Annotated in this window: 53 protein-coding genes and 2 pseudogenes (1 of these 55 cut by a window edge); 17 read left to right on the top strand and 38 right to left on the bottom strand. The window is 69.3% G+C overall.

The genetic code is table 11. The annotated features are described in order from the left end of the window. The 4 genes from H7I87_RS19515 to H7I87_RS19500 all read right to left on the bottom strand — a co-directional run. Positions 1–22, bottom strand: the 5' portion of a protein-coding gene (locus H7I87_RS19515) for a PAS domain-containing sensor histidine kinase (protein WP_011724834.1). Its footprint begins 1,391 nt before the window's first position; only the first 22 of its 1,413 coding nucleotides appear in the window; the start codon lies at positions 20–22; its stop codon lies beyond the left edge, outside the window. Between the two features lie 155 nt (positions 23–177). Then, positions 178–1,062 carry a universal stress protein gene (locus H7I87_RS19510; protein WP_011724833.1) on the bottom strand — a complete coding sequence of 295 codons (885 nt, stop codon included), beginning with the start codon at positions 1,060–1,062 and terminating at the stop codon, positions 178–180. Between the two features lie 158 nt (positions 1,063–1,220). Next, a complete protein-coding gene (locus H7I87_RS19505; RefSeq protein WP_011724832.1) occupies positions 1,221–2,102 on the bottom strand; it encodes a universal stress protein in 882 nt (293 codons plus the stop codon). Positions 2,103–2,168: 66 nt separating this feature from the next. After that, entirely contained in the window at positions 2,169–3,170 is a 1,002-nt protein-coding gene (locus H7I87_RS19500; RefSeq protein WP_011724831.1) for an Acg family FMN-binding oxidoreductase, read from the bottom strand. Positions 3,171–3,451: 281 nt separating this feature from the next. Here H7I87_RS19500 and H7I87_RS19495 point away from each other — a divergent pair, with 281 nt between their 5' ends. After that, positions 3,452–3,880: a hypothetical protein gene (locus H7I87_RS19495; protein ID WP_011724830.1), complete on the top strand. Its 429-nt coding sequence runs from the start codon at positions 3,452–3,454 to the stop codon at positions 3,878–3,880. 178 nt (positions 3,881–4,058) lie between these two features. Here H7I87_RS19495 and H7I87_RS19490 read toward each other — a convergent pair whose 3' ends face one another. The 4 genes from H7I87_RS19490 to H7I87_RS19475 all read right to left on the bottom strand — a co-directional run bounded on the left by H7I87_RS19490 (position 4,059) and on the right by H7I87_RS19475 (position 7,783). Beyond that, positions 4,059–4,436: a SpoIIAA family protein gene (locus H7I87_RS19490; protein ID WP_011724829.1), complete on the bottom strand. Its 378-nt coding sequence runs from the start codon at positions 4,434–4,436 to the stop codon at positions 4,059–4,061. Between the two features lie 86 nt (positions 4,437–4,522). Continuing rightward, complete coding sequence (locus H7I87_RS19485; RefSeq protein ID WP_011724828.1) at positions 4,523–5,521, bottom strand: Acg family FMN-binding oxidoreductase; 999 nt, start codon at positions 5,519–5,521, stop codon at positions 4,523–4,525. 151 nt (positions 5,522–5,672) lie between these two features. Then, positions 5,673–6,539, bottom strand: coding sequence for a hypothetical protein (locus H7I87_RS19480; protein ID WP_011724827.1), 867 nt, complete (start codon positions 6,537–6,539; stop codon positions 5,673–5,675). Next, the gene (locus tag H7I87_RS19475) at positions 6,536–7,783 is read right to left on the bottom strand and encodes an acyl-CoA dehydrogenase family protein (protein WP_011724826.1); all 1,248 of its coding nucleotides are present in this window, start codon (positions 7,781–7,783) and stop codon (positions 6,536–6,538) included. The genes H7I87_RS19480 and H7I87_RS19475 overlap by 4 nt, the downstream gene beginning before the upstream one ends. Positions 7,784–7,942: 159 nt before the next feature. On the opposite strand from H7I87_RS19475, the gene H7I87_RS19470 reads away from it, so the two are divergent. The 3 genes from H7I87_RS19470 to H7I87_RS19460 all read left to right on the top strand — a co-directional run bounded on the left by H7I87_RS19470 (position 7,943) and on the right by H7I87_RS19460 (position 10,438). Continuing rightward, positions 7,943–8,749 carry an acyl-CoA thioesterase gene (locus H7I87_RS19470; RefSeq protein WP_011724825.1) on the top strand — a complete coding sequence of 269 codons (807 nt, stop codon included), beginning with the start codon at positions 7,943–7,945 and terminating at the stop codon, positions 8,747–8,749. A 62-nt stretch (positions 8,750–8,811) separates the two neighbouring features. Next, positions 8,812–9,330, top strand: coding sequence for a nuclear transport factor 2 family protein (locus H7I87_RS19465; RefSeq protein WP_011724824.1), 519 nt, complete (start codon positions 8,812–8,814; stop codon positions 9,328–9,330). 7 nt (positions 9,331–9,337) lie between these two features. Next, the gene (locus H7I87_RS19460) at positions 9,338–10,438 is read left to right on the top strand and encodes an NAD-dependent epimerase/dehydratase family protein (protein WP_003876723.1); all 1,101 of its coding nucleotides are present in this window, start codon (positions 9,338–9,340) and stop codon (positions 10,436–10,438) included. A 9-nt stretch (positions 10,439–10,447) separates the two neighbouring features. Here H7I87_RS19460 and H7I87_RS19455 read toward each other — a convergent pair whose 3' ends face one another. After that, positions 10,448–11,419, bottom strand: a complete 972-nt coding sequence (locus H7I87_RS19455) for an aldo/keto reductase (protein ID WP_011724823.1) — start codon at positions 11,417–11,419, stop codon at positions 10,448–10,450. 86 nt (positions 11,420–11,505) lie between these two features. On the opposite strand from H7I87_RS19455, the gene H7I87_RS19450 reads away from it, so the two are divergent. Then, entirely contained in the window at positions 11,506–12,816 is a 1,311-nt protein-coding gene (locus H7I87_RS19450; RefSeq protein WP_019732500.1) for an acyltransferase family protein, read from the top strand. A 34-nt stretch (positions 12,817–12,850) separates the two neighbouring features. On the opposite strand, the gene H7I87_RS19445 is transcribed toward H7I87_RS19450, so the two are convergent. From H7I87_RS19445 to H7I87_RS19400, 10 genes are all read right to left on the bottom strand, one after another. Beyond that, positions 12,851–13,735 (bottom strand): universal stress protein, encoded by an 885-nt coding sequence (locus H7I87_RS19445; RefSeq protein ID WP_009976752.1) that lies wholly within the window; start codon positions 13,733–13,735, stop codon positions 12,851–12,853. A gap of 67 nt (positions 13,736–13,802) precedes the next feature. Beyond that, on the bottom strand, positions 13,803–14,747 hold the full coding sequence (locus H7I87_RS19440; protein WP_009976750.1) for a formate/nitrite transporter family protein: 945 nt from the start codon (positions 14,745–14,747) through the stop codon (positions 13,803–13,805). Then, positions 14,744–15,013 (bottom strand): hypothetical protein, encoded by a 270-nt coding sequence (locus tag H7I87_RS19435; protein ID WP_003876728.1) that lies wholly within the window; start codon positions 15,011–15,013, stop codon positions 14,744–14,746. The genes H7I87_RS19440 and H7I87_RS19435 overlap by 4 nt, the downstream gene beginning before the upstream one ends. Beyond that, positions 15,010–15,639, bottom strand: a complete 630-nt coding sequence (locus H7I87_RS19430) for an RNA polymerase sigma factor (RefSeq protein ID WP_011724819.1) — start codon at positions 15,637–15,639, stop codon at positions 15,010–15,012. The genes H7I87_RS19435 and H7I87_RS19430 overlap by 4 nt, the downstream gene beginning before the upstream one ends. Before the next feature lie 10 nt (positions 15,640–15,649). Continuing rightward, positions 15,650–16,717, bottom strand: a complete 1,068-nt coding sequence (locus H7I87_RS19425) for an acyl-CoA dehydrogenase family protein (RefSeq protein ID WP_009976747.1) — start codon at positions 16,715–16,717, stop codon at positions 15,650–15,652. Between the two features lie 60 nt (positions 16,718–16,777). Further along, positions 16,778–17,302: an OsmC family protein gene (locus H7I87_RS19420; RefSeq protein WP_009976745.1), complete on the bottom strand. Its 525-nt coding sequence runs from the start codon at positions 17,300–17,302 to the stop codon at positions 16,778–16,780. 163 nt (positions 17,303–17,465) lie between these two features. Next, positions 17,466–18,782: an iron uptake transporter deferrochelatase/peroxidase subunit gene (gene efeB, locus H7I87_RS19415; RefSeq protein ID WP_011724818.1), complete on the bottom strand. Its 1,317-nt coding sequence runs from the start codon at positions 18,780–18,782 to the stop codon at positions 17,466–17,468. Positions 18,783–18,784: 2 nt separating this feature from the next. Next, positions 18,785–19,960: an iron uptake system protein EfeO gene (gene efeO / locus H7I87_RS19410; protein ID WP_011724817.1), complete on the bottom strand. Its 1,176-nt coding sequence runs from the start codon at positions 19,958–19,960 to the stop codon at positions 18,785–18,787. Positions 19,961–19,997: 37 nt separating this feature from the next. Next, positions 19,998–21,608: an iron uptake transporter permease EfeU gene (gene efeU, locus H7I87_RS19405; protein WP_009976741.1), complete on the bottom strand. Its 1,611-nt coding sequence runs from the start codon at positions 21,606–21,608 to the stop codon at positions 19,998–20,000. Positions 21,609–21,689: 81 nt separating this feature from the next. Further along, the gene (locus H7I87_RS19400; RefSeq protein ID WP_009976739.1) at positions 21,690–22,523 is read right to left on the bottom strand and encodes a DUF3097 family protein; all 834 of its coding nucleotides are present in this window, start codon (positions 22,521–22,523) and stop codon (positions 21,690–21,692) included. 233 nt (positions 22,524–22,756) lie between these two features. Here H7I87_RS19400 and H7I87_RS19395 point away from each other — a divergent pair, with 233 nt between their 5' ends. Continuing rightward, on the top strand, positions 22,757–23,044 hold the full coding sequence (locus tag H7I87_RS19395) for a DUF3349 domain-containing protein (protein ID WP_009976737.1): 288 nt from the start codon (positions 22,757–22,759) through the stop codon (positions 23,042–23,044). Positions 23,045–23,069: 25 nt separating this feature from the next. Here the strand turns inward: H7I87_RS19395 and H7I87_RS19390 are convergent, their stop codons facing one another. The 6 genes and pseudogenes from H7I87_RS19390 to H7I87_RS19365 all read right to left on the bottom strand — a co-directional run bounded on the left by H7I87_RS19390 (position 23,070) and on the right by H7I87_RS19365 (position 29,216). Continuing rightward, positions 23,070–24,038, bottom strand: a complete 969-nt coding sequence (locus tag H7I87_RS19390; protein WP_003876738.1) for a patatin-like phospholipase family protein — start codon at positions 24,036–24,038, stop codon at positions 23,070–23,072. Continuing rightward, a complete protein-coding gene (locus H7I87_RS19385) occupies positions 24,032–25,117 on the bottom strand; it encodes an ABC transporter ATP-binding protein (protein ID WP_029248479.1) in 1,086 nt (361 codons plus the stop codon). Before H7I87_RS19385 ends, H7I87_RS19390 begins: the two co-directional genes overlap by 7 nt. A gap of 2 nt (positions 25,118–25,119) precedes the next feature. Then, entirely contained in the window at positions 25,120–25,962 is an 843-nt protein-coding gene (locus H7I87_RS19380) for a carbohydrate ABC transporter permease (RefSeq protein WP_003876741.1), read from the bottom strand. Next, positions 25,949–26,853 (bottom strand): annotated as a pseudogene (locus H7I87_RS19375) (carbohydrate ABC transporter permease); the annotation flags it as partial. The pseudogene H7I87_RS19375 and the gene H7I87_RS19380, both read right to left, overlap by 14 nt. Positions 26,854–26,889: 36 nt before the next feature. Beyond that, positions 26,890–28,218, bottom strand: coding sequence for an ABC transporter substrate-binding protein (locus H7I87_RS19370; RefSeq protein WP_011724815.1), 1,329 nt, complete (start codon positions 28,216–28,218; stop codon positions 26,890–26,892). Between the two features lie 65 nt (positions 28,219–28,283). Then, positions 28,284–29,216, bottom strand: a complete 933-nt coding sequence (locus tag H7I87_RS19365) for a sigma-70 family RNA polymerase sigma factor (protein ID WP_011724814.1) — start codon at positions 29,214–29,216, stop codon at positions 28,284–28,286. Between the two features lie 168 nt (positions 29,217–29,384). On the opposite strand from H7I87_RS19365, the gene H7I87_RS19360 reads away from it, so the two are divergent. Next, entirely contained in the window at positions 29,385–29,735 is a 351-nt protein-coding gene (locus tag H7I87_RS19360; protein WP_011724813.1) for a DoxX family protein, read from the top strand. A gap of 13 nt (positions 29,736–29,748) precedes the next feature. On the opposite strand, the gene H7I87_RS19355 is transcribed toward H7I87_RS19360, so the two are convergent. Next, positions 29,749–30,549: a nuclear transport factor 2 family protein gene (locus H7I87_RS19355; RefSeq protein WP_011724812.1), complete on the bottom strand. Its 801-nt coding sequence runs from the start codon at positions 30,547–30,549 to the stop codon at positions 29,749–29,751. Continuing rightward, a complete protein-coding gene (pncA, locus tag H7I87_RS19350; protein WP_011724811.1) occupies positions 30,549–31,109 on the bottom strand; it encodes a pyrazinamidase PncA in 561 nt (186 codons plus the stop codon). The genes H7I87_RS19355 and pncA overlap by 1 nt, the downstream gene beginning before the upstream one ends. A 110-nt stretch (positions 31,110–31,219) precedes the next feature. Here pncA and H7I87_RS19345 point away from each other — a divergent pair, with 110 nt between their 5' ends. Beyond that, a complete protein-coding gene (locus H7I87_RS19345) occupies positions 31,220–32,287 on the top strand; it encodes a DoxX family protein (protein ID WP_003876748.1) in 1,068 nt (355 codons plus the stop codon). A gap of 4 nt (positions 32,288–32,291) precedes the next feature. Here H7I87_RS19345 and H7I87_RS19340 read toward each other — a convergent pair whose 3' ends face one another. From H7I87_RS19340 to H7I87_RS19320, 5 genes are all read right to left on the bottom strand, one after another. Further along, entirely contained in the window at positions 32,292–32,870 is a 579-nt protein-coding gene (locus H7I87_RS19340) for an ATPase (protein WP_003876749.1), read from the bottom strand. Between the two features lie 30 nt (positions 32,871–32,900). Continuing rightward, positions 32,901–33,290 (bottom strand): TA system antitoxin ParD family protein, encoded by a 390-nt coding sequence (locus H7I87_RS19335; protein ID WP_009976725.1) that lies wholly within the window; start codon positions 33,288–33,290, stop codon positions 32,901–32,903. A gap of 80 nt (positions 33,291–33,370) precedes the next feature. Continuing rightward, positions 33,371–33,865: a gluconokinase gene (locus H7I87_RS19330; protein ID WP_010949355.1), complete on the bottom strand. Its 495-nt coding sequence runs from the start codon at positions 33,863–33,865 to the stop codon at positions 33,371–33,373. Next, a complete protein-coding gene (locus H7I87_RS19325; RefSeq protein ID WP_011724809.1) occupies positions 33,862–35,859 on the bottom strand; it encodes a DUF7064 domain-containing protein in 1,998 nt (665 codons plus the stop codon). The genes H7I87_RS19330 and H7I87_RS19325 overlap by 4 nt, the downstream gene beginning before the upstream one ends. Positions 35,860–35,877: 18 nt before the next feature. Continuing rightward, positions 35,878–37,395, bottom strand: coding sequence for a carboxylesterase/lipase family protein (locus H7I87_RS19320; protein WP_033726897.1), 1,518 nt, complete (start codon positions 37,393–37,395; stop codon positions 35,878–35,880). A gap of 78 nt (positions 37,396–37,473) precedes the next feature. On the opposite strand from H7I87_RS19320, the gene H7I87_RS19315 reads away from it, so the two are divergent. Next, positions 37,474–38,154, top strand: coding sequence for a hypothetical protein (locus tag H7I87_RS19315; RefSeq protein WP_023861532.1), 681 nt, complete (start codon positions 37,474–37,476; stop codon positions 38,152–38,154). 97 nt (positions 38,155–38,251) lie between these two features. On the opposite strand, the gene H7I87_RS19310 is transcribed toward H7I87_RS19315, so the two are convergent. Further along, complete coding sequence (locus H7I87_RS19310; RefSeq protein WP_019732016.1) at positions 38,252–39,475, bottom strand: cytochrome P450; 1,224 nt, start codon at positions 39,473–39,475, stop codon at positions 38,252–38,254. Positions 39,476–39,568: 93 nt separating this feature from the next. Between H7I87_RS19310 and H7I87_RS19305 the strand changes: the two genes are divergently transcribed. Then, complete coding sequence (locus H7I87_RS19305; protein ID WP_009976717.1) at positions 39,569–40,198, top strand: TetR/AcrR family transcriptional regulator; 630 nt, start codon at positions 39,569–39,571, stop codon at positions 40,196–40,198. A 7-nt stretch (positions 40,199–40,205) separates the two neighbouring features. Here H7I87_RS19305 and H7I87_RS19300 read toward each other — a convergent pair whose 3' ends face one another. The 3 genes from H7I87_RS19300 to H7I87_RS19290 form a co-directional block, all read right to left on the bottom strand. Beyond that, positions 40,206–40,814, bottom strand: coding sequence for a hypothetical protein (locus tag H7I87_RS19300; RefSeq protein ID WP_011724806.1), 609 nt, complete (start codon positions 40,812–40,814; stop codon positions 40,206–40,208). Positions 40,815–40,922: 108 nt separating this feature from the next. Further along, a complete protein-coding gene (locus tag H7I87_RS19295) occupies positions 40,923–42,005 on the bottom strand; it encodes an NAD(P)H-dependent amine dehydrogenase family protein (protein WP_011724805.1) in 1,083 nt (360 codons plus the stop codon). A 24-nt stretch (positions 42,006–42,029) separates the two neighbouring features. Next, positions 42,030–42,818: an SDR family NAD(P)-dependent oxidoreductase gene (locus H7I87_RS19290; protein ID WP_011724804.1), complete on the bottom strand. Its 789-nt coding sequence runs from the start codon at positions 42,816–42,818 to the stop codon at positions 42,030–42,032. Positions 42,819–43,030: 212 nt separating this feature from the next. On the opposite strand from H7I87_RS19290, the gene H7I87_RS19285 reads away from it, so the two are divergent. From H7I87_RS19285 to H7I87_RS19255, 7 genes are all read left to right on the top strand, one after another. Beyond that, positions 43,031–43,630: a TetR family transcriptional regulator gene (locus tag H7I87_RS19285; RefSeq protein WP_003876760.1), complete on the top strand. Its 600-nt coding sequence runs from the start codon at positions 43,031–43,033 to the stop codon at positions 43,628–43,630. A gap of 176 nt (positions 43,631–43,806) precedes the next feature. Next, complete coding sequence (locus H7I87_RS19280) at positions 43,807–44,514, top strand: hypothetical protein (protein WP_009976710.1); 708 nt, start codon at positions 43,807–43,809, stop codon at positions 44,512–44,514. Positions 44,515–44,665: 151 nt separating this feature from the next. Further along, positions 44,666–46,204: a nitric oxide reductase activation protein NorD gene (locus tag H7I87_RS19275; RefSeq protein WP_011724802.1), complete on the top strand. Its 1,539-nt coding sequence runs from the start codon at positions 44,666–44,668 to the stop codon at positions 46,202–46,204. 22 nt (positions 46,205–46,226) lie between these two features. Next, positions 46,227–47,021, top strand: a complete 795-nt coding sequence (locus H7I87_RS19270) for a CbbQ/NirQ/NorQ/GpvN family protein (RefSeq protein ID WP_011724801.1) — start codon at positions 46,227–46,229, stop codon at positions 47,019–47,021. Between the two features lie 17 nt (positions 47,022–47,038). Beyond that, a complete protein-coding gene (locus tag H7I87_RS19265; protein ID WP_011724800.1) occupies positions 47,039–47,167 on the top strand; it encodes a hypothetical protein in 129 nt (42 codons plus the stop codon). Next, the gene (locus H7I87_RS19260) at positions 47,164–47,862 is read left to right on the top strand and encodes a hypothetical protein (protein ID WP_023861531.1); all 699 of its coding nucleotides are present in this window, start codon (positions 47,164–47,166) and stop codon (positions 47,860–47,862) included. The genes H7I87_RS19265 and H7I87_RS19260 overlap by 4 nt, the downstream gene beginning before the upstream one ends. 12 nt (positions 47,863–47,874) lie before the next feature. Continuing rightward, on the top strand, positions 47,875–48,309 hold the full coding sequence (locus tag H7I87_RS19255) for a hypothetical protein (RefSeq protein ID WP_009976697.1): 435 nt from the start codon (positions 47,875–47,877) through the stop codon (positions 48,307–48,309). Between the two features lie 19 nt (positions 48,310–48,328). Here H7I87_RS19255 and H7I87_RS19250 read toward each other — a convergent pair whose 3' ends face one another. Together H7I87_RS19250 and H7I87_RS19245 are read right to left on the bottom strand one after the other, a co-directional pair. Continuing rightward, positions 48,329–50,935, bottom strand: a complete 2,607-nt coding sequence (locus H7I87_RS19250; protein WP_011724798.1) for a sugar epimerase family protein — start codon at positions 50,933–50,935, stop codon at positions 48,329–48,331. Positions 50,936–50,942: 7 nt separating this feature from the next. Then, a pseudogene (locus H7I87_RS19245) lies at positions 50,943–56,665 on the bottom strand (type I polyketide synthase); the annotation flags it as partial.

Here is a 56,665-nt window from a genome sequence, read left to right as displayed (position 1 = left end):
GGTCGGCGCCGGGCGATGTCATCAGGCGCGGCCCTCTCTGATTGCCTCCGACGGCACAGATACTACCGCCCGGACGGCTACCCGAGCCGCGGCTGCGAGCGCCGGCGCAGCTCGCCGGGTGCCGTCGGTGGATCACGCTGTCGGGCAGGCGTATTCACACCGCGCGGGCGTGACGCTTTACGACGGCCGGGCCACGATCACCGGCATGCGCACCGAGTGGACGACGGCATTGCTGACCGAGCCCAGCAGGGTGCCGGCCAGGCCGCCGCGGCCGTGACTGCCCACGACGGTCAGCTGCGCGGATTCGGATTGTTCGATCAACTGGCGAGCCGGCCTGTCACAGACCACCATTCGGTGCACCGTGACATCGGGATAGCGTTCTTGCCAACCGGCCAGCCGTTCGGCCAGACTCCGCTCTGCTTGCGACCTGACCGCCGGCCAGTCCATGCCGGGCAGCCCGAAAACTTGCGTGTCACTCCACGCATGAACCGCGTTGAGGTCCACACCGCGCCGTAACGCTTCGTCGAAGGCGATCGCCGTGGCGAGTTCGGATGCCGGCGAGCCGTCGATCCCGACCAGCACCGGCGCCCGCTGCGGGTAGGGCATCATCGGATCCTCGTCGTGGATGACGGCGACCGGGCAGCGGGCGCGTCGCACCAGGCCGGAACTGACCGAACCGAGCAACAGCCGGCCGATCGCTCCGCGCCCGGTGGAGCCGACCACGACCAGTTCCGCCTCCTCCGACAACTGGGCCAGCGTGGGCGCCGGCGGTGCGTGCCACAGTTCGGTGGTGATCGCGAGATTCCGGCCGTTGCGGGTGGCGTCTTCGGCGATCTTGACCGCCTCCTGCAGGACCCGGCGACCGTCGTCCTCCTGCCACGCCACGGCTTCGGCCGCCATAGGCACCTGGGGCCACACCGTGGCGGCGTTGACCATGTGGACCAGCGTCAGCGGCACATTGCGCATCGCCGCGTCGCGCGCGGCCCAGCAGACAGCGAAATTCGACGCCGGCGATCCGTCGACTCCGACCAGGACGCCACAGCGCTTGCTGGATGCGGCCATTTCGTTCTCCCTCCGTCATCGGAAACGCTATGTCTGCAACCGCAGCCGGTCAGGAGACTTTCGTCCCCAACCGCAAGGACGACAGACCTTCGTCGGCCACTCGGGAAGCGGTGGCGCGCTGAGCAGCCAGCCGGACACGCGATGGGCGCGACGCACGGTCACCGCCCACGGACCACGATCACCGGCGCCGTCGCCGATTGCGCGACATGCGAGCTGACCGAACCCAGCAGCATGCCGGGGAACCCGCCCCGTCCGTGACTGCCGACGACGACTAGTTGAGCGCGCTCGGCTTCCGCGACCAGCCACCGAGACGGCTTGTCGCACACGACCAATCGCTTCACATGCACGTCCGGGTACTGTTCCTGCCAGCCGGCCAGCCGCTCGGCCAGCAGCTCCTCCCCCTTCGCCTCGCTGTCGCGCCAGTCCATGCCGAGAATGGGAAACACGCCGACGTCGCTCCAGGCGTGTAGCGCCACCACGCCGACGCCCCGGCGAGACGCTTCGTCGAACGCCAGGGCGATCGCGGCCTCCGAGGCGGGTGACCCGTCGGTACCCACCAGCACGGGCGCGTCGGCGGCGCGAGCAGCATGGTCATCGGTGTGGACGACCGCCACCGGGCAGTGCGCATGCGCAAGGAGTGCGGCGGTGACCGAACCCAACAGCAGCCGGCCCAACGCCCCGAGCCCCTGGCTTCCGGCGACGATCATCCAGGCGTCCCGCGACGCGTCGATCAGCGTCGGCGTCACGGCCGAATAGATTATCTCGGTGCGCATTTCGGGCGGTGTCCCGCCGCCCTGGTTGGCGATGACGATCTTGCGGGCCTGGTCGATGACCTGCTGCGCGCCGTCTTGCTGCCATGCGGGCATGTCGGCGTACAACTGCCCGACCGGCCAGCCCACGACGACGGGCGCGACGGCGTGGATGACGGTGATGGGCAAGCCGCGCATGGCCGCCTCGCGGGCCGCCCACGCCACCGCGGCGTCGGACGCCGCCGATCCGTCGACGCAGACCAGGATGCCGCGGTGTTTAGGATCGGACATGTCGTACTCCTCACGAAATAGGCTGGGCGGCCCGTTGGCCCCGAAGACACGGCCCTGGAAGCGGTTTTAGCGATCGGACAGCGGCCGGAATTGCAAGACGTCGCCGAGCGGTCGCCGCGGCGTCGGGCGGGGCGGCGACTCCCCCTCCGGTTCGACGCCCACCCGGATCAACACCTGGGGCACCGCGGCGGGATCGGCCATCAGGTGCCGGATCAGGTCCCGGCCTGCTTCCAGCTCGGTGACATGAGTCACCGGGCAGGTCGCCAGTCCGGCCGCCGTGCACTCGAGCAAGATCCGCGACAGCACCTGCCCGACTCGGAGGGCGTCGGCCCGGGTGTCCTCCGGGGTGGACAGCACAAGGATTTTCGCGTCGTCGTAGCTGCCCGCGGAGCTGCGCTCGTCGAGCGGGTCGACGGGGAATCGGCGGTTCACGTCGACCCGGCGATCGTCGGCCTCGGACACCAGAGCGCTTTCGGGGATGCCGTCGAATTTTCTGGACGGCGATGTCCACCAATCCAATTCGTGGTGGTAGTCGTCGTCGTAGCGGCGCAGGGCTTCAGTCAGCCTGGCCGCCTCAACCAGGCCCGGCCGCGCGTCCGGGCCCAACACGTCGAGGGCGACGGAGTGATCTCGCCCCACGTCGCGCAGCACCGGTTCCAGCGCCGACCAGTGCTTGGGCGCCCGGAACGGCAGCCGGTTCGTCCGGCGACGCAGTATCGCGTCGGCAAGGTCGCGGCGAGCCCGGGCGACGTACTCGGTGGGCACGACGTCGATCGAGGCGAGGTGGTCGAGGTTGTTCGGGTTGGGAAACTGCGCGACGTTGCTGCTCCAGCCGGCCGCGGCCATCGCGACACGGAAGTGGTCCAGTGCGGCGCCACAGCTGATGATCGCCTCGCGACCGGATTTGTCGGCCGATTTCACTGTTCGGCGCGGATCGACGAACAGATCGACGCCGGTGCTGCCGGCGACCCACCGCCAGGGCTGGCTGTTGTGCAGCGACGGGGCATGGCACGCCAATTCGATTGCCGCCGTGATCACCTCGGTATCCGCGGTCATTTGCATCATCACTGTCACCTGCCTGTCCGCTAGCTACGACCACCTACGACCTTCGGCCGTCCACGCCGCCGGCGCTAGGGTCCTAGGTCCCGTCGAACCCGCGCTTCGGCACGCGATCGCGGTCATGCCGACGCACGTCGACCAATGTCCCCACGGTGTGGGACTTTCGGTCCCTGGCCCGGGGTCACGCACAGTGCTACGGATGAGGGGGCAAATCGCACACGCCGAGCGACCCGTCACCAATGGAGGTGCGGCACATGAGCACTACAAGACCACCGGAGCTTCGCACCCGCATGTTCGCCCGTGTGCTCGGCCCGTTCCTCGTCGTCTTCACCGCGACGACCGTGGCCCGTGCGTCGGACATGCGCAAGCTGCTGTCGGATTTCGACTCCAACTCCGCATTGCCGTTGGTCACCGGCGGGTTCCTGCTGTTGGCGTCGCTGGTCATCCTCGGTCTGCATCAGTGCTGGCGAGGCGCGCCGGCCGTCACGGTCTCGGTGGTGGGATGGGTTTTCGCGGTACGCGCCTTGCTTCTCATGGCCTTTCCGCATGCGTTCATGGCAGCCGCCGACGCCGCCGTCCGGATGACCGCGTTGTGGGTAAGCGGCGACGTCGTCGTCGGCGTGGTAGGCCTGTATCTGGCTTACGTCGGCTGGAAGCCCGTGACTTCGCCGTCCACGCCGGCCACGACCTCGACACCGGACGTCCCGCGCGCCGCATAAACCACAGACGCCGGCCGCCGGAAGGCAACGCGGCATCCGCGTTGCGCGCTTGCTCGATTGCCCTTGCGCCCCTTAGGCAAGTGCCGGACCCGGGTGGGCAAGCCGGTACCGTTGCCGAAGGTAGGGCGACGCCGCCGCGCACGCTAGGGTCGTTAGACCTCGGGTCGGCGGCTCCCTGCTACGAGTCCGCGCCCGCGGCCCACTGCTTGGCACGCTCGAGCTCGCCGAGTCCGAACACGGCGAGCTCACCGGGCACCATCCAGGCCAGCGCGTGCAAAGTGTGCGCGACCCACTCCTTGTCCGAGACGACCGCGATGCGCCGGAATGCCGAGTGGTGCGGCAGGACCGCGCCCAGGCCGAGCTTGAGATCCTCGACCAGCCCGCCGGGCCCGAAGCCCTGGTAATCGGAGTCGATGACTTCCACGATCCTGATCTCGCCGCTTTTCAGCGACGTCTCCAAAGTGGGCCTGATCTCGCGCAGTTCCTGCCCGCTCAGCCGGCCCGACACCCGGACACCGGTCACTCCCGGCGGCATGTCTGGCAACATCTCGATCATCGAGTCCTCCTTCCCGGCTACCCCAACTCTGCCGGTGCCCGGGCGAACCGGCTAGTGGGGAGATCACTTTCGCCGAAGTGCCCCGGCTATTCGGCGATGCCCGGTTCCCGGTCGGTCATCCATTCGACGAAATCGCAGAGTTCGCGGCGGGGTGTCGCCGGCAAGGGGTCGGCGTTGATCGGTGGCCAGCCAATCCGAAGCAGCATCTGCGGGTAGTTGCTGCCACCGAAGATTTCGGTCCGCACCGCCTCCCGGGTGTCGGCAACCTCCAGCGGTTCGGTGACCGGGCAACTCGCCAAGCCCATCGACGTCGCGGTCAGCAACACCATGCTGGTGGCCTCGCCGGCGCGGAGCCGGGCCAACCTGTCGTCACCGCGGGTGCCCAGCGCCAGCAGTACCGAATTGTCCTCGGCTGCAGACGATCCCGATGGCATCGCCAACATGGGTCCGGCGAACAGCCGTCCTGGAATCTTGGCGCCGGGATCGGACTTGGGTGTATTGCGCGCCGGAACCCCGGCGACCGCGGCGTAGCGTCCACTCCACGCGGCGAGCTCGACGAGGTAGTCGCGATTCATGTGGTCCCAGACCGATTGCTTCACGATCTCGTGCAGCTTGTCGGCGTCCTCGACCTGGCACAGCGTCACCCCGTTGCGGGCGGCCCGGGCGGCCATCAGCGCGATGTCCCCCACCGGCACCGGCCAGGAACTGTAGTGCCGCCGGTCGGTCCGCCGCCGCGGTATCGCCGCGGCCAGCGCGATGTCGACGGGATCGGCTGTGCCGCCGGACAATTCGATTGCGGCAAGGTGATCGGGGTCGGCCGGGTTGGGCAACCGGGTCACCCGGGCCTGCCATCCCACCGCCGCAAAACCGACGACGCAGTGGTGAAGCGCCGCACCACAACTCAGAATCAAGTCGCGGCCGTCGGGATCGGTGTTCGGCAGTTGCCGGCCACCGTCGGCATACAGATGCAGGCTCTCCTGCCCCACCAGCCATCGCCACGGTTGCGTGTTGTGCACGGACGGAGCACGGGACGCCAGGGCCAGCACGGTGCGGATGGTGCCCTCGTCGGGAAAGCGGTTGGTCATGTCGGTCGGCCCCTCTCCTTGCCTGGTCACCCCGATCGTGGTCGGGTCACGGCGGCCGCACGAGGGGACGACGTCCCCTGTCGGGAGGGACTTTGTGCCGTAATACCCGCGTTAGCGGGCCTCTGTCCGCGGCGCAGCAACCGGGACCGGCTCAGCCGACGACCTCGAAGACTGCCGCCGCGGAGGTGACGGCCTTGTCGGCGTTGCCCTCGTCGTGCAGCAGCATGCGCACGCCGACGCGGCCGGACCCACCGGCGTGGGCTGTGCCCTCCACCCGGAACGGGCCCACCTTGCCGCGCGACATGAACATCACGTGCCAGCTGACGACCTGCAGCTTCCTGGTCCCCGCGACCTCGGCGGCCAGATCGATGGCCGCGGTCTCGAGGACGACGTGCTGGGGGCCGATGTGCAGCGCGGCGTCCGGGGATGCCAGCTCGGTGCTCAGCTCGGGCAGCGTCCAATGGCCGTCGCCGCGCCGGCTCGCGCCGAAGGCCCGCCACAGCGGCGGCAGCTCGTCGGAATCCTCGATCACCAACTCGGTGCCCGAAACATCCATCCGGTCAAGGCCTTCCGGCGGGACGCCGATGATCGCTCCCTGCCCCTCGTTGAACGCGATCACCCGTCCGGGGTTGTCGGCGTCGACGATGGTGCATCGCCCGTAGCCCATGGTGCGGCCCTGGTGCACGATGCCGGACCCGACGATCTCGACCCGTTTCACGTCGTAGCCGGGGTCGATGATCTGTACCGACGCGATCACCGGGTTGGGGACGGCGACCATGTCGGTCTGACAGCCCTCCGGGGAGGAAATAGCCAACGGCGCCACCATGATTCCGCCGGCCTCGTTGCGCATGTCGCGGCGGATCGTGACAGTGTCGTCGGTCTCGCCGAGATTCATCGACGAGTGTTTGCGGCCGATGTAGCGGTAGCTCAGCAGACCGGTCCAGCGCCGGTACAGTTCGTCGCGGTAGGCGTCGGTGTCTCCGGCCAACTCCCGGATGTCACGAAGTCGGTCACTCAATTGCGTTGGCCTCCTGGGTTTCTGCCGCGCCGCACCTGGTTGAACGGGACGCCGCGGTCGTCGGCGCGCTCGCGCAGGAAGCCGAGCACCCGCTCGCCGATCACGTTGCGCGCCATCTCGGTGGTGCCGCCGCCGATGCTGGCGATCTGACGACCCAGATAGCGCGTCCCGATGTCGAGCAGGCCACCGGCGCCGTCGACCACGGCCGCCGGGCCGGCCACCGCCAGCGCGGTGTCGGTTTCCACGTTGTGCACCTCGGCCATGGACAAGCGGATGATCGATCCCGCGGCCGGCGGCAGGGTTCCGTCGACCACGGCGTGAAAGACGTGCTCGCTGAGCTGTCCGTGCACGGCCCGGTGCACCAGCGCCCGACCCACCGCTTCCTGCAGCCGCGGGTCGCCGGGACCGCCGACGGCGTCGATCAACGACAGCAGATCGACCGAAACGTCTTGGGCCTCAGCGATTCCCGGGCCGCTGGTGTACTCCGAGCCGTCTCCCATCGTGCGGCGCTCGTGATAGAGCTGCCGCGACGCGACGTCCCATCCTTTCCCCGGTTCACCCAGCACGGCGTCGTCGCCCACGTCGACGTCGTCGAAGAACTCTTCGCAGAACTCGACCGAGCCGTTGACCTGCCGGATGCGATTGATGGTGACGCCGGGATGGGCAAGCGGCACCAGAAACATGGTCAGGCCTTCGTGTTTGGGCACCTGCCAGTCGGTGCGGGCCAGGCACAGGCCGTAGTCCGCCGCGAACGCCCACGTGCTCCAGGTCTTGGCGCCGTTGATGATCCAGCGATCCCCGCGGCGCTCGGCCCGGGTGAGCACACCGGCCAGGTCCGATCCCCCGCTGGGCTCGGACAGCAACTGCACCAGCACTTCCTCGCCGCGCAGCGCGGCCGCGATGTGGGTGCGCTTCTGCTGCTCGCTGCCCATGTCCAGGATCGTGGCGCAGCAGATGGCGAAGGACGGGACGTTGAGCAGCAGCGGCGTCTCGTAACCCACCGACTCGGCGTCGAACGCCTTCTTGTATTCGTAGCTCAGCCCGAGCCCGCCGTATTCGCGCGGGAAGCAGATTCCGGCGAATCCGCCGTCGTAGAGCAGCTTTTGCAATTCCCGGGCCCGGTGCCAGGAGCTGAGCTCGTCGCGCTGCAGCAGCGCCGCCCGGGCGGGATCGAGTCGCGGCATGTTCGCGGCCAGCCAGGCCCTGGCCCGGCCCCGAAATTCCTCGACCGACTCCGACGTCACCGGATGGCCTCTCGTTGCAGCGTCGACCTTGTGCTGGGCGACTGTACAGCACCGCCGCGGCGGGTGTACAGGCGGCTCCCTACGAACGGACCGGCCGGGTCCGGCGAGACCCGGTGTCCGGTCGCGGCGTCGCCCGCAAGTAATCTGCGTCGAACCGCCATGACCGACACACATGTTTTCGATGAAGCGCTGCGCCTGGACACGCTGGGCGCCGATGCCCGGCGTGGCCGCACCCACCCGGAGTGGGCCAACATGGTCGGACCGTTCGGCGGCATCACGGCCGCCACGCTGCTCAGCGCCGTCCACGCCCACCCCGACCGCATCGGCGACCCGCTTGCCCTGACCGTCAACTATGCGGCGCCCATCGCCGACGGCGACTTCGACGTCACGCTGCGGGCCGCCCGCACCAACCGCACCAACCAGCACTGGATCGTCGAGCTGCGCCAGGACGACGTGGTCAAGACCACCGCCACCGCGATCTTCGCGCTGCGGCGCGACAGCTGGTCGGACACCGAAGCGCGGCCGCCCGGCACCCCGCCGCCCGAGCGGCTGCCGAGCGTCGATCCGGGCCTGGTTCGGTGGACCGGCCGCTACGACATGCGGTACGTCGAAGGGGCGATGCCCGGGCGAGACGCGGATCCCAGCCCGTCGTCGACCAGCACGCTGTGGGTCCGCGACAAGGCGGGACGCCCGGTGGATTATCCGGCGCTGGCCGCATTGTGCGACATCTTCTACCCACGGGTGTTCTTGCGCCGCGGCGGCTTCGTGCCGTCCGGGACCATCTCGCTGACCACCTACTTCCACGCCGATCAACACGAGCTCGACGCCGTGGGCGACGACTTCGTCCTGGCCAGCGCCCACGCCAACCGCTTCGACCGCGGCTATTTCGACCAGAGCGCCCGGGTGTGGACCCGGCAGGGCGGGCTGCTGGCCAGCAGCCATCAGGTCGTCTACTTCAAAGGCTGACGGGTTTACACTTCGCCAGGGAAACGTCACGTGCAGACCCGTGCGAGAAGAATCGAGCCGCAATGACCGAGCGCGCGCACAGCGCGGTCGCCGACACCCTGCCGGCGATCGAATCCATCAAGCAACTCAAGGCGCGCTACTGCCGCTACCTGGACACCAAGGACTGGGCGGCCTGGCGGACGATCTTCACCGACGACTTCCTCAGCGACACCTCCGAAGCCGGCGGCGCGGTGATCGCCGGCGCCGACGACTTCGTGGCCTTCACCCGCCGGGCACTCGGCCGCGCCACCCAGCCGACGGCGCATCAGGTGCACAACCCCGAGATCGAGCTCACCTCGGCGACGACCGCGCGCGGGACGTGGGCGCTGCAAGACGTCGTCCGCTTCGGGCCCGGGATAACGTTGGTCGGCTACGGCCACTACCACGAAACCTACGAAAACATCGACGGCCAGTGGTTCATCAAGAGCTCCAAGCTAACTCGACTGCGCGAGGACATCGTGACTCCCCTCTTCTCGATCTACGTCTCCCCCCGGATCCGCGCCGCGATCGGCACCATCGCCGGCCGCCTGATGGATCGGTGACCCGGCCATGACCGCCAACACCGTTCTGGTCACCGGCGCGTTCGGACAGGTCGGCAAGCGCTGCACGCAGCTTCTGCTGCAGCGCGGACGCACCGTTGTCGCGATGGACCTGCGCAACGACAACACCGCCGCCGTCGCAACCGAACTCGCCGCCGGCGGCTATCCCGGCACGCTGATTCCCGCCTACACCGACCTGCTGGACGCCGAGGCGGTGCGTGACCTGGTCACCGCCCACCAGCCCGACGCCGTCGTGCACCTGGCCGCCGTGGTCTCCCCGCTGTCATATCGCAAACCCGACCTGGCCCGGCGAGTCAACGTCGGCGGCACCGAGAACCTGTTGGCCGCCTGCACGGCGCTGCCCCGCCCGCCCCTGTTCCTGATGGCCTCCAGCGCCGCGGTCTACGGGTCGCGAAACCCCTACCGCCAGCCGGAGCGGATCACCCCGGACACCCCGGTGAACCCGATCGACCAATACGGCCAGGACAAGGTGCTGGCCGAGGCGGCAATCCGGGCCAGCGGGCTGCCGTATGCGCTGTTCCGGCTCGGCGGGATCATCTCGCCGGACACCCACGCCTCCATCAACGGCGACTACCTGCTGCTGATGCGGTCAATGCCCAGCGACAACCGGATGCACGCGGTGGATGCGCGGGACGTGGCGCTGGCCTTCGCCAACGGCGTCGATCGTGCGGCCACCATTTCCGGCAAGGTGCTGCTCATCGGTGGCAACGAGTCCTACGTGCTCACCCAGCGCGAACTGGAGGACGCCATGATGGAGGCCGTCGGGCTGGGCCGGCTCGGCCCGTCGGCCAGTTTGCCCGGCAACCCGGCCGACGACCGGGGCTGGAGTTTCACCGGCTGGTACGACACCACCGAAGCCCAGCAGCTGCTCGACTTCCAGGAGCACGACTGGAGCCAGACGGTGGCCTGGCTGGCCGAATCGCAGGGCCGCAGCCGGCTCGCCCTGCGACTGCTGGGGCCGCTGCTGCGGCCCCTCCTGCGCACCATCTTGATCGTGCAGCGCCGGCTGGAGGGACGCGGCCCCTACGCCGACCCGTGGACGTTGATCGAAAAGAAGTACGGCACAGCGGCATTGGCGACCGCCGACTAACCGGTTCGGTCAGCGGTCGATCCACGCCAGCTGCGCGTCGGCGTGGTGTCCGCCCACCGGCGGCGTGAGTCGATCCAGCCGGGACAGCTGCTCGGTAGTCAGCTCCAGCGCGTCGGCCCCGACGTTTTCTTCCAGGCGGGCGACGCGTTTGGTGCCCGGGATCGGCACGATGTCGGGGCCTTTCGCCAGCAACCAGGCCAACGCGACCTGGGCCGGCGTGGCGCCGACGTCCGCGGCGATGTCCCGCAATTCGTCGGCGCAGCGCAGGTTGTGGGCGAAGTTCTGTTCCGCGAACCGCGGGTTGGTCCTGCGGTAGTCGGTGTCGGGCAGCTCGTGCGCGGAGCGGATAGCGCCGGTGAGGAAGCCGCGGCCCAGCGGTGAGTAGGCGACGAACCCGATCCCCAGTTCGCGCAGCACCGGCAGTATCTCGTCTTCCTGGTCGCGGGTCCACAGCGAGTACTCCGATTGGACGGCGGTGATCGGGTGCACCGCGTGCGCACGGCGGATGGAATTCACCCCGACCTCGGAGAGACCGATGTGCCGGATCTTGCCGGCGGCGACCAGTTCGGCCAGCGCTCCGACGGTGTCTTCGATCGGGGTTTGGCGGTCGAGGCGGTGCTGGTAGTACAGGTCGATGTGGTCCGTGGCCAGCCGGCGCAGCGAACCATCCACGGCGACACGGATATTGGCGGGGCTGCTGTCCAGCCCGTCGCGGCCGGTGTGCGAGATCAGGCCGAACTTGGTGGCCAGCACCACCCGATCGCGCCGCCCGCGCAGCGCTCGGGCCAACAGTTCCTCGTTGATGTAGGGGCCGTACACCTCGGCGGTGTCGATCAGCGTCACGCCCAGCTCGATGGCGCGGTGCACGGTGCGGATCGATTCGGCGTCGTCGGTGCCGGCGCCGGCGTAGGCCACCGACATTCCCATCGCCCCCAGGCCCAGCCGGCCCACCTGCAGTCCGCCGAGTTGAGCCTGCTTCATGGCGTGTCTCCTGTTCCTGACGTGGTTGCGCGCGGGGCCGGACGGTAGCGTGGCGCTGTGTCCCGCGTCGAGCTTCCCGCGATCTGATGCAGCACGCAAACGGCGCGCGGCCGACGCGCAATCTGGCGGTCGATTATTACCGCGTGTCCGGGGTGGTGCTGATCGTGCTCGGGCACTGGCTGGCCGGATCGGTGACCTATCACGACGGGCAGTTCGGCCGGCAGAACCCGTTGGTGGACATGCCCTGGACGCAATGGCTGACCTGGCCGTTCCAGGCGGTTCCGACCTTCTTCCTGGTGGCCGGGTACGCCGGCGCGGTGTCCTGGACGCACCGGCACGACGAAGAGGGAGTGCCCCGTCGGTCCTGGCTGCAGCGCCGGCTGGCCCGGGTCCTCGGGCCGACCGCGGTGTATGCGGTGCTGGTGTCGGCGGTGGTGGTCGCGCTGGCCGCCTGCGGCGTGGCGGGTTCGGTGCTCGAGTACGCCGGTTGGGCGGTGGCCATGCACCTGTGGTTTTTGGCGGTGTATCTGGTGGTGGTGTCGTTGACGCCGATTGCGCTTGTCGCGCAACGCCGTTGGGGCCTGTGGGTGCCTGCGGCACTCGCTGTGACGGTGGCCGTGCTCGATGCGGCCCGGATCGGCGCCCATCTGCCCCACCTCAGCTGGGTGAACTATGTGTTGGGCTGGGGAACGCTGTATCAGCTCGGGATCGCTTGGCACGAAGGGTCATTGGCGGGCCGCCGGCCGTGGCTGCTGGCCGGCGTCTCGGCGGTGCTGCTGGCGGCATTGATCTGGCTGCGCGTGTATCCGGTCAGTATGATCGGGGTTCCCGGCCAGACCATCGACAACACCACGCCGCCCACCGTGGCGCTGCTGGCCTTCGGCGGCGCCCAAACCGGAATCGTGATGGCGGCTGCACCCGCGCTCAACCGCGCACTGCGCGCCATCCGGGCCGAGCGGGGGCTCTCGATCGCCAACAACAACATCATGGCCCTCTACCTGTGGCACATGATTCCCGTCGTGATCGTGGCGATCGTCGGATATCCGGCCGGGCTGTTGCCGCAGCCCCCCGAAGGCAGCGTGCAGTGGTGGCAGGCCCGGCTGGAATGGGTGGCCGTCCTGAGCGCGGTGACGGCGGTCGAGATGGTGCTGTTGTGGTGGGCCCGAAGGCTTTTCGCCGCGCCGCTGCCACTGCTTGGCGTGCCGCTGCCCGCGCGCGCCGCCGAACCGGTGCTGCTGGCCGGTGCGGCGCTGGCGGCCTACACCCTGTCCGTGGTGGCCGCCGAGGGCTTTGCGCCCGACGGGCGGTTCCCGTGGCCGACCGCCCTGGTTTTCACGGCCGGTGTGCTGCTCGCGGCGTTACGTCCCACCGCTCGCCCGGTGGAGCGGCCGGCGTGAACCGGGTTGTTCGGCCGGCGGCGCGGCCGCGTGCTCAGGCCGGCGGTCGCGCGACGATGACCGGTACCCGCACCGAGTGCAGGACGGCGTTGCTCACCGAACCCAGCAGCAGCCGGGCCAGCCCGCCCCGACCGTGGCTGCCGACCACCACCAACTGCGCGGTTTCCGAGCTGCTGATGATGTGTTGCGCCGCCCGGTCACGGGCGACCAGGCGATGGACGGTCACGTCGGGATAGCGTTCCTGCCAGCCCGCCAGGCTCTCGGCGAGGTGGCGCTCCGCTTCGGCTTCGACTATCGGCCAATCGATTTCGAATACCTCGGTGACCGCGGTGTCGCTCCACGCGTGGATGGCCACCAGATCGACGCCGCGCCGGGATGCTTCGTCGAACGCGATTTCGGTGGCCAGTTCGGAGGCCGGTGAGCCGTCGGTGCCCAGCAGCACCGGCGCGCTGTGCGGATCCGGCAGCTCTTCGTCCCGCACGACCGCGACCGGGCAGTTCGCGTGACGCACCACCGCCGAGCTGACCGAGCCGAGCAGACCGCGGGCCAGCAATCCATGTCCGGCGCTGCCCAGCACCAGCATTCGCACGGCGCCGGACAGCTCGAGCAGGGCGGGCACCGGGGCCGAGTAGAGCAGTTTTCGGCCGATTGGAACCTGGCGGTCGGCCGGCATCGCCTCCTCGGCGATCTTGGTGGCGTGCAGGATCGCTTGTTTGCCTTCGTCTTCCAGGTTGGTGGCCAGCGCCTCGGGGTACGGGACCGGCGGGTACATGGTGGTCGGGGTCGACACCGCGTGCACGATGGTCAGCGGGCAGTGGCGCATCGCCGCTTCCCGGGCCGCCCAGTAGGCGGCCGCGTTCGAGGCCGGCGAGCCGTCGACCGCGACGGCGATGCCGAGTTGCTGGACGGGTGCGGACATTTCATTCTCCCTCCATCGGTGACCATGCTATTCCGCGGAGGGGGTGTCGGTCGTGAGGCTTTGGTCCTCAGCCGTCGGGCCGGAGGGCTCCCGTCGAAAGGAGGCGGCGCCGCTGCAAGTGCGCGATGATCCAGAACGGCAGCGCCACGAAGACGGTGCCGCCGATCAGGTTGCCCACGGTGGTGACGCCGATGTTGGTCAGCAGGCCGTGGTCGCCGAATCCCCAGCCGATATCGCCGCGCGCCGCGATCGGGTGAAACAGGTTGAGCAGCAAGGGAAGTCCGACGAACCCGACGTTGGCGATCACGTGCTGGGTGCCACCGATCACGAACGCGAACGGGCCGTAGAACGCCAGCGCCATCCGGGCCACGTCGCTGCGGGCCTTGAAGAACATGCACATCGAGGTCTGCAGGAACCACGTGCACAGCACGGCGAGCAGCAGCGCCGTCCAGAACGGCTGGCCGGCCTTCTGGGTGCCGACGGTCGCGGCGCGGTCGGCGAAGGCGCCCAGGTAGGGGCCGCCGGCGGCGGCGCACACGGTGACGAACACCAGCGCGCCGACGATGTTGCCGACCAGTCCGACGGCGACCAGCACCACGTAGCTGCGGATGCTCAGCGCCCGTTGCAGCACGGCGAGAAAGCCGGCGGCCATGTCGGCGGTGATCAGCGACATGCCCGACACCAGGATGAGGACGAAAGACATGCCGAATGCCAGGCCCATCAACAGGCTCGCCACTCCCGGTGTCTTGACGCCGGTGCTGACCACCAGGGCCAGCAGCACACCGAAGGCCACCATCGCGCCGCCGACCAACGAGCGCATCAGGAACGCCCACGGGTGCGCCGCCTTTTCCACCGCCATGGCCGAAACCCGGTCCACCATGGCGCCGACCGTCAGCGGCTCGAAGGGATCCGCGGTGCCGCCGTCGCCGGCGACGGCGGCGGGCAACGCGGTGACCGTGTCCACCACCGCCACTGCGCCCTGGCGCTGCGGCGCTGAAGCGTTGATCGTCATCGGTGTTCGCCTTTCGTCAAGGTGTTGAGCGCGTTGAGGATTCGGGTCACGTCGTGCTCGCCGAGCTGCTCGCCGTCGAAGACATGACGGAGCAGGATCTTGAGGTCGAGCATCTGTTGCAGGTAGACCAGGCACGGCGGGCACTCGTCGAGGTGCTTGGCCACGATCGGCCCCCACTGCTGCGGGTCGGCGTCGACGAGGTCGTCGACCAGGCGAACGAAGTCGACGCAGTCGATGGCGGGGACGGTGTTGTCGGGAACGGTCATGGCTGGTACCGCTTTTCCAATTCGTTTCGGAGATTTCCCCGGGCCCGGTAGAGCAGCGCCCGCTGCGCCTCGGCGGACAGTTGCAGCAGCTCCGCCGCCTCCTCGGCCGAGATGCCGACGAGATCCCGCAGGATCACGAGTTGGCGCTGGCGCGCGGGCAACGCGTCCAGCGCCTCGCGCAGGTAGCCCAGCAGCTCGCGGTGCACGGTCTGGTCTTCGGGCAAAAACCGGCGCGACGGCGGCACCCTCCAGTGGCCGGCATCGGGATGCCCGGCGGGATGCATGCGGCCGGAGAGCGGGTCGACGGCCTCGATGTCCGCGTCGGCCAGCACCTCGTGACGGCGGATCCGCGACTCCCGGCGGCGGTGCCGCGCGGCGGTGTGCTTGACGATGCCGAACAGCCAGGTGCCGACCGACGATCGGCCCTGAAACGAGTCCGAGGATCGCAGCACCTGCAGCCACGCCTCCTGCACGGCCTCTTCGGCCACCGCCGGCGAATCCACCATGGTGCGGGCGAAATTCAGCATCGGCCGGTGAAAGTCGCGCACCAGGCGGGCCAGCGGCACACCGCCGACCAACCGCCCCGCGTCGGTGCCCTCCGGCGGCACCGCCACCGGGGTCACCATCGACCCGTGCTCAGCCGCATCCGGCCAGCTCCCAGCGCAGCTGCGCCTCGGACGGGGACTGGACCGGAATGAACGCCGCCTCCCGGTAGCGCCTGCTCGCCGATGTCCTGCTCGCATAACCCTTGCCGCCGGCGGTGCGGATCTCCACATCGGCGCTGGCGGCGGCCAATTCGGCCGCGGCCAGCCGAAGTGACAACAGCTCCTTCTTGCTCGGCGCCGCCGGCCCGCCCACGGCCGCGGCCAGTTTCGCCAGCGTTTCCTCGGCTGCGCCCAGCTTCTCGGTGATGGCTTCGACGTCGGCGCGAAACACCGCGTTGACTCCGCCCAGCCCGAAGCCGGCCTGCCGCACCGCGGTCCGGCTCAGCCCCAGGCACATCGCGGATTGCAGCACAAGGAAAGTCGGCCGGACCGCCTGCAGGAAGCCGTCGAAATCGCGGGACAGCACCTGCTCGTCGGCGATGTGCGCGCCGTCGAAGTTCAGATACGACGAGGCGGTGCTGCCTAGGGCGAGCAGATCGAAGTGCTCGCCCAGGATCACCCCGGGCGTGTCCAGCGGCACCGCGACGATCAACCGCTCGCCGGCCTCGGTGCGCACCGCGGTCACCATCGTCGAATCGGGATACAGGTTGCTGGCCCACCTGATCGGCCCGGACACCCGGTAGCCGCCGGCCACCGGCGTGGCGGTCAGCTCCATGCTGCCGCAGCCCGCCGCCTCTTTGAACGCGGCGGCCATGCCGGTGACCCCGAGTACGCTTCCGCGCAGCAGCGGCCGGACCGCGACGGCGCTGAACGGGGTTGCGGCCGTGAGCAAATACTCGACCGTCATGCGGTGCGCCCACAGCGAGAAGCCGGTGCTCATGCAGATCCCGGAGATGGACCGGATCACCTCGGCCATCACCGGCAGCCGGCCGTCGCGGTTGCCGGGGGCGCCGATCCCGAGCACGCCGGCCTCGCCCAGCGCGGTGAAGCTGCGCCGGGCGCTGTCCTGGCCGCGGTCCAGCACCGCGGCATGAGCCCGGATGTCCTCGACCAGCGCGGCGTCGAGCAGGCCGGTTGCGCCATCCACGGTCGCCGTCATGCCATCACCTCCGGCGTCCCGGCATCGAATGCCGTTGGGGCCCAGCGCAGTTCGCGGTGCTCATCCGGTGACCAGGGTGGAGTCGACGCTGACCGGGTTGCGGAAGGTGTTCACCACCGGCGACCAGGCGATGGCGTTGTCGTGGATCTCCTTCAGCGTGGCCTCGTCCGCGTCCCCGGCCAGGCTCACCGTGCAGCGCACCGCGCTGAACCCGAGCCGCTTACCCGGCGGGGTGTCCCCGACACCCCACACCGCGGAGATGTCGATGTCGGCTTCCATCTCGACCTCGATCTTGGTCAGCGTCACGCCGCGGTGCGTGGCGTTGGCCAGCAACCCCACCGACACGCAGGAGCCCAGCGCGGCCAGCGCGGTCTCGGAGGGGTTGGGCGCCGAGTCGTCGCCCAGCAGCGCGGGCGGCTCCCCCACCAGCATGGGCGCCAGGTCCCGGACGTAGGTCATGTTGCGGAATCCCTTCTCGCACACCGTCTTGGCCTTCAGCGTCTTCTTGCCGGTCTCGGGGTTTGCCTTGGCGTTACAGGACAGCCGGTCCAGGCCTTCGGCGTCGATGACGAGCGCGTCGGTCATGTGACTTCTCCGTTTCTCGCTGATTGTGCGGCTTCACGGAGTTGGTGCTGGGCGGGCGCCGACGCGTGACGGCGGGCCGGCCTGCTGCGGCGGTGAGCCGGCCCACATCGGCGCCGGCCACCGGCGGCGCGGTTACCGCCGCGCGCCGCGCGGCGGAATTTGCTCAGCGGAACAGGCTTTGGGCGATGTAGTGGCCTTCAGCGGGCGCGGGCGGGACGGCGAAGATTGCTGACCCGATGTGGCGGATGTACTCGTTGAGCAGGTCGTGGGCGCCCAACCGGTTCTGCAGCCGGATAAAATCTTGCGGATCTTTTTGATACGAGATGAACAGCAGGCCGGCGTTGAGTTGGCCGTTGGCGTCCAGGCCGTCGGTGTAGTTGTAGGACCGCCGTCGGATCATGATGCCGTCGTTGTTCTCCCGGGCGGCCAGGCCGACGTGCGACATCGGATCGATGAGCGGATTGCCGTCGGCGCCCTTGGCGGTGAAATCGGGGGTGTCGAATTCGTGCCTGCCGGACAGCGGCGCGCCTTCTTCCTTGGTGCGGCCGAAGATCCGCTGCTGATTGCCGATCCGGTCGACGTCCCATGTCTCGAGCAGCATCCGGATCTTGCGGACCACTTGGTAGGTTCCGCCGTTCATCCACGGCTGGTCGCTGTCGTCGACCCACACGAACCGATCGTATTCCGCCTGGCTGGCGATGTTGCGGGTGCCGTCCTTGAACCCCAACAGGTTTCGCGGCGTGTGCTGGCCGGGGCCGGCCGAGGCTCGGCCGAAGCCGAGCACCGCCCAGAACGGCGAGACGATGTTGCGGCCCAGCCGGGCCAGGTTGCGCACGGCGTGGTAGCAGACCTGCGGGTCGTCGGCGCACGCCTGCACGGACAGGTCGCCGCCGTGCAGGCGAGGATCCAGGTTGTCGCCGTTGAGCGGTGGCAGGTCGGTGAACACCGCGGGCCGGCGCGCGGCCAATCCGAAACGATCGCCGAACAGCGACGGCCCCAACCCGATCGTGACGGTGAGGCTGGCCGGGCTCAACCCGTCGGCCTCCCCGGTGTCGGCCGGGGGCTGCACGTCGACCTGCGGCTGCACGGTGCCGACCGGCTTTCCCTGCTGCAGGATCGCGGCCGCCGCCGACCAGCGCGCCAGCAGGGTCTGCAACTCGGTGCGGCCGGCACCGGACGCCAGGGAGAACGACATGAACATGGCGTAACGCTGTGGCGGCGTGTCGATTCCGCCCTGGTGCGGCTGGCCGTAGAAGGGGTAGCTGCGGCGGAGGTCGACGGTGTCGTGGTCGTCGCCGCGCTGCCCCGCCGCCACGGCGTGCCCGGCGAACCCGCCGCCTACGGCGCCGATGGCGGCGCCGCTGAGGCCGGCCAGCACCGCGCCGCCCAGCGCGCGCCGGCGCGACACGGCCGTCGAATCAGGTTCCACGCCTTCGCTTTTCGGCGCGCCGTCGGTGGGTTCGATGGGGTCGTCGGTCATAGTCAGCCGGCCGAGACGACTTTTTGCGCGACGGTGGACAGGCTTTGATGCAGCGGCTGGATGACCGCGGTCAGCTTGGGCGCGTCGCTGGCCTTCAGGGCCGGCGTGTAGGTGCGGTAGCCGCCGAGCGCGCCGGGGTCGCGATATCCGTCCAGGGTGGCGAGCACGTTCTGGAACTGCTGGTCGATCTGGTGGACCAGGTTGTTGTCGATCTTCTCCAGGCCGGGGCGCAGCGACGCGTACGCCTGTTGGGCGCCTTCCACGTTGCCGGAAAAGTCGACCAGGTCGATGTGGCTGAAGGCCTCTTCCTCACCGGTGATCTTGGTGTTCTGGATTTCTTCGATCAGGTCGCTGGCGCCGTTGGCCAGGTCCTCGGGCTTGTACTGCAGGGTGGCGACGATGCCGTGCAATTTGCCGACGTTGCCCACCAGCTCGGTGCTCAACGCCTTGGTGCCCGGGGTGATCGCGCCGGCCTGCCACAGGTCGCGCTCGATTGCGTGGAAGCCTTTCCACCCGACCTTGCCGTCGACCGGGGTGGACTCCCGCATGTCGATCAGATAGTCGAGGCTGCCGGCGTTGTCGCCGACCGCGAAGCCGGGCAGCACGAATCCCTCCACGGTGGATTCCGAACGCTCCCAGTACAACCGGGCTTTGGCGTAGGCCGCCTTCGCGGCGTCGAGGTTGCCCGCCTGCACGGCCGCGTCGAGGGCCTTCACGCCGTCGTTGAGCTGACCGATCTGGTTGACGATATAGGCCGCATAGTCCTTGGTGCCCTGGCTGAGGACGGTCGCGACGGTGCCCGTCGGCGTCGCCGGAGCTTTGCCCGTCACCGTCAGGGTCTGGTACTCGGTGCTGGCCCCGGGGCAGTAGAGCTGGTAGGAGCCGCCGTCCAGGGTGAGGGTGAACGACACCGGGTCCAATCCCGGTGCCAGGTTCTCCTTTTCACCGACGATGCGCTGGTCGCGGAGCAGTTCGACCTCGCTGATGCCGGGGGCATTGGTGTTGGCCACGGTGAAGGTGACCGGCCCGGCGGGCACGTTGGTGGTGTCCAGCGCGCAGCCGTCCTTGCCGGCGCTGTTGGTCAGGGTGATCTTGACCGCGTTGCCGCCGCCGGGCTTGGACTGCGCAGCATGGTTCGCGTTGTCGCCGGAGTGGCCGCATGCGGTCACCGACAGCATCGTCGCCGCAACGAGAACCGCTGCGGGCCAAGCGGATTCATGAGACCGGCACGTTGCCCCGGCGATGCGCCTCACCATCGATTGCTTTCCTCTCATCTTCTCGCTTGCGGTCCACGCGCACCGAGGCTAGCGCCGACAGCGCGCACGCCACCGCGAAACCGGCGATTACCAAGGGAAGCCAGACATTCCACAGCTGTCCCTCCCCCCGGTTGCGGTCGCCGGCAGCGATCGCGGCGGCGGTCGCGTGGTCTTCGGCGGCGGACGTGGACCAGTCGGTCGCCAGCCCGCCGAGACTGACGGTCTTGGCCCCGGTCAACCCGCCGCCCGTCAGCACCGCCGTGCGGTTGCTCGCCGCTTTCGCACTGATCACCGCGTCGCCCCGGGTCAGCACGGTGTACACGGTGGTCGTCGACCATTGGCCCTGAAACGGCCCCCGGGTGCGCGCCGCCGCCAGACCGACCGGCAGCCGGCCGCCGGTCATGTCGCGCAGCTGGTCCAGCGTGATCTCGGGCGCGCCGTCGACCCCGGCGGTTTCGGAGGCCTGCCACGCCTGGACCGGCAGCCCGTCCACGCTCTGGTCGTCGGCCGGGACAAGCTGGATGTGGTGCACGGTCGAGGTGCCCGCGGGGGTGACGGTCAGTTCGCGCCCGTGTGGCCCGGTCGCCATCGACACCGCGGCGGCGTGGCCGGCGCGGTCGGTGACGGTGCGGGTGCGCGCGGCGTCGACCGTGTCCCGGGCGGGCGCCGCGACCGCGAGCACGGCGGCGATGGCCAGCAGCAGCGTGGCGGCGGTCGCCAGCAGCCGGCCTCGGGCGCGCGGGGTGGCCGCCAGCCGGGCCGGCCGCAGGAACACGACGAGCACCGGCACGGCGTACAGCAGCCAGCCCAGCACCTCGACCAGACGGGGGTCGGCGGGGATGCCGAGCACGCCGGTGGTGACCGCGCCCAGCACGGAATCGCTCGGGATCCAGCCGGACAGGTCGAAAAGCTGCCGCTGGCCGATGTTCAGCCAGCCGGCCTCGTGCGCGGTGCGCAGCGCACCCAGCACCAGGCCGGCGGCGATCAGCACCAGGAACACCCCGGTCACCCGGAAGAACCGGCCCAGGTTCAGCCGCAGGCCGCCGAAGTACAGGCCCACGCCGAGCCCGATCGACGTCGCGATGCCCAGCACCCCGCCCAGCACGGCGAACCACCGACTGCCGTGCGAGGTCTCGGCCGCCGCCAGCAGGAACACCGACGTCTCGAAGCCCTCCTTGAGGACGGCGAGGAAGGCCATGGCGCCCAGGGCCAGGGCCCCGCCGCGGTGGACCGCCTGGCGGGCTTCGCGCTCGAGTTCACCCTTGAGCTGCGCGGCGTTGCGGTTCATCCAGATGATCATCGAGGTCACGAACACCACGGCGACGGCGTTGATGACGGTTTCCATCATCTCTTGCTGGGCCTGCGGCAGGCTGGTCGCCAGCAGGTCCAGGCCGACGCCCACCGCGACGCTGAGCAGCACAGCCACCGCGACGCCGGCGAACATCGGGCGCAGGGTCTGGCCGTTTCGCTTGAGGAAGGCGGCGACGATGCTCACGATCAGTGACGCCTCGAGGCCTTCACGCAGACCGATGAGAAACGTGCCGATGAATACGCCGAATACGCCCTGCATACGCCCGATTTCTGTCCCGCCGATCGGGACTTTCGGCTTAGCGTAGCCTAGCTAAACTCGCCAGGTCCTGCGGGCGCCGGGTCAGGCGGCCGACTGCGTCACGAAGTCGATGAGTTCTTCGACCCGGCTGATCAGCGCCGGCTCGAGGTCGTTCCAGTCACGCACCCGCGAACGGATGTGCCGCCACGCCCGGGCGATGTCGGCCTGATCGGCGTGCGGCAAACGCAACGCCCGGCACACGCCGTGCTTCCACTCCACGTGCCGGGGCACCTCCGGCCAGGCCGCCAGGCCCAGCCGCTGCGGTTTGACCGCCTGCCAGATGTCGACGTAGGGGTGGCCGACGACCAGCGTGTCGGTCCCACCCGGCCCCCGTCGCACCGCGTCGGCGATGCGCGCCTCCTTGGAACCGGGCACCAGGTGGTCGACGAGCACGCCGAGCCGCCGCCCCGGGCCGGGTGCAAACTCGGCGACGATGTCCACCAGATCGTCGACGCCGCCGAGTTGCTCGACGACGACGCCTTCGATCCGCAGGTCCTCCCCCCACACCTGCGCGATCAGTTCGGCGTCGTGACGGCCCTCGACGTAGATGCGGCTGGCGCGGGCAACCCGCGCTCGCGCGCCCGGCACGGCGACCGATCCGGACGCCGTCCTGGCCGCGGCGGCCGGCGCCGGCCGCCGCGGCGCCGTCAAGATGACCGGGCGGCCTTCGAGCAAAAACCCAGGGCCCAAAGGAAACCCACGCACATGACCGCGCCGGTCTTCCAGATCCACCCGACCGTATTCCACCCGCACCACCGCGCCGACGTAGCCGGTTTCCACGTCCTCGACCACCAGCCCCGGCTCGGCGGGATGCTCGGTCGAGCGGGGCTTGCGCCGACCCGGCGCAAGGACATCCGTTCCATAGCGATCCATCACGCGGCGATACTAGGAAGCGTTGCGGCCAAGCATCGTTACGGCGCGCCACCGTGTGCGAATCGTGACCGAGACCGGCGCCGCTGAAACCGTGCCGGGGCTGCCAGCACCGCCGGCGAGAAAAATGCGTTTAACTGTGTGGCGTTACCTGGCTGATCGCGTTGCCGATGGTACGTTGCTAGCCAGGTAAAGCACTGCCGCTTAAGCGCAACCGCGGCGGTTAGCGAGGTGGACGTATGGACCTGGCGCACTGGGTGACCAGCATTGTGGCTTTCGTGCGGGCCGGCTACCCCGCCGGCATGCCGGCCACCGGTCACGTGCCGTTGGTGGCGTTGGCGCACCGGCGTCTGTGCCACGACGACATCACCGCCATCGCAACCGATCTCATCGCCCGCCGACTGTGGCCGATCAGCTCCGTTGACATCGGGGTCGAGATCACCCGGTTCACCAATCAGCTGCCCTCACCGCAGGACGTCGACCTGGTGTTGCGCCGCGTTCACGCGATCCGCTGCTCGCGCGGATAGCCAATTGCCCGGCGGTCCACCGCCGTCACGGAGTTTCGGGCACCGGGCCGCCGCAGGCCTTCAAGTAGTCGGCGTAGTTCCAAGTCTGCAGAAACTGTTGGCCCGCTTGCCTTCCCCGTTCGTAGAGTGCTTCGCGTTGCTGTGCGGTGATGTCGAAGTCGATCGGGCTGACGTCCTCGGCAGGCACGAAGATGGTGCGCCGCACGGTGCACGGGTCGTCGATGTAGGCGTTGTCCTGGTTGCTGACCAGCGTCTCGATCGCCGCGATCCCCAACGACACCGGGCCGTGCACGGGATGGGTGGGCGGAATGCCCGGCCGGGCCGACAACCGGATCCCGAAGGTGGGCCACTGCGGTTGCCCGTCCGGCCGGTCGAACAACTCGACCGGAAAGTCCGACAGCAAGCCGCCGTCCACCCAGGTGGCACCGCCGACCCGAACCGGCTCGAACACATACGGAATCGCCGACGAGGCGTGCACCGCGCGGGCCACCGGGAAGTCGTCGGGGTCGATGCCGTACGAGCCGAGGTCCCAGGGGATGCGTACCAGCCGGCGCCGGGACAGGTCGCTGGCGGTCACCACGAGCGACCAGGCGAACTGCTCGGGCGCCTCGCCGGTGCGCAGATCGCCGAACGTCCGCACGCCCAGATCGCCGAGCAGACCGGCCAGCAACTGCTCCAGGTAAGCCCCGCGGTACACGCCGTCCGACGTCAACAGCGACAGTCCCCCGCCGATCACCGGCACGTGGCCGATCAGGTTGCGGTCCAAGAACTTCCGGTAGTCGATGGTGCGCATGATGTCGGTCAGCCGGCTCAGCGGCTCGCCGGCGGTTTGCAGGGCCGCCACCAGCGAGGCGACCACCGCGCCGGCGCTGCTGCCGGCCACCCGGGGAAACCGGTAGCCGGCCGCGGCCAGCGCATCCACCGCCCCGACCAGCCCGATGCCGCGGACGCCGCCGCCTTCGCACACCAGGTCGGCACGCACTGTGTTCACCATGACCCCCTTACCCCGATTCGCTGGCCGTTGCGCCCGAAGAAGTGCAGGTGCCCGGGTGCGGGATGCAGGCGCACCCTGCTGCCCTTCTCCGGGGGGTTGCGCCCGTCGACACGCGCGACGATCGGCGCGTCGATCACCTTGCCCGAACCGGTGATCCGGCCGTACAGGTAGGCGTCGGCACCCAACTCCTCGACCACGTCGACCTCCATCTCGACACCGAGGCCGCCCAGCTCGAAATGCTCGGGACGCACCCCGACGACGACTTCGCTTGCCGCGGCGGCGATCTCGCGTGGCAGTGCGATCGGCCAATCACCAAGTGACACAGCCGAATCCACTACCGGCAAGGTGAACAGATTCATCGCCGGCGATCCGATGAAGCCCGCCACGAAGACGTTGCTCGGATTGCGGTAGAGCTCGCGGGGCGGCGCGAACTGTTGCAGCACACCGTCGCGCAGCACGGCGACGCGGTCACCCATCGTCATCGCCTCCACTTGGTCGTGGGTGACGTAGACGGTGGTGGTGCCCAGCCGCCGCTGCAGCGCGGCGATCTGGTTGCGGGTCTGCACCCGCAGCTTGGCGTCGAGATTGGACAGCGGTTCATCCATCAGGAAGACCTGCGGCCGGCGCACGATCGCGCGACCCATCGCCACTCGCTGCCGCTGACCGCCGGACAGATCTTTGGGTTTGCGATCCAGATACGGTTGCAGGTCAAGCAGTTTCGCGGCGTCCAGCACCCGCTCGCGGATCTGCGCCTTGGGGGTCTTGGCGATCTTCATGGCGAACCCCATGTTCTGGGCCACCGTCATGTGCGGGTACAGCGCATAGTTCTGGAAGACCATCGCCACGTCTCGTTGCTTGGGGTCGACGTTGGTGACGTCCCGGTCACCGATCAGGATGCGTCCGGAGTCCACGGTTTCCAGCCCGGCCACCATCCGCAGTGAGGTGGTCTTGCCGCAGCCGGAGGGTCCGACCAGCACCACGAATTCACCGTCGCCGACAACGAGGTTCAGGTTGTCCAGGGCGGGCCGGTCCGCCCCCGGGTAACGCCGGGTCGCTTGCTGGAAAGTCACCGAAGCCATGCTCACCCGCCCATCCCGGTGACGGCGATGCCGCGGACGAACGAGCGTTGCGCGATCGCGTAGATGATGACCAGGGGCAGCATGATCAGCATCGAGGCTGCCATCAGAACCGGCCAGCGGGCAACGTATTCGCCCTTCATCCGGACCAGGCCCAGGGTCAGGGTGGCCAGGCTGCTGCGCTGAATCATCAACAGCGGCCACAGGAAGTCGTTCCAGACGTTGACCCAGGTGAGCACGGCGAGCACCATCACCGCCGGCCGGGCGTGCGGCAGCAGGATCCGCCAGTAGACCTGCCACGGTGTGCAACCGTCCAGGATCGCCGCTTCCTCCAGATCGGTGGGAAGGGTGCGGAAGAATTGCCGCATCAGGTAGGTGCCGAAAGCGCTGCCGAAGAACCCGGGCACGATCATCGCCCACGGGGTGTCGACCCACCCCAGCGTCCGCATGATCAGGAATTGCGGGATCACCGTCACCGTCAGCGGCACCATCAGCGTGCCCAGGTAGACCACGAACAGCGTGTTGCGGCCGCGGAAATCCAGTCGGGCGAAGGCGTATCCGGCCAGGGAACAGAAGAAGACATGCCCGGCGGTGACGCAGCCGGCGTACAGCACGGTGTTGACGAACATCCGCCCGATCGGCATCAACGCGAACACCTCGGTGTAGTTCGACCAGCGCGGGCGGGCCGGCACCAGCGTGGGCTCGCTGACCTCGCCCTCGGTTTTCAGCGATCCCGACACCGCCCACGCGATCGGGAACAGCGCGCACCAGGCGATGCCCAGCAGCGCGGCGTAGACGGTGGCGGCGCGGAGCACGGTGCGCTTGATGACGGCCTCACTTGAGCCCACGGGAAGTCTCCAAGGAACGTCGATGGCTGACCCGCAACTGCACCACGGTCAGCACCAGCAGGACCGCGAACATCACCCACGCCAGCGCGGAGGCGTATCCGAATTCCAGGAACGAGAAGGCATGCTGGAACAGCATGATGCCCAGCACGTAGGTCGCCGACTCGGGTCCGCCGCTGGGGCCGGTGAGCACGTAGACCATGTCGAATGCCTGGAATGCGTGGATGATCGAGATGATCACCACGAACGAGATCGACCCCCGGATCAGCGGCACGGTGATGGCGAAGAATTGCCGGATCTCGCCGGCGCCGTCGATCCTGGCCGCCTCGTACACCGTTTCCGGAACGCCCTGCATCGCCGCCAGCAGGACCACCGTGGCGAACGGGACGCTGCGCCACACGCTGACGATGCACAGCGACGCCATGGCCCAGCGGGGCTCGACCAGCCACGGCACCGGGCCCAGCCCGACCCAGCCGAGCATGATGTTCAGCAGCCCGTTGTCGGTGTTGAAGACGAATTGCCACACCACCGCCATCACCACCGAGGAGATGGCCAGCGGCAGAAAGACGATCGTCCGGAAAATGCCGATGCCCCTGACCTTTTGGTTCAGCACACCGGCGACGGCCAGGCTGATGGCCACCGTCGGGACGACCGATCCCAGCGTGAAGATCACCGTGTTGCGGATCGCGATCAGAAACAACGGGTCGGAGCTGAACAGATCCGTGAAGTTCTTCAGCCCCACGAACTTCGGCGGGGTGAACACGTCCCACCGCTGAAAGCTCATGTACAGCGAGAAGCCCAGCGGAAAGAGCATGAACACAGCGACCGCCACCATGTTGGGCGCGACGAACAACCGGCCCGCCCATGCGTGCCGGCGCCACGGGCTCGGGTTCTTCGGGGTCCGCCGGCCCGCCTCGGTGTCCAGCGCGGTCATGGGCTGCGCAGCACTTCGTCGACGGAGCGGGACAGCCCGGCCAATGACGTCGCGGGCCGGCTGCCCCGCAGGATCGGCCCGAAGTTGCGGTCCATCAACGCATTGACCTTCTCCCACGCCGGGGTGATCGGCAGGCCCTGGGAGAAAGCCGGTCCGTCGGTCAGCACGCCGAGGTTGCCGACCCGCCGGTGCGCCCTGGCGAATCCGTCCGATTTGAGCGCCGAGCGCAGCACCGGAACGAACAGGCAGGATTCACCGATCAGCGCCTGCCCGACGGGCCCGGTGGCGAACTTGACGAACTCCCAGGCCTGCTCCTTGCGCGGGCTGCTCGATGAGATAGCCAGCCCGGTGGCGCCGATGTCGGAACAGGCGGGCTGCCCCTTGCCGACCGCCGGACCGACCGGCAACGGAGCGACGTCGAAATCAAGGCCCTCGGCGCGGAGGTAGGTCTGGTAGCGCCAGTGCCCGCCGAGCGCCATGGCGGCCCTGCCCACGGCGAACAGGTTGGGCGTCGACATCGACTGTGTCTCCGAGGCATTGGGGGCGACCCGGTATTTGTTGGCCAGGTCGGCGTAGAACTGCACCGCCTCCTGGAAGGCGGCGTTGTCGAAGTTGAAGTGGGTCGGGTTCAGCCGCGGATCCGACCAGGGCACGCCGTTGTTCATGGCGAACAGCCCGGCCGAGTAGTAGGAGCCCCAGGTGTTGACGAATCCGTACTGGGCGGCCCGGCCGGAGGCGTCGCGCTTGGTCAGCGCGCGCGCCGTGTCGAGGAATTCGCTGAAGTCCCAAGGGCGTTCCCACGCCGTGGGCGGCGACGGCACTCCGGCCTCGTCGAAGAGCCGCTTGTTGTAGAACAGGTAGTTGCCCGACCATTGCTCGGGAAGGGCGTACTGCTTGCCGTTGAAGGTGAAGGTCTCGTACAGCGCGGGGATGCTGTCGGCCTGCAGCTGCTGGGCGAACGCCTTGTCCCGCGCCAGCAGCGGGCCCAGATCCAGCAGCACACCGCGGTCGGCGAGTTCGGCATAGGACAGTTCCCACGCCATCAGCACGTCGGGGCATCTGCCGCCGACGCAAAACGTCGAAAGTTGTTGCATCACGCCGGGCCCGGACAGCACCGCCCGCACCTTGATGTCGGGATGGCGGCGCGCGAACTCGTCGATGATGCGCATCCGCGCGTCCCGCTCCTCCGGATTGGCCGCGAAGAAGAAGGTCAGCGCGCCGTCGTCGTCGGAGCCGCAGCCGGCCGACCATGGGGCGAGCGCCGCCGCGGAAAGCGCGCCCGCACCGCGCAGCAGGCTGCGCCGTCCGAACGGCCTATCGAGCATGGTCCTCCCGGTCTGGCCCGGTGCCGGTCCGGTGGCCGGCGTCCTCTGACGTCCTTGGTACCCGATCAGGTTGTGATGTTCCTGAACCGGACGGCGGGTGGCAGCGCCAGCGCTGCCCGGCGGATGCGCTCAGGGTCGCCGGTGATGTCGATCGTGTGGATGCGATCGTCGGCCCCGATGCCGATCATCAACAGGATCTGGGCGCGCCCGCGGGCAGCGATCACGATGCCCGGTGTCCCGTCGATGAGCATGACAGCACCGGCGCGGGCCCGCCCGGCGAATCGACGGGTCTCCTGCGCGACCCGGGTGGCGCCGCGCAGCGCGGTCGGCACGTCCGCGGGCACCAGGACAGGATCGACCGTGCGCAGTACGTCCGCGGCCAGCAGCTGCAGCAGCGCGGCGATGTCACCGCCGCGCGACGCCGCCAGGAACGCCTGCACCACCTCGACGTGGCGCTCGATCCGGTGCCCGTCCCGGCGGGGTGGGCCGGCCGGGGCGGCGTGCAGCCGGGCGCGGGCCCGGCTGGCCAGCTTCTTGGCGGCGTCCGGCGACCGGTTCAACAATTCGGCGATCGTCTCGAACGGCATGGCGAACACGTCGTGCAGGACGAAGGCGACGCGCTGCGCCGGCGAGAGCCGATCGAGCACCACCAGCAGCGCGGTGCTCACCGACTCGGCCAGCAGGGTGTCCTCGTCGGCCGGCGACGACGCCGCCACGGCCAGCCGGTCCAGCTCCTCGGGCGCGGCGAGCGGTAGCTCGGCCCGCCGTTTGCGCGCCCGCAGCTGATCGAGGGCCTCGCGCGCGGTGATCGTCGTGAACCAGCCGGACAGGTTGTCGACCGCCGCGAAGTCCGCGCGACTGGCCTTGAGCCAGGCCGACTGCACCGCATCGTCGGCGTCGGCCAGCGAACCCAGCAGCTGGAACGCGACCGACCTCAGGTGGCGCCGGTCGTCGTCGAAACGCTGCGCCAGCTCCGCCAAATTTCGTGGGGCGTTCATGGGTCACCTTTTCCGCACGGCAGTCGTCAAGTTGGTGACCGCATCCCTCCGACATGCCAAGGAGACCACCATGACCATACCGATCGCGGGTCGCGGGGCGCTGTGTACCCGCGCGGCCGGCCGCGGCGAGAACCCCGGAAACGGCTGCGCGGCAAGGGATTGATGCACATGAACACCGTATTCGTCGGGATCACACTGTTCACCGCGGCCATCACCGCCGCGATCGCGGTGGCCGACTTCGTCCCGGCGCGATTCGTGCTGGCCAACTCGGCCGAGGTCGGGGTGCCGCGGTCCTGGCTGCCCGCGCTGGGTGCGGCGAAATTGGCCGGGGCCGCCGGCCTCGTCGTCGGGCTGCTGGGGTTGCCGGCGCTGGGAATCGCCGCGGCCGCCGGGCTGGTGGTGTTCTTCGTCGGTGCGGTGCTGACGCACCTGCGGGCCGGCGTGCTGTACAACATCGCGTTTCCCGGGGCCTACCTGTGTCTGTCCGCGGCATCGCTGGCCTGGATGGCTCTGCGCTGAATCGGGTGCGAGGTCAGGCCGGGAAGTAGCGGATCCGGTTGATCGCGTTGGCCCGCCAGGCCACATCGGCGAACATGATGGCGCGGCCGTGACCCGAATGCAGCGAGACCGCCACGGCGGGGCCGGCGCTGTTCATCTTGGTGAGGCCCGCCCCCGCCAACTGTTCGGCCAATTCGGCCAGTTCGATCGGGTCGCGGTCGCCCAAAGTTATTGCCGCCGTTGATGACAACGCCTGCGCAGCGGCGAACTTGTCGCCGGCTGCGACGGCGTCGAGGAAGCGCCGCACCAGCCGTTGGTGCGGCGCGCCCACGCGGCGGAATCCGGCCATGAAGCCCGCGCTGCCCCGCCATCCCTGATTGCGCAGCAGCCCGCGGCACAGGTCCACGGCAGGGCGCGCCGCGCCCGGGCCGCTGCGCAGGAACTGGACCATCATGGCCGGAAGCTCCCAATAAGCACGCAGCGCACCGATTAGCCACTCGCCGTTGGTTTCTCGAAGGTCGTAGCGCAGGAACGCGGGAATGTACATGGTGACCGTCGGGCCCATCGCCACCTCGAGCTCCAGATCGCGCAGCACCGTCGTGCCGAAGACGACGTCGAGATCGCGGTGGAACCTGATGTCCCGGGGGGCGATGAACGTGTCATAGAAGCGGCCGATCTGCGTCCGCCCGAGGTGCGGTCGCGAGCCGACCGGGTCCTCGATCCGGCCGTCGGGGGTGAACAACGCCACCCACGCGGCGCGGTCGTGCTCGGCGGCGGCCTGCGGCGAGCGCTCCACCGCGGCCAGCAGCTGCTGTCGATCCAGGGGCGCCACCATCAGCGTGCTCCGACCAATTCGATTCCGGCGCTTCGCATTTCGTCCAGCGCCCGGGCCGCCGAATCCTCCGCTGCGGCCGCGGTCAGGTGCACCAGCACCCGGGTGGTCAGGCCCGCGCGCGCCGCGTCCTCGGCGGTCCGCCGCACGCAATGGTCGGTGGCGATGCCGACCACGTCGACCTCGTCGACCCCGCGCCGGCGCAACCATTCCAGCAGCGGCGTCCCGTTGTCGTCGACGCCCTCGAAGCCGCTGTACCCCGCGGCGTAGGCGCCCTTGCGGAAGACGGCGTCGACGCGGGTGGTGTCCAGCTCGGGCCGGAAATCGGCGCCGGCGCTGCCGGCGAGGCAGTGCGCCGGCCAGGACGACGAATAGTCGGGCCGGTCGGAGAAGTGATCACCCGGGTCGATGTGGAAATCCTGCGTCGCCACCACGTAGTCGTAGCCCGGAGCGTCGTCCAGGTAGGCGTTGATGGCGGGCGCCACGGCCGCGCCACCGGCCACCGGCACCGAGCCGCCCTCGCAGAAATCGTTTTGCACGTCGACGATGATCAACGCTCGCACCACTTCACCCTAGCCGCACCCGCCGGGCCGCCGCAGCGCCGCGGCGCGGCACTAGCTGGGCATATCGGCACCACGGTTTGCTCGACAACGAGCCGGGTAATACACCGGCCATGGTGATCAGGAGAATCGCGCGACCCCTGTTATCAGTGGCATTCATCGGGCAAGGAGTCAACTCACTGCTCAACCCGAAATCGGCGGCCGAGGCGGCGGCGCCGGCCGTGGACGGGCTGCAGGCGTTACCGGATCCGGTGAGCGGCAACATTCCCAGCGATCCCGAGACGGTCGCACAGATCACGGCGGCGGTCCAGATCGGCGGCGGTCTGCTGCTGGCCACCGGCAAGCTGCCCCGGGTCGCCTCGGCCGCGCTCGCGCTGACGGTGTTGCCGGCCAACCTCGGGGCGCACTCGTTCTGGAACGAAAGCGACCCGGTGGCCAAAGCCCAGAAGCGCCAACAGTTTCTCACCGACCTGAGCCTGCTGGGCGGATTGTTGATCGCCTCCGCGGACACCGCGGGCAAGCCCTCGCTGGGCTGGCGCGGACGGCGGGCCGCCGAGCGGCTCTCGGAACGGGTGTCTTCGGCGTGGCCCGGCTCCGACGACTCGGGGTTCGAGGCCGACCTGTCGGAGCTGGGCGAGCGGATTGCGCACGGCCTGCAGATCGGCGCCGAGCGGGGTCGCGAATTGGCCAGCACCGCAGCCGAACGCGGCGCGCCGTACGCCGAGGCGGCACTCGAACGCGGCCGCGAATTGGCCAGCACGGCCGCCGAACGCGGCGCGCCGTACGCCGAAGCGGCACTCGAACGGGGCCGCGAATTGGCCAGCACGGCCGCCGAGCGCGGGAGGCCGCTGGCCAAGAAGGCACGCAAGCGCGGCGAGGAATTGGCCGACGAGGCCGCCGAGCGGGCAGCCTATCTGGCCCAGAAGGCACGCAAGCGCAGCGAGGAACTCGCCGAGGAGGCCGCCGAGCGCGGCAAGCCGCTGGCCAAGAAGGCGCGCAAGCGCAGCGAGAAGCTGGCCAAGAAGGCACGCAAGCGCAGCGAGAAGCTCGCCGGCACGGCGCGGGTGCGCGGCGAGGAGCTGGCCGAAACCGCCCGGCAGCGCGGCAGCCTGCTGGCCGACACCGCCCGCGAGCGGGTCGGCGGCCAGGTCGGGACCGGACGCCGCAAGCTGTCCTGGTGAGCGGTTAGACCGGCCAACGCGACCGCAAGGTCTCGGGTGCCCACGCCGGCCAGTCGACGGCACCGACCGTCAGCCCGCCGCTGAGCCGGGCCACCACACGCGGCCCGCGCAGCCGGCTGTTGTCGTAGCCGGTGGCCAGGTCGGCCAGGGTCATCGCCTCGGCGACCGGAGTCCACAACCGGCGATGCCGCTCGCGGATCTTGGTTTCCGGCACGTCATGGCCGCCGGCCCGCACGCGGTGCCGGACCCGTTCGACGGCAAGGTCTTCCGGGATGAGCAGCACGTGCAGCACGACGGTGAAGCCGGCGCGGCGGGCGGCGTGCAGCAGGTCCAGCTTGGACGGGTGGGAGAACACGGTCTCGGCGATGAACGACCGGCCCAGGTCGATCAGCTTCGCCCGGGTGTCGGCGGCGACCTTCGCGGCGTCGTAGGCGTGCGACGCCGGATCCTGCGGCCAGCGCTGCCGCGCGATCTCGTCGGCGTTGACCACCACGCTGCCCGGCAGCAGCGGCGCCAGGGTCAACGCGATGAACGTCGACTTGCCGGCGCCGTTGGGCCCGACCACCACGTCGAGTCGCTCCATCCGGCCGCCGGACCGCCCGCGGGTGCCGGGTCAGCGCCGGCCGGCCAGCACCACCGCGGTGCCGTCGGGCCGGTGCTCGACGATCTCGCCATCGTCGTTGAGGGCCACCGTGGTGACACCCTGCCCGGCCAGCGTCGCCCCGTAGTTGGTGCGCGCCAGGCTTTCGTCGATGGCCGCCGAGATCTCGGCGTTGAACACCACGCCCTCTTCGACGGTGAGTTCGGCGGTGGACAGCCGGCCGGCCAGCGCGGCTTCGACCCGCCGCCGGGACGCGGTGTGCTGGCTGGACACCGCACGCCCGACCCGCGCCCAGTGGTCGAGCTGCTGCTTGGCCGAGCGGCTCTGACGGGCGCCCTCGGCCGCCGCGCTGTCCATCAGATCGGACGCGACCCGGGTGACCCGATCGACGGCCTCGGCCATCACATCCTCCTCGACGCCCCGCGACCGCAACACCCCGTTACAGTCCGTAGCAGAATGCTACACGACGGCCCGGGGGTCGGCTACCGGCGGGCCCGCAGGACGACGTCGACGATCGAATCCACCTCGCGGCCGGCGTCCACGGTCAACCCCGCCTCGTCGGGGCCCAGCGGCTCCAGGGCGTCCAACTGCGACTGCAGCAGCGCGGCCGGCATGAAGTGGCCGGACCGGGCCGCCAGCCGGGGGCCGAGGAGCGCCGCCGAACCGGACAGATGCAGGAACGCGACGTCCGGGCAGTGCGCGCGCAGCCGGTCGCGGTACGCCCGCTTCAACGCCGAACAAGCGGCCACGCCGCCGTCGCGATGGGCGGCCAGCCATTCGCCGACCTCGTCCAGCCAGGGGCGGCGGTCGTCGTCGCCGAGCGGTGTGCCGGCCGCCATCTTGGCGATGTTGGCGGGCGGGTGCAGGGTGTCGGCATCGACGAACGGGACCCGCAAGCGCCGGGCGAGCGTCACCCCGACCGTCGACTTGCCCGACCCGGAGACGCCCATCACCACGACGGGTGCCGATCCGCTCACCCGATCCGTTCGCCGAGATTGCGGTTCCATTCCAGCCAACCGACGCCCCGGCGGCCGTCTCCGGTGCTGACGGCGGCCCAGACACGGGGGAACTGGCTGACCCGCCCGTCGGCGGCGACCAGCCGGACCGGCGCCTGGCCGCGCACGTCCACCTGCGCGGTGATCTCGCCCGGGTTGAGTTCCAGCGTCGCGTCCAGCGGTAATCCGTTGTCGCCGAAGGATTCTCGCGAGTCGACGGTCTGCAGTTCGGTGACTTCGCCGTCGGCGCCCTGGGTGTAGCCGATGCTGAAGGCGGGTGCGCCGGGGATGCGGATGTTCACCCCGTGCAGATGGGTGCCGTCGTCGAGGTGCAGTGCGCTCCAGATCCAGTCCATGCTCCACCAGTCGCGCACCCCCCAGGAGTGATCGCGTTGTCCGGCAACGGATTCGATGCGGTAGGCGGTGTCGCCGATGGTGACGCTGCCGGTGACGGTGCACGGAATCTCGTAGCGGGTCGTCATCGCGTATTTGTAGGGCGTGCCGTCGGTGTGCCAATCCAGGTTCATGGTCATCGCGACGGGGGTGCCGGGCTCCCCGCGCAGCAGCGCCGCCGGGTCGGCGTAGGCCTGGGCCAGGGCCCGCACGTCGACGCGGTAACTGCGCAGCGGCGCGCCGGCGGAATGCGTGATCTCGAAGGTGTCGGTGCGCACCGTCCACGGATCCGGCGGCAGCGGCACCTGCGCGTCGACGGCGACGGTCGGCATGTCGGGGCCGCACACCAACGCGTGCACCCACGCGGTCTGCTGGTTGGCGACCAGGCCGAGACGAAACCAGCCGCCCAATCCCTGTGCGGGATCGGCAAAGTCGGCGTACCAGCTCTCGCTCCACAGCGGTTCGGTGGTGGGATCGTGGGCGAGTTCGTCCTCGGGCGACGGCTGCAACGGCTCGGGCGCGCTCGCGGCCGGCAGCGTCGCCAGCGCGTCGGTGTCGAGCACGTGGTCGCAGTGCCGCCGCAGCATCGTCATGAACATCTGGTCGCCGCGGTCGGTGCGTTCCACCAGCATCGAGGAGACGATCGCCATCATCACCCCGAAGAAGCTCTGCCGGCGGACCCCGTCGGCGACGTCGGCCAGGGTGATGGGCGGCTGCGGGCCCAGCGCCTCGTGGTAGGCCCGCAGCAGCGCGTCGTAGTGTTCGCGGCGGTCCTCGGTGGGCAGCGCGCACCCCAGGAAGTAGGCGAGATCGGTCAGCGCGGGTCCCCACGACACGGTCTGCCAGTCGACCACCGTCAGCGCGCGCTCGGCCCCGGCGGTGCCGAACAGCATATTGTCCAGCCGGTAGTCGCCGTGCACCAGGCCCCGGACGCCCGGCTCCTGAGCAAGATAGCCGTCGAACGCGGCCACCAGGCGTTCGCACACCGCCCGGTGCTCGGGCGCGATCTGGTCGCCGTAGCGCTCCACGAAACCCGCGTACAGCGGCGCGATCATGGCCTGGTTCAGCGGCGCGTCGCGGTTGAGCCACGGCGCCTGCGCCAGCGAGATGTCGCCGAGCAGCGGGCCGTGCAGCCGCCCCAGCTCGACGACCCCCAGCCGGGCCTGTTCGATTGTGGCACCGGCGATTTCGTCGCCAACGACGGCCGGTCCGGCGTCGCCCAGCAGCAGGTCGAACACGCCGGTCGAGGTGTCGACGGCCGCGTGGTAGCAGGGCGCGATCGGTCCGCCCAGCCGCGGCGCGACGTCACCGTAGAAGCGGACCTCCCGCTCGTAGAGGCCCAGCGCCAGGCCGGTCTGCCGGCTGACCGGATCGGTAGCCGCCACCTTGAGCACCACCGACTCGGGTCCCCGCGCATCGGCCTGCGCGTAGCGCAGCCGGATCCGGTAGCACTCGCTCATCTGGCCGGTGCCGATGCGCTCGACCGAGAAGTCCGCGATGGGGCCGGTGCCGATCACCGCGGCCAGCCAGGAGGCGCTCAGGTCACTGGGTCGTTCGATGACTTGCTCGGTCTCGGCGTGCATGAGGGTTAGCGTGCCAGGTCAGCGCGCCAGTGAGAAGCCGTCCCAGGCCATCCGGCGGTGCGGGTGCGGATCGAACTCGACACGCGATTTCCGGTCGAAGACCAGCACGGCGCGATCGGCGGCGGTGTAGCGCGGCCAGTCCTCCCCCGGCACGCCGGTGCGGCTGAAGGCCCGCCAGCGCCGCTGCACCTGATTGCTCACCCGCAGCGCGGCCCGCCGGTCGGCCGCGGCGGTCAACAGTGCGCCGAACCTGGTGCGGTAGACGTCGAACACGGCGAGCAACTCGGTGGCGTGGGTGGCGCCGAAACCCGACCAGCGCAGCGTGCGCGGGGCGTAGTCGTACCGGTAGAGGTAGGTGGGTGCGTGCGCGCAGTGGGCCTCGGCGATCTGCCAGGCCGCCGAGCCGAAGGCGAAGTCACCGCCGAGCTGGATGCACGCGGACCGGTCGGGATAGTCCGGATAGGCGGCGGTAATGCGTTCGCGCACAGCCGGTTCCGCGTCGGCCAGCAGCTCTTCGACCATCGATTCGTTGGTCGGCAGCATGGCCAGGAACCGGGTGAACAACCGGCCCTCTTCGGCGTTGGTGCCCACGATGAGCGGCACCCGGTGCGCCTCCCCGCGCCGCATCGCCTCCACCGGGTCCGTCGGCAGGATGTCGTCACCGACCACGGGCCCGATCGGGAAGGCGCCCAACCTGTCCTGCATGCCCTCGTCGATCAGCCGGTGCTGGGTCTTGACCAGTTGGGCCGCCGACGCCTGCATCAGCGCGTTGGCCGCGTCCTGGCGGCGCACACCGAGCAGGTTGGCGAAGCGATTCGCGAATTCGGCGGCGACCTCCTGGGAACGCACCAGTCCCGAGGCCGGGCTTTCCGAAATCGCTTGAGCGAACAGGCCTTTCGCGGCCAGGACGGCCAGCAGCGTGGCGGTGATGCAGGCGCCGGCGCTCTCCCCGAAGATCGTGACGTTGTCCGGGTCGCCGCCGAACTCGGCGATGTTGTCGCGCACCCACTGCAACGCCAGCACCAGGTCGCGCAGGTACAGGTTGCTCTCCAGGGGGATTTCCGGCGTCGACAGCGACGAGAAGTCCACGCAGCCCAGCGCACCCAGGCGATAGTTCACCGACACGTAGACACACCCGCGCCGGGCCAGCGCCGCCCCGTCGTACAGCGGTGTCGCCGAGCTGCCCAGGAAGTAGCCGCCGCCGTGGATGAACACCATGACCGGCAGCGGCCCCTCGGCCGGCGCCTCCGGCGTGACGACGTTGAGGGTGAGGCAGTCCTCGCTCATGGGTTGATAGCGGCCGCCGAGGCCGGAGAGGCCGAGCAGGGTGTAACGGCGCTGCTGCGGCGCGCAATTGGCGAAGCCGTGGCAGTGCCGGACGCCCGACCACGGCTGCGCAGGCTGCGGCGCGCGGAAGCGCAGGTCGCCCACCGGCGGGCGCGCGTACGGGATGGACCGCCACCGGTGGACCCCGTCGCGGGTGAAGCCCTCGACGATGCCGGTGGCCGTGCGGGCGCGGACGGTGCGGTCATGCATGAATCGACGGTAACCGACGTGACGGCGCCGACGCGCGCGCAGCGCCTTGTTGCCCGCCGCGCCGGTTAGCCTGACTTCATGCGGATAGCTGCGATGATCGCCGCGTCAGTACTGGTCGCCGGGTGCGCACACACGACGGGCGGCCGTTCGGAGCCCACCCCGAGCGGTGCGGCGACGCCGTCGGGGTCCGCCGCCGGTCCGTCGAGCAGCAAACCGCCGGGGCCCTCGGGCGCGCCGGCCGCCGGTGCGGCGATGTCGGACGTCATCACCTGGATCGAGGCAGGCCACCCGGCCGATCCGAGCCGCTACCACACGGCGACCCGCGACGGCGTGGCCACGCCGCTGGGCGACGACATCGCGGTGTCGGCCCTGGCCGGCAAAGTCTCGTGCATGACGGATGCCAAGCACACCGGCGGCGCGGTGGTCTGCCTGGTGAGCCTGACCCATCCCGCCCCGCCGCCCGCGACGGCCTACGGCCAATGGCAAGGCGGCTGGGTCGATTTCGACGGGACGAGCCTGCAGGTCGGGTCCGCCCGGGCCGATCCGGGTCCGTTCGTCAACGGCAACGGGACGGAGCTGGCCAACGGGGACTCGCTGGCGTTCGGGGAGTACCGGTGCCGCGCCGACCAGGCCGGCCTGTACTGCGTGAACTACGCGCGCCAGTCGGCGGCCAAGCTCAGCCCGGCCGGGGTCGAACCGTTCGGCTGCCTGCGCTCGACGCCGCCGCCGGACGGCGTGGGCGCCGCGTTCAGCTGCTGAGGCTTTCGCTGCCCAACGTCGACTTGTTGCGTGAAATCGTGGCTTTCGGCGCCAACAACTCGACGCTCGGCGATGGTGATGTGCGGCGCGGCGGTAGTTACCAGCTCACCGGCAGCTCCTTCATGCCATAGATGTTGGCGTCCTTGAACTTCAGCTGCTCCGGGGGCACCGCCAGTCTGAGCCCGGGCAGGCGGCGCGCCAGCGTGGCGAACGCGACCTGCATCTCGACCCGGGCCAGGTTCGCGCCGATGCATTGGTGCACGCCGTAGCCGAAGCCCAAGTGCCCGCGGGGGTTTCGGTCGGCGTCGAAGGATTCGGGATTATCCACGAATTCGGTGTCCCAGTTCCCGGCGGGCAGGTTCATCACCACGAACTCCCCCGCCCGGATCAGCTGACCGGCGATCGTCAGGTCTTCGGTCGCGACCCGGTCCACCTGGCTGTGCACGATGGACAGGTAGCGCATCAGCTCTTCGACGATGTTGGCGACGACGGCGGAGTCGTCCGTTTGTCCGAGCCTGGCATAGATCTCCGGATGCCCCAGCAGCGCAACGGTTCCCAACGAGATCATGTTGGCGGTGGTTTCGTGGCCGGCCTGCATCATGATCACGCTGTTCATGGCGGTGGTGGCGTGATCGAGTTGGCCCGTCGCCACGTATTCGGTGATCAGCCGGCTGATCAAGTCGTCGCCGGGTTCGCGTGCCTTGCGCTGCACCAACTCCTCGATGTAGGCGTACATGGCCCCGAAGGCCTTGCCCTTCTCCTCGTCGGAGGATTTCTGGTCGAGCCCCTTGGTGGTGTTGAACTGGAAAAGTTCCAGGTCTTCCGGCGGCACGCCGAGCAGCAGCGCGATCACCAAAGACGGCACCGGCAGGGCGAATTCCCGCACCAGGTCGGCCGGCACACCGCCGTCGACCATCCGGTCGAGGTAGTGGTCGACGGTGTCCTGGATTTGCGGTCGCATCGATTCGCACCGCCGGAAGGTGAAGTTGCCGGTCAACATGCGGCGCAACCGATGATGCTCGGGATCGTCGGTCCGGGCGAACATCACCGGGACCTTGTTGTCGGCATCGGTGGGCATGATCGAATCCGGAATGGTCTTGGCGGACAAGCGCGGATCGACCAGCGCGGCGCGAATGTCGTGGTAGCGACTCACCACCCAGACCGGGTTGCCCTGGAACAGCGCGCGGCGCAGCCCGGGTTGTTGCCGCCAGTCCACGAACTCGGGTGGCGGGGCGAGCGGGCAGTGCGCGGCCCGCGGCATCGGCAACACCGGAAGCTCCGCGTCGGCGCGGGATTCGGAGGTCTCGAAAGATATTGACATGACCCATGTTTCCAGTTAATTGGCAGACGCCTGACAGTTAAAGACTGTAAAGCCCCGCCAGTTGGCAGTCAACTGTCGGTTACGCTGGGCCTCATGACCGCGGTTGAGGACCGGCCGTTGCGTTCGGACGCGGCACGCAACGTCGAGCGCATCCTGCGCGCGGCCCGCGAGGTGTACGCGGAGTTGGGCCCCGACGCGCCGGTGGAGGCGGTCGCGCGCCGCGCCGGCGTCGGCGAGCGAACGCTTTACCGCAGATTTCCGGCCAAGGCGGACCTGGTGCGGGCCGCCCTGGACCAGAGCATTGCCGAGGATCTCACGCCGGTGATCGACAGCGCCCGCCACGCGAAGGATCCGCTGCACGGGCTGACCCGCCTGGTGGAGGCCGCGATATCGCTGGGCGCCCGCGAGCAGAACCTGCTGGCCGCCGCGCATCGGGCCGGGTCCCTCACCTCCGACATCTCGGTTTCGCTCAACGAGGCGCTCGGTGAGCTCGTCCGCGAGGGACAGCGGGCCGGCAGGATCCGCGCCGACCTGGTCGCCGACGATCTGCCCCGGTTGGTGGCGATGCTCTACAGCGTGTTGTCCACCATGGATGCGGGCAGCGAGGGCTGGCGACGCTATGTCGCACTGGTCGTCGACGCGATATCGGTCGATGAGCGCCGGCCGTTGCCGCCGGCCGCCGCCCTGCGTTATGCGTCCCAGCCGAACAGCTGGCCCCTGTGAGGTCCGATCAGCCGGCCGGCAAGCCCGCTTTGACCGCGGCGTCTTGTTTGCGGGCGAGGTCGAGCAGAACGTCAGCGGGCGTGGGATTGCCTATCACACAATCGGATTCGAGGTCGACCATCGCCCTTCCCTCGACGAAGACCGCCTCGGAGATCTCCATCGGGTTGGCCGGATCGCTGCCCTGGCCGATCACCATGAACCCGTTGGAGCCGATGTCGATGGGCTGCTGTGGCCCGTTGACCTTTTTGCCGACGACGTCGCGCATGTTCGCCGCCGTCTGAGCGGCGGTGGCGGGGTCCGGGAACACCGCGATCGTGTCCATGATGGTGCGCTTGCCGTCCGGGTTCTTGAAAACCTGTCCCACGCCGGTGATGCCGCTGGGATTCTGGCTGGGCGGGCCGTCGGCGGTGGCGTTGGGGCCCACGTCGCCGGGCTTGATCAACAGGTTGCTGTAGTCCGCCGGCGCCCCCGCGGAGGGCGATGCGGCGCTTGGGGTGGAGGCCGCCGGGCTCGATGACGCCGCCGGGTTCTTGTCCCCGCCGCAGCCCACCACGGTCGCGCCGACCAGCACCGCGGTGGCCGTCAGGCCGAGCGCGGACGTCCGCACCTTGGTCATGAGCCCTCCTTCCGAAGTCGGCTGTCCGGCCGCCGAACGAATCGTTCACCTGAGGGCACAGCCTATGGGTTCGACGCGATTCGTGAAGCGATCTCGCCCAACGGTGGACTAGCGGTCCTGCCACAGCACGCCGCGCATGGTCGCCGCGAGCGGAATGTCCTCGACACCGATGAGCCCCTGGGGCGCCCGGCACACCCAGTCGATCGCGTTGACCACCCGGGCGGCCGTCGAAATGCACCCGGCGTCAGTGGAATCGAACAGCGGATGGGAGACATGGGTGTTGATCTCGACCCGCGGCTCGCCCGCCACGACCACGCGGTGCACCCCGGTGTGACCGTCGGGCGGATATTCCCAGTCGGGCGCCGCGGCCCGAGTGAGCCGGGTGACGTGCTCGAGGGTGATGACGGGCTCGCCGTCGCGGACGCCCTCGGTGGCGAACCGGACCGCGGCCATCCGTCCGGGCTGCACCGTCATCATGGTGCAGTCGATGCGCTCCGGGGTGAACCAGCGCTCGATGCGCTGGCGCACGTCGTCGAGCTCGACGCCCAGATGGTCCGCGAGGCTGCGGACCTGACCGCCCCACATCGCCACGATCACCCCGGGCAGAAACATCATCGGCGAGTCGTCGTCCGGGGCGGTTCCGAAACCCATTGCGGCACCGGTGAACTCGGCGTCGTCGTAGTTTCCGTAGTCGAAGATCTCCTGCACGGTGATCGACGAGACCCGGGTGGCCAGGCTGACGGCGGCGTGCACCAGCGTATCGCCGGAGAAGCCGGGATCGATGCCGTTGACGTAGAGCGAGGTGTTGCCCGCCTCGCAGGCACGCTGCAGGGGTTCGCGCAACCACTCCTCGGCGTGACGGGGCGCCACCAGCCAGACCATCGACGTGCCGACCACGTTGGTGCCCGCGGCCAGGAACCTGGACATCTGCTCGATGGCTTCCATCGGCCGGGTCTCCCCCTGCGACGTGTAGACCACGCAGTCGGCGTTCAATGCCACCAGGGCGTCGATGTCGTCGGTGGCGATGATGCCGGTCGGTTCGTCCAGCCCGCACAGCTGCGCCGCGTCCCGGCCGATTTTCTCCGGACCGGCGGCGTGCACGCCGACCAGTTCCAGATCGGGCCGGCCGATGATCGCCCGCAACGAATGCCGGCCAACGTTGCCGGTGGAGAATTGAATGACTCTGCGCACGGCTGCCTCGTCCTTTGCGGGGGTTCAGTAATCCGGTATCGGCAGCGGCGAATTGTTCGAGTCGAGGCCACCGTCGACGTGAAAGATCGCATTGGTGGCATAGCAGTCCCGGGTGCACAGGTACACCGTGAGCCGGCCGAGGTCCTCGACGTCGCCCAGCCGGTGCAGGGGCGTGGCCGCCAGCATCTTCTCCAGCGATCCGGGCATCAGGTCCAGGCTGCCCCGCAGACCGTCGGTGGCGAAAGAGCCCAGCGCAATGGCGTTGACCCGGATCTTGGGCGCGAGTTCCTGCGCCATGGCGCGGGTGAGCGCCTCGAGGCCGCCCTTCGCGACGCAGTAGGCGGTCAATGCCCGGATCCCGAACCGGGCCGAGCCCGACGAGATGTTGACGATCGAGCCGTGCCCGGCGGCGAGCATGTGCGCGGCCACGAGCTGGCTCATGATGAACGCCGAGGTCACGCACCAGTCGAAGGTGTGCCGGAAGTCCTCGTCGGTGATGTCCAGAAACCGTGCATAGCTGGAGCCGCCGACGTTGTTGACCAGGATGTCGATGCGGCCGAGACGCTCCATGGCGGTGTTGACCACGCGCTCTCCGTCCGGGCGGCTCATCGCATCGGCCACCAGCGCCAGGCCCTTGCCGCCCGCCGCCTCGATGCCCTCCATCGTGCCGACGATATCGGCCTCGGTGCGCGCGGTCCCGACGACAGTGGCGCCCGCCTCGGCCAGCACCCGGGCGATGCCCGCCCCCACTCCCTTCCCGGCGCCCGTGACGATCGCGACCTGTCCGTCCAGCCGGAATTGCTCCAACGCCATGCCGGACTCCCTCGGTAGCGGGTGATGTCTGCGCCGTTCAATGTAGGTAGCCTACTGACTATAGTCAATGACTATGCTCAGTTGCTATCCGGGTTCGCTCGATGCCCAGAAGAATAGTCAAGGTATGCAAGCGCTTTTGGTGATGACGCGGCATAATGGGTCGTTGAGCATGCCGTCTTTGGCATGAGTCGGGTCAACTATAAGGAAGAGCGATGGCTGTGGCGGACCGGCTGTCGGCGCGTGAAGCCAAGCGCCTGCAGACGCGCGAGCGTTTGATGGGCGCCGCGATCGCCGAGTTCGCCCGCGCCGGAATGGCCGAGGCCGACGTGGGCGCGATCGTCGCCGCCGCGGGAGTTGCCCACGGCACCTTCTTCTTTCACTTCCCGACCAAGGAGCATGTACTGCTGGAGTTGGAGCGCCGGGAAGAGGAGCGAATAGCCAAGCAGTTCGCGCAATTCCTCAAGTCCGAGCACGATCTGGCGTCGGCGTTGAACGAGGCGGTCCGCTTGGTGGTCGGGCTGGAGCGCCGATTGGGCGACATGCTCTTCAATGACTTTCTCGCGCTGCACTTCTCCCAGACCCGCCCGCAGACCGAGGACGGCCGCGACCACCCGTTGATCGTCTTGGTGGCCAACGAGATCGAAGGTGCCCAGCAACGCGGCGAGACGGACCCGCACGTCAATCCCATGAACAGCGCGGTGTTCTTCCTGCTGGGCCTGTACGCCTTGTTGATCACCACCAACCACTGGCCGACCGGACACGCCCTGCTGGAGGACTACGTCGCGAGGACTCTGCGCAGTCTGAAACCCTGACGCTGCAACGCCTTACGGGGTGCCCACCGTCGGCTGCGCGGAACAGCATCGATTCAGTACTCCCTTGCATTGTGCTGCGCCGAGGTGTTCGGATGCGGTGTCTTTCGCTGACTGTAGTCAGTCTGTTATAGTGCAGGCGCCGATCCAATCAGTGTCGATGGCAGGGAGGGTTTGCGATGCTGCCCAGGCTCGAATCGAGTGACGCCGCGCAGGCCGGCCTGAGCATCGACGAGCACCTGCACCGGTCACAACTCGCGCAGCGGCGGGCGGACAAGTGGCTGATTTCCGGCAGCCTGCTGATCGGCACCGCGGCGCTCGGCGTCTTCGGATTGCCGCTGTTTCTCTGGGGAGTCCGGTTGCTGCGCCGGGCGCAACGCGAAGGCCTGTCCGTCCGGCCGATGCTGGTCACCCTGCTGGGCTATCTCGTGATCATCGACGCCGCCATCAACACCGTCGGGTGGGCGCTCGACCTGGTGGCCAACCACACCCTGCTGGCCCGGGTGCTGCTCAACGGGTGGGGCAACATGTTCGACGCCGGCTACTTCTGGCACTACAACGAGCTGTGGGTCGGCGGCGCGGCCGGTCCCGGCGAGAAGGCCTTGGAGGTCGGGCTCATCCTGACCGTCTTCACCATGCGGATCGCCGCTGCCATCGGCTTCCTGCAGATGAAGCGATGGGGCCACCAGTGGATGGTCATCACCTGCTGGATGGGCGTCGTCATTTGGATCACCTATGTGTTCAACATGACGATGTTCGCCGACGTGCGTTTTGCCGGCGTCGTGTTGCCGGTCGTCGGCTGGTGGCTCTACGACATCTTCTACATCACCCCGTTTTTGGCCATCCCCTATCTGCACACCGTCAACCGCGAACTCTTCGCCGACTGAACCGCGCGCACGCTGAAAACGACTACGCCACCGAGGAAGTCACATCATGGGCTATCTATGGGAGATCCTCCGCTACGTCGCCGCGTGGGGCGGCACCGGGCTGATCATCTGGTTCTGGTACTGGCTGTTCTCCAACATCGGTACGTTCTGAATGACCGAGCGTTCCGAGTACTCCGACGGCCGCGCGATGGCGCTGGAACGCAGTTGCGCCGTGACGGCGGTCGCGCTGAGCGAGCAGCGCCGCGAAGGCGTGCGGCTCGTCACCGGCGAGCGGCGGGGCTTCGGATTGAATGCGGCACTCACATTCGTCCACGTCCCCTACCCCGCACCCTCCGACTGGACACGCAGAACCCTGACCTGCGGTGTGGCCCTGCAATGCTCGCCATCCAAGGAACGCGTCACCGAATTCCGGCTGAACGAGCTGTCCGCGCGGGAACTGCGCGCGCTCACGCTCGTCGAAGGCGCCGTGGCGCTCGGCTGGATCGCGTCGCGGTGGCCCGGCCTGCTTCCCGAGGTCCAACGGCTGCTCCCCGATGTCCACCCCCAGGCCGCGGGCATGGACGGCGCCCAGATGCTCGACAGGGCAATCGGATTGGCGGCGACCGGCCTGGAATTAACGGTGCCTCCGCTGCTGGGCGCTTTGCCGCTGGCCTACACGGCGCCGCAGGGATTGACCGACAGACTACGACGCAGCTTCGGGAGGATGCCGTGGACCACCACACAGAAGCGTCGTCCGCGGCCGTACTCGGTGCCCGTCGGCGGCGACGGGGGTGTGCGCAACCCGAATCTGCCGCCGCCGAGCCGGCCGCAGGACAATGATCTCGACGTCACACCCCAGCACCGGCCGGGCATCCCCTATCCCGAGTGGAACATGTGGACACAGCGATTCATGCGCGACCACGTCGCTGTCGTCGAGCACGCCGACGGCCGGCGCCTCCGCCGTCCGGTGCCGGTGGCCGTCGATGTCCGCAAGTGGTTCGAAGAACACACCCACCGTGCAATGACCGGCCGCCTGGAAGATGGCTCGGACCTCGACGTCGACCAGTACGTCAGCCACTACATCGACCTGACGACGGGCGAGGCCAAGGAGCCGAGGGTGTTTCGCGACCTGTTGCCCAGCGGCCGCGACGTCACCACCGCACTACTGCTCGATGGCAGCTCGTCACTGGGGGTGCACGGGGGACGCGTGTTTCAGCTCGAATTGGCCTGTGCCGACGCGCTTTCGCGTGCCATGACGCTGGCGCGGGAACGCCATGGCGTTTTCGTGTTCACCGGCAACACCCGACACCGGGTCGAAGTCCGGTGCCTGAAGGACTTCGAAGACCGCCGGTTCGTGCCGCCGAGCACACTCGGCCTGTCCACCCGCGGCTACACCAGACTCGGTGCGCCACTTCGCCATTTGACCAGCCGGCTGCTCGCCGAACCCTCCGAGCGGCGCCTGCTGATCGTCATCGGGGACGGGCTGATCTCCGATGAAGGCTACGAGGGCCGTTACGCCTGGGCCGATGCCGCGCACGCCGTCGCGGAGGCCAACGACGCCGGCGTGTCGATGTATTACGTGGGCGTCGGGCCGACCCGGGTGGACCCCCTTCCGGAGGTATTCGGGCCGCGCCGGTCGCAACGGATCCGGCGTATCGAGGAATTGCCCCGCGTATTGGCCCATGTCCATCGCGAACTGGTCGCCGCGTGAATGCCGGCCGATTGAGGAAGAGATGACCACGGACACATATTTCGCCAACGGCAACGAAGTTCAGCTGTTCGAACAGGCCTTTGCGCGGCGTCTGCCGGTGATGCTGACCGGCCCGACCGGGTGCGGCAAAACCCGGTTCGTCGAACACATGGGCTCGCTGCTACAGCGCCCCGTGGTCACCATCAGTTGCCACGACGACCTCACCAGCTCCGATCTCGTCGGGCGCTTCATGGTGACCGGCGGCGACGTGGTCTGGACCGACGGTCCGCTCACCCGGGCCGTCAAAGCCGGGGCGATCTGCTACCTCGACGAGGTCGTCGAGGCCCGCCATGACTCCTTGGCGATCCTGCATTCGCTCACCGATCACCGACGGTCGTTGTACCTGGACCGCGCCGGCGAGGTGGTGAAGGCCCCCGAAGGGTTCATGCTGGTGTGTTCGTACAACCCCGCCTACCGCAGCTCACTCAAGGAGCTCAAACCCTCGTTCCGCCAACGGTTCGTCACGCTGGCGATGCATTATCTGCCGCCCGACCGCGAGGCCGACGTGATCGTCGCCGAATCCGGAATCCCGTTGGCCACCGCCCAGCGGCTGGTCAGGTGCGCGGTCGCGATCCGCACCGCCGACGAAGCCTTCCACTTCGAACCGCCGTCGACGAGGGTGCTGGTCACCGCCGCCCAGCTGATCGCCGCCGGCGCAACCGAATTGGACGCCGCCGACGCGTGCATACTCGCGCCGCTGAGCAGCGATGGCGCGGTCACCGATGGACTGCGTGAGGTCGCGGCAGCCAGCCTGGCCACCTCGAACAGTTCGCCCTAGGGAAGGGAGTAACCGGCATGGACCGACAGGAACAGAAGCGCAAGAGGGCGCTCATCGTCTTTCAGATCTTCATCTACGGCTATCTGCTGGCGATGTTCGGCGTCCAGCTCTACATGTCGTTCGCCCGCGGGTGGTGGGATCTGTGAATCTCGCTGCCGCGCAGGCAAACAGCGCGACCACCCTCGAGGACCACCACGACGAATCCCGCCAGGCCCAGCGCCACGCCGACAAGTGGATGATCGTCGGCGCCGCCCTGATGGGCATGTGGGCGCCGGGCCTGATCGGGTTCCCGATCTTCATGCGCGGGGTGTGGTTGCAGCGCCGGGCGCTGCGCGCCGGATTGTCGGTGCGGCCGATGATCGTGACCCTGATCGGCTACCTGGTGCTGATCGACGGAATGCTCAACTCCCTGGGCTGGGCGCTCGACCTGGTCGCCAACCACACCCTGATCAACCGAGTGCTGATGGTGGGCTGGGGCAACATGTTCGACGCCGGCTACTTCTGGCACTACAACGAACTGTGGATCGGCGGCGCGGCCGGGCCGGGCGAAAAAGCTTATGTCGCAGGGCTGATTCTCACGGTCTTCTCCATGCGGGTGGCCGCCGCGATCGGGTTCCTGCAGATGAAGCGGTGGGGCCACCAGTGGATGATCGTCACCTGCTGGATGGGCGTGGTGATCTGGTCGGCCTACGTGTTCAACATGACCATGTTCGCCGACGTGCGCTACGCCGGTGTGGTGTTCCCGGTCATCGGCTGGTGGCTCTACGACATCTTCTACATCACCCCTTTCCTGGCAATCCCCTACCTGCACACCGTCAACCGCGAAATCTTCTCCGACTAAAGGAGCCGTGCCATGACTAGTCCGTCCGTACCGTCTACCGCCGACGACAAGGACTCGGCCGCCGGTCTCGAACCCGGCACCACGCCGTACTACGCGCGCATGCACAAATGGATCAAGCGGGCCGTGCTCGTGTGCCTGGTGGCCCTGGTGATCGAGGGCGCGTTCACGCTGCCGTTCATGGCGGTCTACTACGGCTACCCGACGCTGAGCCTCACCCAGATCTGCAGCGAGCTGCTCAAGATCCGGTACTCCAACGACACGCTCGAGTGCAAGTACCCCTACCCGCCGTTCGGCCCGCCGGAGGGCGCCGAGGGCAAGGCCACCGCGCAGGACGTCTGGGGTATCCAACCGATACCGAAGTACCACCGGCTGGGGTTCCGAGAACTCGTCAAGATCCACAACGACAGGCTGGCCCGCCAAGCGGCGCAACAACATTCGGCGCCATGACACGGCCCGCCGTAAGCGCCTACCCGCCGCCGGTGGCCGGCTCCGAAGCAAGTTCCAGCACCCTGATCTCGCCGGTCGCCCCGTCGACCTCGACGAGCGCACCCGGCGGCAACGACTTGGTGGCTCCCTGCACATCCACCACGCAGGGGAAGCCGAACTCGCGGGCCACCACGGCGGCGTGCGACATCGGCCCGCCGAGTTCGGTCACCACGGCCGCGGCATAACAGAATGCGGCGGTGTAGCCGACGTCGGTGGCCTCGGCCACCAGGATCTCGCCGGGCTGTAGGTCGTCGATGGTCTCGGGCCGCACGATGCGCACCCGACCGCGGACCCGTCCGCCGCACACCCCGACGCCGCGCAGGGTTCCGCCACCGGCCAGCGCCGGCACGGAAGTTGCCGTCGGCTGCCAGCTTCCGCTGAACACCGTCGGCGGTGCGATGCCGGCCAGCCGGCGGTGCTCGGCCCGACGCCGCGCCACCACCGCCGCGACGTCGGCCGGCAGGGCATCGAGTTCGTCGACCAGTAGGTAGAACACATCGTCGGCGCTGCCGAAGACGCCCGCGTGGGTCAACCGGCGACCGTATTCCCGCAACAGGGCGCGCAACACCCAGTTGGCGCGCACCACCTTGTCGCGGCGGGCTTCGCGGTCGCGGAGTTGACGCGCAGTTAGCGCTGCAATCAGCTTGGCCTGCAACGGAATACGGGGATGCTGCGGCGGCGGCGCCGCGGTCGCCGCCATCGCCTTGGCCACCATGCGGACCAGCAGCTCGGGGTCGTCGGCGTAGCTCGTCGACAGCATCTCCAACTCCGCCGGACCGCGGTGCCCGATCAGCGCCAACTCGGCCAGCACCGCGGCATGGAATTCCGGCGCGTCGACGGCCAGCTTGTCCAACCGCTCCCCCGGTTCGGTCAACACACGGGCCACGTTCGGATCACGCTGTGCGGCAACGACCAGGCGCTGCATGGCCTCCACCGATCGCGCACTGACCAGTTCCGGGCCGGCCGGCGCCGAGGTGTCCCGTCCGCACACCGCGCGCAGCAACACGTTGAACGCCGCACACAGCATGAACGACGCGGAGGCCAGCACCCAGCCGTGCACGACCTGGTCGCGCGCCAACGCGATCAGGCTCAGCAACCGGCGCTCGTCGAGTTCGGCGGCGTCGCCGGCCAGCCGCTCCAGCCGATCCACGTCGGCGATGAAGTCGTCGGTGTCGCGCGCCGCACCGGAGCTCAGGCCCACCAGATTGACGCCGAACACCCCGATGTTGCGGGTATTGCGCAACAGCCTTCGGGCCCAGCCGGTTTCGGCCGGCCGCTGCTCACCGAAGACGGGCAGCGAGGCCATGCTGGGGCCGAAGAACCCGCTGTTGCTGACGATCATCGACGGCTTGGCGAACGGCACGGTCTCGGCCATGAAGTGCGCCGAGGTGATCGCACCGTAGAGGCGGTGCGCGAACACGCCGACGGTGCGCAGGGCGATTTCGCGCTGCACCAGACCACCCGGCCGCAGCCGCTCGGCGATGGTGACGCCGCCGGCGCGTACTCCGCGCACCGTCGCCGACGCCGAGGACGGCGAGAACGGACCGGGCAACGCCTCGGACAAGTTGGTGGCCAGGAAGGTGGGGAAACGCGGATCGATCGGCGTGTCGAACTCGCCGTTGACCCCTTCGGGGCCGGCCGGTACGGGCACCACACCGTCCTGCGCGGGGGCATCGACGGCGGGCAGGTCCGCGACGTTGGCCAGCCGCCAGGGCAGCGACACGACGCGGCGCCCCACCGTGACGCGCCCGCGCACCGCCAGCGCCATATCCTCGACACATTCACCGCACTGCCATGCCGGCCGAAAGCCCCACCGCTCGTGCAGCAGCGCGGTATCCATCAGCGGCGCGCTGAGCACCGGCTCCAGCTCGGCCGGCGCCGGGCGGCCCAGCCGCAGCACCGGGCGGCGCAGGGTGGCCGCGATCCGGCGAAACGTCGTCGTCCCCGGCGCAGCGAGATTGACTGTGCCGCTGGGTATTTCGTGGCTCAGCACCGCCGACTCCAGTAGTCGCAGCGCGTCGTCGAGGTGCACCAACTGGATGGGGCGATCGACGGTCCCGCCGGGGAAGGCGGGCAGCGCCAGAACCCGGCGCACCCAGTTGTCGACGTTGCGGCCGACGACGAGCGCGCAGCGGATGGTGACGGATTCGAGTCCGGAGGCGACCAGCATCTCCTCGACGCGGGCTTGCTGCACCGCGTCGGCGGCCGACGGGGCCGGCGCCTCGGCCTCGCTGCGCGGGGTGTCGCCGCCGCCGTAGACGTGCGGCGACGATGGGAAAACAATGCGGCGCGCCGAGGTTTCGGCCATCGCCGCCAGCACGTTGGCGGTGCCGGCGATGTTGACCTGCGAGCCGGTCCGCTCCTGAGTGTCGTGGGTCCACGCGAAATGCGCGACGACGTCCGCACTGGTGACCGCGCGGTTGACCGCGGCGGCATCCCGGATGTCGGCCTCGATGAAATCCGCTGCGCTCGACCAGCTGTCGGGCCGATGCCGGGCGATGCCGACGACGTCGTGGCCCTTGCTGAGCAGCCGGGCGGCGAGGCCGCGACCGAGCACGCCGCTGGCCCCGGTGACCGCGATTCTCATCGACCGCCTACTCGTCGTCGTCATCCAGCAGCGCGGCGTTGACCAGGTCGTCGAGATCCATGTCGGCGATGTCCTTTTCGGTGGTCACCGCCGGCGTTGCGGATTGCGCGGTCCCGGTGGACTCGTTCGCCAACGCCAGCAACAGCTCCAGGACCCCGGCCTGGCGAAGACGCTTGACCGGAATCGATCCCACCACGCGCTGGATCTCGGCTTCGCCCGGCGCCGCGGCCGCTGTCGGCTGTTCGGACGTGCCGACCAGTTCCCGATACATGTAACCGGCCAGCGCGGCCGAGTTCGGGTAGTCGAAGATCAGCGTCGGCGAAAGGGCAAGCCCGGTCGCGGCTTTGAGCCGGTTGCGCATCTCGACGGCGGTCAGCGAGTCGAACCCGAGTTCCTGGAAGGCCCGGTCCGGGTGGATCGCCTCCGGGCTGGAGCTGCCCAGCACGGTGGCGATGTTGGAGCGGACCAGGTCCAGCAGGACCGCTTGTTGCTCATCCTCGGGCAGCCCCTCGAGGCGTTGCAGCAGAGCCGATTTCGACTTGGCCGCGGCCAGCGAGTCGTCGACCTGGCGGCGGGTGGGCGCGTTGATCAGGTCGACGAACATCGGCGGCAGCGTGCCACCGTCGAACTTGACCCGCAGCGCCGCAAGGTCGATGTGGGCCGGCAGCAGGAACGGCTCGTCGACGATGAGCGCGGTGTCCATCAACTCCAGCGCCTCCTGCGACGACATCGCGACGATACCGTCGCGGCCGAACCGGGCCAGGTCGGCCGCACCCAGCCCGCCGGTCATGGCGCTGGCCTGATCCCACAGCCCCCAGCCCAGCGAGATGGCCGGCAACCCGTGGGCCCGCCGATGAGCGGCCAAGCCGTCCAGGAACGAATTGCCGGCCGCATAGTTGCCCTGACCCGACGCGCCGGCCAGCCCGGCGATCGACGAGAACATCACGAACGCACCGACATCCAGGTCGCGGGTCAGCTCGTGCAGGTTCCACGCCGCGTCCACCTTGGCCCGCAGCACGGTGTCGATCCGTTGCGGGGTCAGCGACGTCACCACCGCGTCGTCGAGCACCCCGGCGGCGTGAATCACCCCGGTCAGCGGGTGCTGCATCGGGATGTCGGCGATCACCTTGGCCAGCGCCTCCCGGTCGGCGGCATCACAGGCCACCACCTCGGCGTGCGCGCCGGCCGCGGTCAGCTCGGCCACCAGCTCCGCGGCGCCCGGCGCGTCCAGTCCGCGCCGGCTGACCAACACCAGGTTCCGCGCGCCGTGGCGGGTCACCACATGTCGCGCGACAGCCGAACCGGCCATCCCGGTGGCGCCGGTGATCAGCACCGTGCCCGCTGTCCACGCGTCGGGCATGGTCATCACCACCTTGCCGACGTGGCGGGCCTGACTCAGGTAGCGCAATGCGGCCGGCGCACGTCGCACGTCGAACCTGGTGACCGGCAACGGCCGCAGCACGTCCTCGCCGAACATCGCGGCCAATTCGTCGAGCAGCCGGGCGATGCGGTCCGGCCCGGCCTCGAAGAGATCGAAGGCGCGGTAGCGCACACCGGGGTGCTCGGCGGCGACGACCTCGGGGTCGCGGATGTCTGTCTTGCCCATTTCCAGGAAGATCCCGCCGGGGGCGACCAGCCGCAGCGACGCGTCGACGGAATCACCGGACAGCGAGTCGAGCACGATGTCCATCCCGGCCCCGCCGGTCACCGCCCGGAACTTGTCCTCGAAGTCCAGGCCGCGCGAGTCGCCGAGGTGATCGTCGTCGAAGCCCATGTCGCGCAACGTGTCCCACTTGCCGCGGCTGGCGGTGGCGAACACTTCCAGGCCCAGATGCCGGGCTAGCTGCACCGCGGCCATCCCGACGCCGCCGGCGGCGGCATGCACCAGCACCCGCTGGCCGGGCCTGGCGTCGGCGAGGTCCACCAGCGCGTAGTAGGCCGTGGCGAACACCACGGACGCCGTCGCGGCCGCGGTGTGCGACCATCCGGCCGGCACCTTGACCAGCAGCCGCTGATCGGTGGTGGCGACGGTCCCGGTTCCGTCCGGGAAGAGGCCCATCACGCGGTCGCCGACCGCGACACGCCCGTCCTGCGAGGCCGTTTCGATGACCACGCCGGACGCTTCGATGCCCATCACCGCGTCCGGATCGGGATACAGGCCCAACGCGATCATCACGTCGCGGAAGTTGGCGGCAAGGGCCGAGGTCGCCACCCGAACCTGGCCGGGCCCCAACGGCGCGTCGGCGTCGGGGATCGGCTCCAACCGCAGGTTCTCGATGGTGCCGTAGCTGCTCATGCCCAGCCGCCACGGTCCATCCTCCGGCGGCACCAGCAGGGCACCCACCGCCCGGCTGCCGAGCACCCGCGCGGTGTACACGGTTCCGTTGCGCAGCAACGTCTGCGGCTCGCCGACCGCCAGCACCGCCGCGACCGCATCGGCGTCCAGCGGCGCATCGGTATCGACCAGCACGATCCGGCCGGGGTGCTCGGTCTGCGCGGAGCGCACCAGGCCCCACACCGCTGCGCCGGCCAGATCGGTGACGTCTTCTCCCGGCAGCGTCATCGCGCCGCGGGTCGACACCACCAAGGTGCCGGCCCCGTCGCGGGCGAGCCACGACTGCAGCACCGGCAGCACCGCCCGGGTCGCGGCGTACACCTCGGTCACGACGTCCCCGGCCACCGGCGCCGATTCGAACAGCACCGCGAAACGCCCGCTGTCGGAGTCGGTGTCGGTGGCGTCCAATTCCGTTGCGCCCCAATTTAACAGCGACACCGGCTGCACGGCCGTCGACGGCTGGGCCGACCAGATCAGTTCGAAGAGGCGGTCCGGGCCCGAGTTCGACACCGCGGCCAACAGCTGTTGGTCGGTCACCGGCCGCGCCACCATCGACGCCACCGAGAGCACCGGCAGCCCCAACCCGTCGGCCAATTCGATCGACACCGCGGACGGACTGACCGGCACGATCCGTGCCCGCACCGCCGCCGCGCCCGCGGCATGCAACGACACCCGCTGCCAGGAGAACGGCACCAACATCGAGCCCGCCGGGAGGTCGTCGCCGTCGGACGCCAACATGACCGCGTGCAACGCCGCGTCCAGCATCACCGGGTGCACGCCGAAACCGGTTGTGCTGACGCCGGCATCGGTGGGCAGGTTCACTTCGGCGAAGATCTCGTCGCCGCGGCGCCACATCGACGTCAGGCCGCGGAACGCCGGCCCGTACCGGTAGCCGCGCTCGGCGAGTTGCTCATATCCGTCGCCGAGATCGACCGGCACCGCGCCCACCGGCGGCCACGCCGACAGGTCCGTGGCCGGCTGCGCCGACCCGGCGCGCAGCACACCCTCGGCGTGCAACAACCAGCCCGCGCCCGCGTCGGCGCGGGAGAAGACCGACACCGCACGCGCACCCGAATCATCCGGGCCGTCGACCACGACCTGGATCGCGACCGAACCGCCGGCCGGCAACACCAGCGGCGCAGCCAGATTCAGCTCGTCGATGATGCCGCAGCCCACCTCGTCGCCGGCGCGGATCGCCAGTTCGACGAACCCCGCGCCGGGGAACAGCACCACGCCACCGACGGCGTGGTCGGCCAGCCAGCCCTGGCTGGCCGGTGACAGCCGGCCGGTGAGCAGCACGCCACCCGAGGCGGGCAGTTCCACCACCGCGCCCAGCAGGGCGTGGTCGCCGGCGGCCAGGCCCAGCCCCGCCGCATCGGAGGCCGCGCCGTCGCCGGAAAGCCAAAAGCGCCGCCGGTCAAAGGCATACGTGGGCAAGTCGACCAGGTGCCCCGTACCGAGTGCGCCGCGCCAGTCCACGTCCATGCCGCAGACCCAGCCCTGGGCGACGGCGTTGACCAGAGCGACCGGCTCCGGGCGGTCCTTGCGCAGGGCGGACACGGTGACGACGGGCGCGTCGGCCAGCGTCTCTTCGATCGCTGCGGTCAGGCCGCTGCTCGGCCCGACCTCCAGGAAACGGGTCGCACCGGCCGACTGCGCGAACCGCACGCTGTCGGCGAAGCGCACCGCGTCGCGGACATGGCACTTCCAGTACTCCGGCGACCCGAAGTCGTCGGCCGCCGGTTGCCCAGTCAGATTGGAGATGATCGGGATGACGGGTTTGTCGATGGCGAGACCGGCTGCGACAGTTCCGAATTCGTCGATCATCGGTTCCATCAGCGGGGAGTGGAAGGCGTGCGACACCGACAGCCGGTGCACGCGGTGACCCTCGGCGCGCAGCCGCTCGGCGATCGCGACGGCCGCATCGTGGTCACCGGAAATCACCACCGCGGCCGGGCCGTTGACCGCGGCGATGCCGACGCCCGGGCCCAGCAGCGGGCGCACCTGCGCCTCGGTGGCCTGCACGGCGATCATCGCCCCGCCCTCGGGCAGCGCCTGCATGAACCGGCCCCTCGCCGCCACCAACACCGCGGCGTTCTGCAATGACAGCACACCGGCGACGTGCGCGGCCGACAGCTCCCCGATCGAGTGGCCCATCACGAAATCGGGTCGCACTCCCCACGATTCGAGCAGCCGGAACAATGCGACTTCCACCGCGAACAGCGCCGGCTGCGCGAATTCGGTGCTGTTCAAGACGTTTTCGTCGTCACCCCAGATGACGTCGCGCAGCGGGCGAAGCAGATGGCGGTCGAGTTCGGCGACGACCGCGTCGAACGCCTCGGCGAAAACCGGATATCCGGCATGCAATTGCCTTCCCATGCCTAGGGTTTGGGATCCCTGGCCGGGGAAGACGAACACCGTCTTGCCCGCCGGTGTGGCGACACCCCGGATGATCGATGCGGCCGGGTCGTCGGCGGCCAGCTCGTCCAGCCCGGCCAGCAGGCGGTCCCNGTCACCGCCCACCACGACGGCCCGGTGCTCGAACGTCGCGCGTCCCGCCAACGTCCAGCCCACGTCGGCGATGTCCAATTCCCCCTGCGCGCGCACGTATTCGGCCAACCGCGCCGCCTGCGCCNGTCACCGCCCACCACGACGGCCCGGTGCTCGAACGTCGCGCGTCCCGCCAACGTCCAGCCCACGTCGGCGATGTCCAATTCCCCCTGCGCGCGCACGTATTCGGCCAACCGCGCCGCCTGCGCCCGCAACGCCGCCGCGGACTTGGCCGACACCACCCAGGGCAACACCGGCAGCGCNGGCGCGTCGGCGTGCGCCGGCTCGACGGCCGGGACCGCCTCGATGATGACGTGCGCATTGGTGCCACTGATGCCAAACGACGACACCCCCGCCCGCCGCGGCCGCTCACCCGGCCACGGTTGGGCCTCGGTCAACAACGACACCGCCCCCGCCGACCAATCCACATGCGGGCTGGGCTCATCGACATGCAGCGTGGCCGGCAACAACTCGTGGCGCATCGCCAGCACCATCTTGATCACCCCGGCCACCCCCGCAGCCGCCTGAGTATGACCCATGTTCGACTTGATCGACCCCAACCACAACGGCTGGCCACGATCCTGACCGTACGTCGCCAACAACGCCTGCGCCTCGATCGGATCACCCAACGTGGTGCCGGTGCCGTGCCCCTCCACCACATCCACCTCGGCCGCCGACAGACCCGCGTTGGCCAACGCCGCACGCACCACCCGCTGCTGCGACGGCCCATTCGGCGCCGTCAGCCCATTGGAAGCACCATCCTGATTCACCGCCGAACCCCGCACCACCGCCAACACCGGATGCCCCAACCGCCGCGCATCCGAAAGCCGCTCGACCACCAGCAT

The sequence above is a fragment of the Mycobacterium timonense genome (assembly GCF_025821985.1).
GTDB classification, from domain to species: domain Bacteria; phylum Actinomycetota; class Actinomycetes; order Mycobacteriales; family Mycobacteriaceae; genus Mycobacterium; species Mycobacterium avium.
Note: the sequence above shows the minus strand (reverse complement) of the source record. Positions and strands in the feature narration are given on the sequence as shown.

Bases quoted from the DNA above. Each gene is read 5' to 3' on its own strand.
- H7I87_RS19510 (WP_011724833.1), bottom strand. From the start codon at position 1,062: ATGGCCGCATCCAGCAAGCGCTGTGGCGTCCTGGTCGGAGTCGACGGA.
- H7I87_RS19505 (WP_011724832.1), bottom strand. From the start codon at position 2,102: ATGTCCGATCCTAAACACCGCGGCATCCTGGTCTGCGTCGACGGATCG.
- H7I87_RS19495 (WP_011724830.1), top strand. From the start codon at position 3,452: ATGTTCGCCCGTGTGCTCGGCCCGTTCCTCGTCGTCTTCACCGCGACG.
- H7I87_RS19490 (WP_011724829.1), bottom strand. From the start codon at position 4,436: ATGATCGAGATGTTGCCAGACATGCCGCCGGGAGTGACCGGTGTCCGG.
- H7I87_RS19485 (WP_011724828.1), bottom strand. From the start codon at position 5,521: ATGACCAACCGCTTTCCCGACGAGGGCACCATCCGCACCGTGCTGGCC.
- H7I87_RS19470 (WP_011724825.1), top strand. From the start codon at position 7,943: ATGACCGACACACATGTTTTCGATGAAGCGCTGCGCCTGGACACGCTG.
- H7I87_RS19465 (WP_011724824.1), top strand. From the start codon at position 8,812: ATGACCGAGCGCGCGCACAGCGCGGTCGCCGACACCCTGCCGGCGATC.
- H7I87_RS19460 (WP_003876723.1), top strand. From the start codon at position 9,338: ATGACCGCCAACACCGTTCTGGTCACCGGCGCGTTCGGACAGGTCGGC.
- H7I87_RS19455 (WP_011724823.1), bottom strand. From the start codon at position 11,419: ATGAAGCAGGCTCAACTCGGCGGACTGCAGGTGGGCCGGCTGGGCCTG.
- H7I87_RS19450 (WP_019732500.1), top strand. From the start codon at position 11,506: ATGCAGCACGCAAACGGCGCGCGGCCGACGCGCAATCTGGCGGTCGAT.
- H7I87_RS19445 (WP_009976752.1), bottom strand. From the start codon at position 13,735: ATGTCCGCACCCGTCCAGCAACTCGGCATCGCCGTCGCGGTCGACGGC.
- H7I87_RS19440 (WP_009976750.1), bottom strand. From the start codon at position 14,747: ATGACGATCAACGCTTCAGCGCCGCAGCGCCAGGGCGCAGTGGCGGTG.
- H7I87_RS19435 (WP_003876728.1), bottom strand. From the start codon at position 15,013: ATGACCGTTCCCGACAACACCGTCCCCGCCATCGACTGCGTCGACTTC.
- H7I87_RS19430 (WP_011724819.1), bottom strand. From the start codon at position 15,639: ATGGTGACCCCGGTGGCGGTGCCGCCGGAGGGCACCGACGCGGGGCGG.
- H7I87_RS19425 (WP_009976747.1), bottom strand. From the start codon at position 16,717: ATGACGGCGACCGTGGATGGCGCAACCGGCCTGCTCGACGCCGCGCTG.
- H7I87_RS19420 (WP_009976745.1), bottom strand. From the start codon at position 17,302: ATGACCGACGCGCTCGTCATCGACGCCGAAGGCCTGGACCGGCTGTCC.
- efeB (WP_011724818.1), bottom strand. From the start codon at position 18,782: ATGACCGACGACCCCATCGAACCCACCGACGGCGCGCCGAAAAGCGAA.
- efeO (WP_011724817.1), bottom strand. From the start codon at position 19,960: ATGCTGTCGGTGACCGCATGCGGCCACTCCGGCGACAACGCGAACCAT.
- efeU (WP_009976741.1), bottom strand. From the start codon at position 21,608: ATGCAGGGCGTATTCGGCGTATTCATCGGCACGTTTCTCATCGGTCTG.
- H7I87_RS19395 (WP_009976737.1), top strand. From the start codon at position 22,757: ATGGACCTGGCGCACTGGGTGACCAGCATTGTGGCTTTCGTGCGGGCC.
- H7I87_RS19390 (WP_003876738.1), bottom strand. From the start codon at position 24,038: ATGGTGAACACAGTGCGTGCCGACCTGGTGTGCGAAGGCGGCGGCGTC.
- H7I87_RS19385 (WP_029248479.1), bottom strand. From the start codon at position 25,117: ATGGCTTCGGTGACTTTCCAGCAAGCGACCCGGCGTTACCCGGGGGCG.
- H7I87_RS19370 (WP_011724815.1), bottom strand. From the start codon at position 28,218: ATGCTCGATAGGCCGTTCGGACGGCGCAGCCTGCTGCGCGGTGCGGGC.
- H7I87_RS19365 (WP_011724814.1), bottom strand. From the start codon at position 29,216: ATGAACGCCCCACGAAATTTGGCGGAGCTGGCGCAGCGTTTCGACGAC.
- H7I87_RS19360 (WP_011724813.1), top strand. From the start codon at position 29,385: ATGAACACCGTATTCGTCGGGATCACACTGTTCACCGCGGCCATCACC.
- H7I87_RS19355 (WP_011724812.1), bottom strand. From the start codon at position 30,549: ATGGTGGCGCCCCTGGATCGACAGCAGCTGCTGGCCGCGGTGGAGCGC.
- H7I87_RS19345 (WP_003876748.1), top strand. From the start codon at position 31,220: ATGGTGATCAGGAGAATCGCGCGACCCCTGTTATCAGTGGCATTCATC.
- H7I87_RS19340 (WP_003876749.1), bottom strand. From the start codon at position 32,870: ATGGAGCGACTCGACGTGGTGGTCGGGCCCAACGGCGCCGGCAAGTCG.
- H7I87_RS19335 (WP_009976725.1), bottom strand. From the start codon at position 33,290: ATGGCCGAGGCCGTCGATCGGGTCACCCGGGTCGCGTCCGATCTGATG.
- H7I87_RS19325 (WP_011724809.1), bottom strand. From the start codon at position 35,859: ATGCACGCCGAGACCGAGCAAGTCATCGAACGACCCAGTGACCTGAGC.
- H7I87_RS19320 (WP_033726897.1), bottom strand. From the start codon at position 37,395: ATGCATGACCGCACCGTCCGCGCCCGCACGGCCACCGGCATCGTCGAG.
- H7I87_RS19315 (WP_023861532.1), top strand. From the start codon at position 37,474: ATGCGGATAGCTGCGATGATCGCCGCGTCAGTACTGGTCGCCGGGTGC.
- H7I87_RS19310 (WP_019732016.1), bottom strand. From the start codon at position 39,475: ATGTCAATATCTTTCGAGACCTCCGAATCCCGCGCCGACGCGGAGCTT.
- H7I87_RS19305 (WP_009976717.1), top strand. From the start codon at position 39,569: ATGACCGCGGTTGAGGACCGGCCGTTGCGTTCGGACGCGGCACGCAAC.
- H7I87_RS19300 (WP_011724806.1), bottom strand. From the start codon at position 40,814: ATGACCAAGGTGCGGACGTCCGCGCTCGGCCTGACGGCCACCGCGGTG.
- H7I87_RS19290 (WP_011724804.1), bottom strand. From the start codon at position 42,818: ATGGCGTTGGAGCAATTCCGGCTGGACGGACAGGTCGCGATCGTCACG.
- H7I87_RS19285 (WP_003876760.1), top strand. From the start codon at position 43,031: ATGGCTGTGGCGGACCGGCTGTCGGCGCGTGAAGCCAAGCGCCTGCAG.
- H7I87_RS19280 (WP_009976710.1), top strand. From the start codon at position 43,807: ATGCTGCCCAGGCTCGAATCGAGTGACGCCGCGCAGGCCGGCCTGAGC.
- H7I87_RS19275 (WP_011724802.1), top strand. From the start codon at position 44,666: ATGACCGAGCGTTCCGAGTACTCCGACGGCCGCGCGATGGCGCTGGAA.
- H7I87_RS19270 (WP_011724801.1), top strand. From the start codon at position 46,227: ATGACCACGGACACATATTTCGCCAACGGCAACGAAGTTCAGCTGTTC.
- H7I87_RS19265 (WP_011724800.1), top strand. From the start codon at position 47,039: ATGGACCGACAGGAACAGAAGCGCAAGAGGGCGCTCATCGTCTTTCAG.
- H7I87_RS19255 (WP_009976697.1), top strand. From the start codon at position 47,875: ATGACTAGTCCGTCCGTACCGTCTACCGCCGACGACAAGGACTCGGCC.
- H7I87_RS19250 (WP_011724798.1), bottom strand. From the start codon at position 50,935: ATGAGAATCGCGGTCACCGGGGCCAGCGGCGTGCTCGGTCGCGGCCTC.